This window comes from Hymenobacter fodinae (assembly GCF_004745825.1).
GTDB classification, from domain to species: domain Bacteria; phylum Bacteroidota; class Bacteroidia; order Cytophagales; family Hymenobacteraceae; genus Hymenobacter; species Hymenobacter fodinae.
Genome location: NZ_SRLA01000002.1, coordinates 573,387 through 630,739, shown reverse-complemented (window position 1 = coordinate 630,739; position 57,353 = coordinate 573,387). Strand labels below are relative to the sequence as shown.

At 54.6% G+C, this 57,353-nt stretch carries 53 protein-coding genes and 1 tRNA gene (2 of these 54 cut by a window edge); 32 read left to right on the top strand and 22 right to left on the bottom strand.

The features are described from left to right. The 4 genes from EU556_RS09920 to mltG all read right to left on the bottom strand — a co-directional run. Positions 1–27 (bottom strand) — tRNA-Ser (locus EU556_RS09920) (it extends 60 nt beyond the left edge of the window). Between the two features lie 130 nt (positions 28–157). Further along, positions 158–1,102, bottom strand: a complete 945-nt coding sequence (locus tag EU556_RS09915) for a YihY/virulence factor BrkB family protein (protein ID WP_135433701.1) — start codon at positions 1,100–1,102, stop codon at positions 158–160. Positions 1,103–1,261: 159 nt separating this feature from the next. Beyond that, positions 1,262–1,777, bottom strand: coding sequence for an acyl-CoA thioesterase (locus EU556_RS09910; RefSeq protein ID WP_135433699.1), 516 nt, complete (start codon positions 1,775–1,777; stop codon positions 1,262–1,264). 98 nt (positions 1,778–1,875) lie between these two features. Beyond that, entirely contained in the window at positions 1,876–2,952 is a 1,077-nt protein-coding gene (mltG, locus tag EU556_RS09905; RefSeq protein WP_135433698.1) for an endolytic transglycosylase MltG, read from the bottom strand. A gap of 402 nt (positions 2,953–3,354) precedes the next feature. Here mltG and EU556_RS09900 point away from each other — a divergent pair, with 402 nt between their 5' ends. Beyond that, a complete protein-coding gene (locus EU556_RS09900) occupies positions 3,355–3,984 on the top strand; it encodes an L-threonylcarbamoyladenylate synthase (RefSeq protein WP_135433696.1) in 630 nt (209 codons plus the stop codon). Between the two features lie 61 nt (positions 3,985–4,045). On the opposite strand, the gene EU556_RS09895 is transcribed toward EU556_RS09900, so the two are convergent. Together EU556_RS09895 and EU556_RS09890 are read right to left on the bottom strand one after the other, a co-directional pair. After that, entirely contained in the window at positions 4,046–4,963 is a 918-nt protein-coding gene (locus EU556_RS09895; RefSeq protein WP_135433694.1) for a lysophospholipid acyltransferase family protein, read from the bottom strand. Next, positions 4,963–5,838 (bottom strand): hypothetical protein, encoded by an 876-nt coding sequence (locus tag EU556_RS09890; RefSeq protein ID WP_135433692.1) that lies wholly within the window; start codon positions 5,836–5,838, stop codon positions 4,963–4,965. Before EU556_RS09890 ends, EU556_RS09895 begins: the two co-directional genes overlap by 1 nt. Positions 5,839–6,047: 209 nt before the next feature. On the opposite strand from EU556_RS09890, the gene EU556_RS09885 reads away from it, so the two are divergent. From EU556_RS09885 to EU556_RS09850, 8 genes are all read left to right on the top strand, one after another. Beyond that, the gene (locus EU556_RS09885) at positions 6,048–6,692 is read left to right on the top strand and encodes a WbqC family protein (RefSeq protein ID WP_135433690.1); all 645 of its coding nucleotides are present in this window, start codon (positions 6,048–6,050) and stop codon (positions 6,690–6,692) included. A gap of 121 nt (positions 6,693–6,813) precedes the next feature. Next, on the top strand, positions 6,814–9,435 hold the full coding sequence (locus EU556_RS09880; protein WP_135433688.1) for an ATP-dependent Clp protease ATP-binding subunit: 2,622 nt from the start codon (positions 6,814–6,816) through the stop codon (positions 9,433–9,435). A 231-nt stretch (positions 9,436–9,666) separates the two neighbouring features. Continuing rightward, positions 9,667–10,434, top strand: a complete 768-nt coding sequence (locus tag EU556_RS09875) for a class I SAM-dependent methyltransferase (protein WP_135433687.1) — start codon at positions 9,667–9,669, stop codon at positions 10,432–10,434. Then, positions 10,431–11,450 (top strand): polysaccharide deacetylase family protein, encoded by a 1,020-nt coding sequence (locus EU556_RS09870; RefSeq protein WP_135433685.1) that lies wholly within the window; start codon positions 10,431–10,433, stop codon positions 11,448–11,450. Before EU556_RS09875 ends, EU556_RS09870 begins: the two co-directional genes overlap by 4 nt. 103 nt (positions 11,451–11,553) lie before the next feature. After that, positions 11,554–12,456 (top strand): glycosyltransferase family A protein, encoded by a 903-nt coding sequence (locus tag EU556_RS09865; RefSeq protein ID WP_135433683.1) that lies wholly within the window; start codon positions 11,554–11,556, stop codon positions 12,454–12,456. A gap of 193 nt (positions 12,457–12,649) precedes the next feature. Next, positions 12,650–14,218: an acyl-CoA carboxylase subunit beta gene (locus EU556_RS09860; protein ID WP_135433681.1), complete on the top strand. Its 1,569-nt coding sequence runs from the start codon at positions 12,650–12,652 to the stop codon at positions 14,216–14,218. A 299-nt stretch (positions 14,219–14,517) separates the two neighbouring features. Continuing rightward, positions 14,518–15,588: a M42 family metallopeptidase gene (locus EU556_RS09855; protein ID WP_135433679.1), complete on the top strand. Its 1,071-nt coding sequence runs from the start codon at positions 14,518–14,520 to the stop codon at positions 15,586–15,588. 138 nt (positions 15,589–15,726) lie between these two features. Beyond that, positions 15,727–16,536: an ABC transporter substrate-binding protein gene (locus EU556_RS09850; RefSeq protein WP_135433677.1), complete on the top strand. Its 810-nt coding sequence runs from the start codon at positions 15,727–15,729 to the stop codon at positions 16,534–16,536. Positions 16,537–16,604: 68 nt separating this feature from the next. On the opposite strand, the gene EU556_RS09845 is transcribed toward EU556_RS09850, so the two are convergent. Together EU556_RS09845 and aroB are read right to left on the bottom strand one after the other, a co-directional pair. Beyond that, complete coding sequence (locus EU556_RS09845) at positions 16,605–17,681, bottom strand: 3-phosphoshikimate 1-carboxyvinyltransferase (RefSeq protein WP_317128710.1); 1,077 nt, start codon at positions 17,679–17,681, stop codon at positions 16,605–16,607. 251 nt (positions 17,682–17,932) lie between these two features. After that, positions 17,933–18,973 carry a 3-dehydroquinate synthase gene (gene aroB, locus EU556_RS09840; protein ID WP_167855529.1) on the bottom strand — a complete coding sequence of 347 codons (1,041 nt, stop codon included), beginning with the start codon at positions 18,971–18,973 and terminating at the stop codon, positions 17,933–17,935. Between the two features lie 128 nt (positions 18,974–19,101). Between aroB and EU556_RS09835 the strand changes: the two genes are divergently transcribed. The 7 genes from EU556_RS09835 to lysS all read left to right on the top strand — a co-directional run bounded on the left by EU556_RS09835 (position 19,102) and on the right by lysS (position 28,063). Beyond that, positions 19,102–19,566 carry a hypothetical protein gene (locus tag EU556_RS09835; RefSeq protein ID WP_135433673.1) on the top strand — a complete coding sequence of 155 codons (465 nt, stop codon included), beginning with the start codon at positions 19,102–19,104 and terminating at the stop codon, positions 19,564–19,566. A gap of 194 nt (positions 19,567–19,760) precedes the next feature. After that, positions 19,761–20,954 carry a proline dehydrogenase family protein gene (locus tag EU556_RS09830; protein WP_135433671.1) on the top strand — a complete coding sequence of 398 codons (1,194 nt, stop codon included), beginning with the start codon at positions 19,761–19,763 and terminating at the stop codon, positions 20,952–20,954. A 114-nt stretch (positions 20,955–21,068) separates the two neighbouring features. Beyond that, the gene (locus EU556_RS09825) at positions 21,069–21,437 is read left to right on the top strand and encodes a hypothetical protein (protein ID WP_135433669.1); all 369 of its coding nucleotides are present in this window, start codon (positions 21,069–21,071) and stop codon (positions 21,435–21,437) included. A 194-nt stretch (positions 21,438–21,631) separates the two neighbouring features. Next, on the top strand, positions 21,632–22,507 hold the full coding sequence (locus EU556_RS09820) for a hypothetical protein (protein WP_394346108.1): 876 nt from the start codon (positions 21,632–21,634) through the stop codon (positions 22,505–22,507). A 335-nt stretch (positions 22,508–22,842) separates the two neighbouring features. After that, the gene (locus EU556_RS09815; protein ID WP_135433668.1) at positions 22,843–24,990 is read left to right on the top strand and encodes a carboxy terminal-processing peptidase; all 2,148 of its coding nucleotides are present in this window, start codon (positions 22,843–22,845) and stop codon (positions 24,988–24,990) included. A 293-nt stretch (positions 24,991–25,283) separates the two neighbouring features. Further along, positions 25,284–26,306, top strand: coding sequence for a hypothetical protein (locus EU556_RS09810; RefSeq protein WP_135433666.1), 1,023 nt, complete (start codon positions 25,284–25,286; stop codon positions 26,304–26,306). A 194-nt stretch (positions 26,307–26,500) separates the two neighbouring features. Beyond that, complete coding sequence (gene lysS / locus EU556_RS09805; protein WP_135433664.1) at positions 26,501–28,063, top strand: lysine--tRNA ligase; 1,563 nt, start codon at positions 26,501–26,503, stop codon at positions 28,061–28,063. A gap of 581 nt (positions 28,064–28,644) precedes the next feature. On the opposite strand, the gene EU556_RS09800 is transcribed toward lysS, so the two are convergent. Beyond that, positions 28,645–29,016, bottom strand: coding sequence for a YtxH domain-containing protein (locus EU556_RS09800; RefSeq protein ID WP_135433662.1), 372 nt, complete (start codon positions 29,014–29,016; stop codon positions 28,645–28,647). A 139-nt stretch (positions 29,017–29,155) separates the two neighbouring features. After that, positions 29,156–29,593 (bottom strand): CsbD family protein, encoded by a 438-nt coding sequence (locus EU556_RS26750; protein ID WP_135433660.1) that lies wholly within the window; start codon positions 29,591–29,593, stop codon positions 29,156–29,158. A gap of 259 nt (positions 29,594–29,852) precedes the next feature. Here EU556_RS26750 and EU556_RS09790 point away from each other — a divergent pair, with 259 nt between their 5' ends. The 4 genes from EU556_RS09790 to EU556_RS09775 all read left to right on the top strand — a co-directional run bounded on the left by EU556_RS09790 (position 29,853) and on the right by EU556_RS09775 (position 32,099). Continuing rightward, entirely contained in the window at positions 29,853–30,089 is a 237-nt protein-coding gene (locus tag EU556_RS09790; RefSeq protein WP_135433658.1) for a Kazal-type serine protease inhibitor domain-containing protein, read from the top strand. Positions 30,090–30,138: 49 nt separating this feature from the next. Next, on the top strand, positions 30,139–30,510 hold the full coding sequence (locus tag EU556_RS09785; RefSeq protein ID WP_135433656.1) for a cupin domain-containing protein: 372 nt from the start codon (positions 30,139–30,141) through the stop codon (positions 30,508–30,510). 76 nt (positions 30,511–30,586) lie between these two features. After that, entirely contained in the window at positions 30,587–31,447 is an 861-nt protein-coding gene (locus EU556_RS09780; protein WP_135433654.1) for a dienelactone hydrolase family protein, read from the top strand. A 4-nt stretch (positions 31,448–31,451) separates the two neighbouring features. After that, entirely contained in the window at positions 31,452–32,099 is a 648-nt protein-coding gene (locus EU556_RS09775) for a hypothetical protein (protein WP_135433652.1), read from the top strand. Between the two features lie 92 nt (positions 32,100–32,191). Here EU556_RS09775 and EU556_RS09770 read toward each other — a convergent pair whose 3' ends face one another. Next, on the bottom strand, positions 32,192–33,760 hold the full coding sequence (locus EU556_RS09770) for a M28 family metallopeptidase (protein WP_135433650.1): 1,569 nt from the start codon (positions 33,758–33,760) through the stop codon (positions 32,192–32,194). Between the two features lie 270 nt (positions 33,761–34,030). On the opposite strand from EU556_RS09770, the gene EU556_RS09765 reads away from it, so the two are divergent. The 5 genes from EU556_RS09765 to EU556_RS09745 all read left to right on the top strand — a co-directional run bounded on the left by EU556_RS09765 (position 34,031) and on the right by EU556_RS09745 (position 40,600). After that, the gene (locus EU556_RS09765) at positions 34,031–37,336 is read left to right on the top strand and encodes a PAS domain-containing protein (RefSeq protein ID WP_135433648.1); all 3,306 of its coding nucleotides are present in this window, start codon (positions 34,031–34,033) and stop codon (positions 37,334–37,336) included. Positions 37,337–37,371: 35 nt separating this feature from the next. Continuing rightward, positions 37,372–37,779, top strand: coding sequence for a response regulator (locus EU556_RS09760; protein WP_135433647.1), 408 nt, complete (start codon positions 37,372–37,374; stop codon positions 37,777–37,779). Positions 37,780–38,057: 278 nt separating this feature from the next. Continuing rightward, on the top strand, positions 38,058–39,869 hold the full coding sequence (locus EU556_RS09755) for an ABC transporter ATP-binding protein (RefSeq protein WP_135433645.1): 1,812 nt from the start codon (positions 38,058–38,060) through the stop codon (positions 39,867–39,869). Between the two features lie 146 nt (positions 39,870–40,015). Further along, entirely contained in the window at positions 40,016–40,237 is a 222-nt protein-coding gene (locus tag EU556_RS09750; RefSeq protein WP_135433643.1) for a hypothetical protein, read from the top strand. 99 nt (positions 40,238–40,336) lie between these two features. Next, a complete protein-coding gene (locus EU556_RS09745; RefSeq protein WP_135433641.1) occupies positions 40,337–40,600 on the top strand; it encodes a barstar family protein in 264 nt (87 codons plus the stop codon). Positions 40,601–40,640: 40 nt separating this feature from the next. Here the strand turns inward: EU556_RS09745 and EU556_RS09740 are convergent, their stop codons facing one another. The 5 genes from EU556_RS09740 to EU556_RS26030 all read right to left on the bottom strand — a co-directional run bounded on the left by EU556_RS09740 (position 40,641) and on the right by EU556_RS26030 (position 45,527). Then, complete coding sequence (locus EU556_RS09740; RefSeq protein ID WP_135433639.1) at positions 40,641–41,864, bottom strand: 5-(carboxyamino)imidazole ribonucleotide synthase; 1,224 nt, start codon at positions 41,862–41,864, stop codon at positions 40,641–40,643. Between the two features lie 23 nt (positions 41,865–41,887). Further along, positions 41,888–42,403, bottom strand: a complete 516-nt coding sequence (purE, locus tag EU556_RS09735) for a 5-(carboxyamino)imidazole ribonucleotide mutase (RefSeq protein WP_135433638.1) — start codon at positions 42,401–42,403, stop codon at positions 41,888–41,890. Positions 42,404–42,813: 410 nt separating this feature from the next. After that, a complete protein-coding gene (locus EU556_RS09730) occupies positions 42,814–44,091 on the bottom strand; it encodes a dihydroorotase (RefSeq protein ID WP_135433636.1) in 1,278 nt (425 codons plus the stop codon). Positions 44,092–44,169: 78 nt separating this feature from the next. Continuing rightward, positions 44,170–45,153, bottom strand: a complete 984-nt coding sequence (locus EU556_RS09725) for an aspartate carbamoyltransferase catalytic subunit (protein WP_135433634.1) — start codon at positions 45,151–45,153, stop codon at positions 44,170–44,172. A 53-nt stretch (positions 45,154–45,206) separates the two neighbouring features. Continuing rightward, on the bottom strand, positions 45,207–45,527 hold the full coding sequence (locus EU556_RS26030; RefSeq protein ID WP_167855528.1) for a hypothetical protein: 321 nt from the start codon (positions 45,525–45,527) through the stop codon (positions 45,207–45,209). Positions 45,528–45,875: 348 nt separating this feature from the next. On the opposite strand from EU556_RS26030, the gene EU556_RS09720 reads away from it, so the two are divergent. From EU556_RS09720 to EU556_RS09705, 4 genes are all read left to right on the top strand, one after another. Further along, entirely contained in the window at positions 45,876–46,880 is a 1,005-nt protein-coding gene (locus EU556_RS09720; RefSeq protein WP_135433632.1) for a hypothetical protein, read from the top strand. Positions 46,881–46,962: 82 nt separating this feature from the next. Continuing rightward, positions 46,963–47,502: a hypothetical protein gene (locus EU556_RS09715; RefSeq protein ID WP_135433630.1), complete on the top strand. Its 540-nt coding sequence runs from the start codon at positions 46,963–46,965 to the stop codon at positions 47,500–47,502. Between the two features lie 43 nt (positions 47,503–47,545). After that, positions 47,546–48,367, top strand: a complete 822-nt coding sequence (locus EU556_RS09710) for an alpha/beta fold hydrolase (protein ID WP_135433628.1) — start codon at positions 47,546–47,548, stop codon at positions 48,365–48,367. Positions 48,368–48,448: 81 nt separating this feature from the next. Next, entirely contained in the window at positions 48,449–48,859 is a 411-nt protein-coding gene (locus EU556_RS09705) for an ACT domain-containing protein (RefSeq protein ID WP_135433626.1), read from the top strand. A gap of 46 nt (positions 48,860–48,905) precedes the next feature. Here EU556_RS09705 and EU556_RS09700 read toward each other — a convergent pair whose 3' ends face one another. Further along, a complete protein-coding gene (locus tag EU556_RS09700) occupies positions 48,906–49,538 on the bottom strand; it encodes a class I SAM-dependent DNA methyltransferase (protein WP_135433625.1) in 633 nt (210 codons plus the stop codon). Between the two features lie 116 nt (positions 49,539–49,654). Here EU556_RS09700 and EU556_RS09695 point away from each other — a divergent pair, with 116 nt between their 5' ends. Further along, the gene (locus EU556_RS09695) at positions 49,655–50,335 is read left to right on the top strand and encodes a metallophosphoesterase (RefSeq protein WP_135433623.1); all 681 of its coding nucleotides are present in this window, start codon (positions 49,655–49,657) and stop codon (positions 50,333–50,335) included. Between the two features lie 139 nt (positions 50,336–50,474). On the opposite strand, the gene EU556_RS09690 is transcribed toward EU556_RS09695, so the two are convergent. Together EU556_RS09690 and EU556_RS09685 are read right to left on the bottom strand one after the other, a co-directional pair. Beyond that, a complete protein-coding gene (locus EU556_RS09690; RefSeq protein ID WP_135433621.1) occupies positions 50,475–50,891 on the bottom strand; it encodes a TerB family tellurite resistance protein in 417 nt (138 codons plus the stop codon). 171 nt (positions 50,892–51,062) lie between these two features. Beyond that, complete coding sequence (locus EU556_RS09685) at positions 51,063–52,037, bottom strand: pectinesterase family protein (protein ID WP_135433619.1); 975 nt, start codon at positions 52,035–52,037, stop codon at positions 51,063–51,065. 239 nt (positions 52,038–52,276) lie between these two features. On the opposite strand from EU556_RS09685, the gene EU556_RS09680 reads away from it, so the two are divergent. After that, positions 52,277–53,371 (top strand): lipase family protein, encoded by a 1,095-nt coding sequence (locus EU556_RS09680; RefSeq protein ID WP_135433617.1) that lies wholly within the window; start codon positions 52,277–52,279, stop codon positions 53,369–53,371. 106 nt (positions 53,372–53,477) lie between these two features. Here the strand turns inward: EU556_RS09680 and EU556_RS09675 are convergent, their stop codons facing one another. After that, positions 53,478–54,803, bottom strand: coding sequence for a cytochrome P450 (locus EU556_RS09675; RefSeq protein WP_135433615.1), 1,326 nt, complete (start codon positions 54,801–54,803; stop codon positions 53,478–53,480). Positions 54,804–55,080: 277 nt separating this feature from the next. On the opposite strand from EU556_RS09675, the gene EU556_RS09670 reads away from it, so the two are divergent. Further along, complete coding sequence (locus EU556_RS09670) at positions 55,081–55,995, top strand: carboxypeptidase-like regulatory domain-containing protein (RefSeq protein WP_135433613.1); 915 nt, start codon at positions 55,081–55,083, stop codon at positions 55,993–55,995. A gap of 78 nt (positions 55,996–56,073) precedes the next feature. Here the strand turns inward: EU556_RS09670 and EU556_RS09665 are convergent, their stop codons facing one another. Both EU556_RS09665 and recN read right to left on the bottom strand, forming a co-directional pair. After that, positions 56,074–56,895, bottom strand: a complete 822-nt coding sequence (locus tag EU556_RS09665; RefSeq protein WP_135433611.1) for an enoyl-ACP reductase FabI — start codon at positions 56,893–56,895, stop codon at positions 56,074–56,076. Between the two features lie 171 nt (positions 56,896–57,066). Further along, positions 57,067–57,353, bottom strand: partial view of a DNA repair protein RecN gene (gene recN / locus EU556_RS09660; RefSeq protein WP_135433609.1) — the final stretch only. The gene runs 1,387 nt beyond the window's last position; the window shows 287 of its 1,674 coding nt (coding positions 1,388–1,674); its start codon lies off the right edge, out of view; it ends in the stop codon at positions 57,067–57,069.

Below are 57,353 nucleotides of genomic sequence, written 5' to 3'. Positions count from 1 at the left end.
CGCATTCGACCACTCTGCCACCTCTCTGTGACCCAACCGAGTGGTTTGGGATGGCAAAAGTAGCAGGCCAATTCCCTCGGCGCAAGCCTCTAGGCCACTATTTTCATAAAATATACCAAAGCTTTTAGTGGTTTTTCAGGCAGTTTCTCACAGTCAGCTACTTAGCTAGCTTCAACCGACCAGTGACTGCATCAATGCTTACGTTAATTTCAAACCCCAGAATCAGGGTCATGCACACAAAATCAAGCCACACCATGAAGCCTACTAGCGTTCCGATGGAGCCATAGAAGTGGTTATAGCTGTCGAAAATCTTGACGTAGAGGATAAATAGAAACGACACCAGAAAGATAAGCAAAGTAGCTACCACTGCTCCCGTCGAAACGAAGGGCCATTTATCGTGCACTGGGGGTACGTAGTAATATACCAAGCAGGTAGTCAGCAAGAAGAGCCCTACCACGGATCCGTAGCGCAGCAGCGCAATCAATTGCTCGGTCATAGACTCGGGCACGATTTCATGGTACACCAATGCATCAATGATGTAGGTACCAAAAAATATTCCTGCCACTGAAAACAACAGCACCGACGATAAGACGATGGTAAGCAGAGTGGCAATGACGCGTTTACGGAGGTAAGTGCGCTTCTTGAAAGAAGGGTATTTCTTCTCGAAAGCATCTAGCAGGGCCATGATGCCATTTGAGCTCAGGACTAACGCCGTAGCAAAACCAAACGAGAGCAGCCCACCGTGCGGTATGTTCACAATATCCTCGATGGTGCCAGAAACCGCCACGTACATTTCCTGCGGAATCAGATCAGACAGAAACTGCAGGATGTCGAGGTTTAGGTTGGGGATGTGGATGTAGGGGATGAGCGTGAATAGGAAGATAATGGTTGGGAAAATGGCAATTGTGAAATTGAATGCCATATAGCTTGCCCGCTTGGTCAGGCCATCGAGCTTTATTTCCTGCAACATCCGGTCTACCACATCATAGACCGAGGCTTTGCCATCATGAAACTTAAGCCGCTTCAGAAACACAATAAAGCGGCGGTAACTACGCCGGCGGCGCACATCAGGCAGATGGTAACGACGAACAGGCAGACGCATTAGTTATTCAGTGAAGAGGCCTAGAGAGCTATGTGAAGCTTACGCACGAACACACCGTGCGCCCTTACTTCCTTACAACAACACCAGACAACGGAGAGGTTTCGTGAGGAGTAGTGGCCTAGGCCAGTCAAGCTGCCTCTCCCCCTTTCGTTGCTGGCGTTAGTGCTCCGCTTGCGGTTCGTTGCCCTTTAGAAAAGCGGCCGGAGCAGGCGCGTCATCCGAATGCTTTTTGGCTGGCGGAGAAAGTGGGCTGGCAGTTTCATCCTCAGTGAAGTACGGGGCCAGCTTTTCTTGAATGCTAGCCGGAATGGGCACGGGCCGCCCGGTAGCCATGCTAACGAATACCATGAGCGTATGCCCTTCGGTGAGCAACTCCTGGTCTTCGTTGTAGATTTCGTATTCAAAGAGCACCCGGGTACCATCGGCGGGCTGCTTCAAGAGTAGGCGCACCGTCAGCAAATCATCGTAACGGGCGGGTCGGCGGAAGCGCGTCCGGATTTCTCCCACGGGCATGCCCACGCCATCGGCTTCCAGGTCTTTGTACCGAATACCCAGTTGGCGGAAGACCTCCGTGCGCGCTACCTCAAAATAGGCGGCGTAATTGCCGTGATAGACGTAGCCCATCTGATCCGTTTCGGCGTAGCGTACCCGAATCTGTGTGTCCTGTGAATACATGCTTACTGTTCTACTGGTTGATGGGTAGATGAGCTAACGTTATCTGCGCCTTGCTCGGGCACAGCTTGTTGCCGAACCGCTTTTTAGCACAATGGCCCTTACTTCATAATACCGGCGCGGCTCAGCGCGGCTTGATATCGACGCGCATTTACTAAGTGCTCCTGCTCGTTGCGGGCAAAGGCGTGGTAACCACTAAAGTCCTCTTTAGCGCAGAAATAAAGGTAGTTGTGGCTTTCGGGGTTCAGTACGGCATCAATGCTGGCAATGCTGGGCAGGTTGATGGGGCCGGGTGGCAGGCCCGCGTACTTATACGTGTTATAAGGAGAGTCTTTAGCCAGGTGCACATTTAGAACCCGCTTAATGGTAAAGTCGCGGTTGGCATATACCACGGTGGGGTCGGCCTGCAGCTTCATTCCGCGCTTGAGACGGTTGAGGTACACACCCGCCACGCGGGGGCGCTCATCGGCGTGCTGCTGCTGCTCGGCTTCCACAATGCTGGCCAGGGTACTCACCTCAGCGCGGGAGAGGCCTAGCTTTTTGCGTTGCGCGTCACGGGCGGGCGTCCAGAACTTTTCGTACTCCTTCTTCATGCGCTGCATGAGGTTTTCGGCCGAGGCGTTCCAGGGCAACTCGTACGTGTTCGGAATGAACATGGTCAGAATGCTAGTAGTATCGAAGCCGAGGCTCTTGGTGTAGCTAGGCGAAGTCAGTAACGAGTCGAACTGCCGAGGTTTGGCGTCAATGGTAGTAGCCAGCTTACGGGACAGGTCTTCGCGCAGCCGGATGTTCTGGAAGGTCAGGCGAAGCGGCAGGCGGTTGCTGCCCGTGCGCAAGTCATTGATCAGTTCGCGGTTGGTGTAGCCATCTTTTAGCTCATAGCGACCGGGTTTTACGAGCTGCTCGTACTTCATCAGGCGGGCTACAAAGTGCAAGGAAAGCTTATCTACAATTACTCCACTGGCATCAATGGAGTCAAGCACCTGCTTAGCCGTTTCGCCGCGGCGCACCACCACGTAAGTCGGGCGGCCCTTGGTTTCTACGTTCGGCGTGAAAAACACCTGGTAGAAATAATAGGAAAACGTAATGAGAATTAAGCCCAGGATGCCAGTAACGTAGGCAAACCGGTTACGCCGCCGTGTGGCGTTGGCTTTATAGTCGATGCGGGTTTTGGCCATGAGGCGAAGTAAGATGCAGTAAAATTCAGAAGCCTATTCCCCTACCCCCATGGTGCCGAGCAGGGCCACAGGCAGAGATTAGGCTGCCAAAAGTACGGGTTATCCGCGGCTATGCCGCAGGTGCGTGCTGCCATTTAGGGAGCATCCCAGCAACATGTTTACAGCGCAAATACCCGCCATTCGGCTGAATTAAGAAAGGAGCAGCGAGAAGTAATGCCTCCAACATAAAACTTACTTCTGCTTCGTTTTGGGCTGGTTTATCCAATTTATCAAGTGGCCTAGCGCAACTCAACCCGCATTTTTATCGAAAAGAGTAGCAGGTTACTTTCACTCCTTGTACATTGACCGCCCCCGATGCCCGCCGGTATCGGGCTTGGTGTTTCCCTAATCCCTGATTCGACCATGGCCGCTACGCTGCTTCGCATTCACCCCGATAATCCGCCCCAAAACCGCCTGCTACAAGCCGTAGAGGTGCTTCGCAACGGTGGAGTTATCATTTACCCAACCGATACCGTCTACGGCTTGGGCTGCGATATTCACAATGCCAAAGCCGTAGAGAAGCTCTGCCGGATTAAAGGGCTCCATCCAGACAAAGCCAACCTATCATTTATCTGCTCCGATCTGTCCCACATCAGCGACTACGCACACGGCATTACCACCCCCGTGTATAAAGTGCTGAAAAAGGCACTGCCCGGGCCATTCACCTTTATTTTTGAAGCCAGCACCAAGGCTCCCCGCTACGGCGGCGTGAAACGCAAGACTGTAGGAATTCGGGTGCCCGACAACCTGATTTGCACGAGCTTAGTCCGCGAACTAGGTAACCCCATCGTGAGCACCTCCATTCACGACGAGGATACGCTGATTGAATATAGCACCGACCCCGATCTTATCTATGAGAAATATCGCTCCCTGGTAGATCTGGTAATTGATGGCGGCTTCGGGAATAATGTGGCCAGCACAGTAGTTGACTGCACCAATGAAGACTTTGATATTATCCGGCAGGGCGCTGGTGATATTGAGCAATATCTCTAAGCGCGACTCTCAACGCTGTTTAACCAAAGAGGCCTAGCATCTGCTAGGCCTCTTTGGTTAGTTAGGTGGCAGGTACTGGGCGCTTGTGTTTCCAACGCCGGTGGCTCCAGAGGTACGCCGCCGGGTTCTCCCGAATCGTCTGCTCCAGATGCCGCACAAATGCCTCTGTTATGGGGTAACTATCGGTAGGAATAGGCGAGTCACCGTCATGAAGCTCCGCCAGATCAATTTCGTAATACCCCCGGCGTAGGCGTCGGATGCCCACGTAAATCACCGGAAACTTGAATTTGCTAGCCAGGCGCTCGGCACTAGTATAAAAACCTGCATCTTGATGCATAAAGGTAGTCCAGTACGGGCGGTCTTCAGGACCAGCAGCCTGGTCAGACAGTAAGCTGATGGAGCGCACGTCATCCCGGTATTGCACCATGTTGCGCAGGGTGTCGCGCATGGGCACCAGCCCGGCGCCGGTGCGAGACCGAAGCCGGTACATAAAGTGCTCAAAGAAAGGATTGCTCATGGGCTTGTATACCCCCGTTGCGGGGGCTCCCATGAGCAGTGTACCAGCGGATAATACCCAGTCCCAATTGCCGGCGTGCGAGGCCAGCGCAATAACGGGCCGGCCCTGCGCAAAAAAACGGTCGGCTACATCGGCGTGCGTAAGCCTTACCCGCCGCGTAAGCTCCGCCCGCGAAATGGTGGTAAGCTTCAGAATCTCGACTATCAGATCAGCGAAGTGCCGATAAAAATCCTTCGCCAACTGCCGCACTTCAGCCTCAGTTTTCTCTGGAAAAGAATTGCGCAGATTCTGCACTACCACCTTATAACGGTAACGGACCACGTAGGCCAGTAACAGATACAGCCCGTAGGCCACCCCGTATAGCACCGACAGCGGCAGGCTGGCAATGGCCAATAACAGCCACTCTAGCGGGCGGTAGTACCACGGATAGGCAACTAAGAACGGGCGAGCAGGAGGATTCATTAGGGCATAACTGCCCCGGCGGGAGCATAATCCGCGGGGTTGTAGCGCACTTTAGCCGTTTGCGAGGCAAGCATCTGGCTTTTAGCGTTTCGGATTTCAACGGTTAACACATATTCTCCGGCGGGTAGCTTGGTCAGGTCTAACTGGCCTAGCACGGGAGTTGGGCGTCCTTCTAGGCCAGTGGCTGTACCGGTGCCCGAGGCAGCATCCTTGGCCGAGCCAGCGGCACGCACCCGGTAGCGCACCGTAATAGGCTGCCCAATAGGAGCATTATACAGCTCGGCGTAGAAGTTCAACTTTTCTGCCCCCCTGGAATACAGCCCGCCTGGCGCCCGCGTCAGGCTCAACCCGTTGCGAATGAAATTATTTCCTTCAGCAATGGTGCGGCTTGCGGGCTTAGCCAGCAGCACCACATCGCTAAGGGTAGGCTTCGTGGCCGTGGTTTTCACAGTCAGGGGCAAGTCGGTAATGCTGGAGGTACCGGCGCGGTACTGGTCACGCACTTGGCCGCGGATGGTGTAGGTGCCATCAGGCAGCACTATGCGCTTTTGAAAGCTGATGGGGTTTTTAATGGCTGCCGTTGTGTCACGTAACACTGGCGGCTTCAGAGTCACCGTTTCTTGGTATGCTGCGCTACCATCGGGCCGGATAACTTCTAGGGTAACGGTTGCTGCTGCCTGAAACATCTTAGGGCCGCGCCGCATGTACGTTAGGGCCTGCCCCGACACCGTTGTGTAAATTTCTACCACTCCGCCTTTTACTACTTGGTCCTCATTGCGGAAGCAGGCCACGTCCAGCACAAGCCGGGGCGGCGCAGCTGCCTGCGCCAGCAGAGCGGTTATTACCAGCAGAAGTGTGAATAAAGTGCGTATCATGTCAGCTTGTCGGGGTAAAGGTAGAGGGTTTGCCGGCAAAAGAGAATCGGCAGGATAATGGTTCAGGAGTTGCTCACCTTCCTAAAATGGGCTCAGATAGGCCCAAATCGAGAGTGTAGGCCTATCTAATCGGTGTCATTCCTGAAGACCCGCAACTAAAACGCAGCGCCGTTTTATAGCTTGCTGGTTAACCCCAAACTTTTTTCCGCATGTTGCTTGTTTCTGAATTGCAGTACCATCCTCCCCTCGCTTTTTTCAGTCAGTTGATTGGGGCGCAGGAATTATGGCTGGAAACCCAGGAACACTACCGGAAACAAACGTATCGGAACCGTTGTCTTATTCTCACGGCCCAGGGTGTCAAACCACTCACAGTGCCCGTGGTAGATGGTAATCGGAGCGAGAAAGTCCTTACTTCCGCTATTGAAATTGACTACCGTCAGAACTGGATTCATCAGCACTGGCGTACGCTGCAAACCGCATATGGTGGCACGCCGTATTTTGAATATTACGCCGACTATCTGCACGATATTTACGTACAGAAACCAGGGCTTCTGTTTGAGCTTAACCTAGCTTTCCTGCGGTTTTACCTGCGGTGCCTGCGCTTACCCCTACCTATCCATCTGACTACTGAATACCGTCCCTCCTATTCATCTGCCTCTGTGCCTGCTTCGGCGGGTGCGGTCTGGCAGGATCGGCGGGATTGGCTGACACCAAAAGCTCGGGAGAGTGCCAAACCTGACAGGACGTCGGTACTGGCCTACCCCCAAACGTTTGGTAAAGATTTTGTACCGGGACTCAGCATCTTAGACCTGCTTTTTATGCAGGGACCGGCCGCCGGCAGTTTTCTTGCGTAGTGTAACTGTCGCCCCCGAACCTTCGCCCGCTCCCATCTGTTTCAGATACTAGCGGCCCAATCCCCGGAACGCGCGTAAAATGTGCTTGCGGGGTTCCGTATTTCTTCATTACCTTATCTGCATGGAAGCTAAATTCTCAAATCGAGTCAAAGAGGTCATCTCTTTGAGCCGGGAAGAGGCCATCCGGCTCGGGCACGATTATATCGGTACCGAACACTTATTACTGGGCATGATTCGCGAAGGGGAAGGCACTGCCATTGGTCTGCTCAAGAAGTTGGGCGTATCGGTGGAAGAGCTTAAATACGCCCTAGAGCAAGCTACCCGTAATACGGCCACGCAAGGCACGAGCATCACAGGATCTATTCCGCTGACGAAGCAGACCGAGAAAGTTCTCAAGATCACGTACCTCGAAGCCAAAATCTTCAAGAGCGAAATTATTGGCACCGAGCACCTGCTGTTGTCAATTCTGCGCGATGAAGACAATATTTCGTCTCAAATCCTCAGCAAATTCAACGTGAACTACGAATCTGTGCGCGATTCGCTGGACTACCACGGTAACACGGCGAACAACCCCACCAACGGCCCCGAGGCCGATGATGACGACAACGACCGCCTCTTTGGAGGCTCGGCTGGCCGCGGTGGTGCGGGTGCCGGAGCTGCTCCTAAGAAAGGCGGTGAGAAATCGCGCACTCCGGTGCTCGATAACTTCGGCCGTGACCTGACTAAGCTGGCGGAAGAAGACAAGCTCGACCCTATTGTAGGCCGCGAGAAGGAAATTGAGCGCGTTGCTCAGATTCTGTCGCGCCGCAAGAAGAACAACCCTATTCTGATTGGTGAGCCAGGTGTTGGTAAAACGGCAATTGCCGAAGGCCTTGCCCTGCGCATCATTCAGAAAAAAGTATCACGTGTGCTGTTCGGCAAGCGCGTAGTTACGCTTGACCTGGCCTCGCTGGTAGCTGGTACCAAATACCGCGGCCAATTTGAGGAGCGCATGAAAGCTGTAATGAACGAACTGGAGAAGTCGCCCGATGTGATTCTGTTCATCGACGAGCTCCACACGATTGTGGGTGCTGGTGGTGCTTCAGGTTCGCTGGATGCTTCCAACATGTTCAAGCCCGCCCTGGCTCGCGGTGAAATTCAATGCATCGGGGCTACCACACTGGATGAATACCGTCAGTACATTGAGAAAGACGGCGCTCTGGCCCGTCGTTTCCAGATGGTGATGGTAGATCCGACCTCGCCCGAGGAGACGATCGAAATCCTGCACAACATCAAAGACAAGTACCAGGACCACCACCACGTTCTGTATACCGACAAAGCCATTGAGGCCTGCGTGAAGCTGTCAGACCGGTATATGTCGGACCGCTTCCTGCCCGACAAAGCCATCGACATTCTCGATGAGGCTGGCGCTCGGGTGCACATCAACAACATTGTGGTTCCCGAAGATATTCTCAAGCTCGAAGAGCAGATTGAGAACATTAAAACGGAGAAAAACCGTGTGGTGAAGTCGCAGAAGTACGAGGAAGCTGCCAAGCTCCGCGACACGGAGAAGAAGCTTATTGATCAGCTCGACCAGGCTAAGAAAGACTGGGAAGAGGAGACCAAGAAGAAGCGCTACACCGTGAAGGAGGAAAACGTGGCCGAAGTAATTGCCATGATGACCGGCATTCCGGTTAGCCGCGTAGCTCAGAACGAAAGCCAGAAGCTGCTCAACATGGGCGAAGAGCTGCAAGGCAAAGTGATTGGGCAGGACAAGGCCATCAAGCAATTGGTGAAAGCCATCCAGCGTACTCGCGTGGGTCTGAAAGATCCAAAAAAGCCCATTGGCTCGTTCGTGTTCCTCGGCCCAACCGGTGTTGGTAAAACGGAGCTGGCCAAAGTATTGGCTACCTACCTCTTCGACAAGGAAGATGCCCTCGTGCGCATCGATATGTCGGAATACATGGAGAAGTTCAGCGTATCGCGCCTGGTGGGCGCGCCTCCCGGCTACGTAGGTTACGAAGAAGGCGGTCAGCTGACGGAGAAAATCCGCCGCAAGCCATACTCGGTAATCCTGCTCGACGAGATTGAGAAGGCTCACCCTGACGTGTACAACCTGTTGCTACAGGTACTGGACGATGGTATCCTAACTGACGGCCTTGGCCGTAAGGTGGACTTCCGCAACACTATCATCATCATGACCTCGAACATTGGGGCTCGTGACCTGCAGGACTTCGGTGCTGGTATTGGTTTCGGCACCAAGGCTCGTCAGGAGAACATGGATGAGTTGACAAAGGGCACCATCACTAACGCCCTGCGCAAAACCTTCTCGCCTGAATTCCTCAACCGTTTGGACGACGTGATTGTCTTCAACTCGCTCGAGAAGAAAGACATCCACCGTATCATCGACATCTCGCTGTCGAAGCTACTGGGACGTATCCAGACGCTGGGCTACCGGGTAGAGCTGACCGATGCCGCCAAAGACTTTGTAGCTGAGAAAGGCTACGATCCGAAGTACGGTGCACGTCCGTTGAACCGCGCTATCCAGAAGTACATCGAGGATCCGATTGCAGAGGAAATCCTGAAGGCTGAAATCGCCCAGGGTGACGTTATCACGGCTGATTATGCCGAAGGTGCTGAAGAGCTGACCTTCGCCGTAAGTAAGAGCGGTGAGACGCCCAACCTGGCCAGCGATGAGCGCCCCGAGGAAGCTCCCGAGCCAACGGACGATGAACCGAAGGACACGAAGAAGAAAAGCGAGTAGTTGATTTCCTGAATAAATAAAAAGGCCCGCTCCTGTACAGGAGCGGGCCTTTTTATTTATTGCCGCTGTATAGTATCAAGACTGTGATATGTGCTAGGTCTATTGTAATCAGCTTGAGGCTATTCTATCACCTATTCCCTGATCGGATTTGAGTGGCCTAGACGAATCCAATTAAAGCTACATACAATTCAATTCGTATCTTATAACATTATTTCACAATCACCTCTCCTGATGCGCTCAACGGTACTCACTATTGCCAGGAAAATACTTAAGAAAATTACGCCTACGCCTATCAAAAAAGCACTTTGGAGCAATGCAACCCTGCGCAAGCACGCCCTACAGCACTGTCCGATAGACTTTGGAGATTTAAGACGCGTCACACCGTTAAGTACCTGCTTTGGTTACGACCGCGGCGGCCCTGTAGACCGGTACTACATTGAAGGCTTTTTGCAGAAGCATGCTGCACAAATCAGAGGCAACGTGCTGGAAATAGGCGATAATGAATACACACTGGCCTACGGAAAAACAGCCGTCAGCAAAAGTGATATTCTGCATGTAAACTCCAGTAATAAGAAAGCAACTTATATCGGGGATTTAAGTAACGCGCCCCACGTGCCTGATAATACTTTCGACTGTATTATTCTCACGCAAACTCTCCATTTGATTTACGATTTTCGGGAGGCTATAAATACCTGCTACCGGGTATTAAAACCCGGCGGATCCTTACTGCTTACCGTACCCGGCATTAGCCAGATTGATCATGATGAATGGAAAGATATCTGGCTTTGGTCATTTACCAGGGGCTCGATAAAAAGGCTCATGCACGAGCATTTTCCTAATACCGATATTGAAATAGAAACGCATGGCAACGTGCTGGCTTCCGCTAGTTTCTTATACGGCTTAGGTGCCCCGGAATTAACAAAGGAGGAGCTAGATTACCATGATAACCACTTCCAGATGATTATTACGGCAAAAGCAACCAAACCCAGCTTTGCATGATTCCCCGCCTTATAAATAAGATTAAACGCATTGTTACCCCTAGGGCTGCCGTACTAATGTATCACCGAATAGGGCACACAGAAAGTGACATATGGCAGTTATCTGTAGCTCCTAATTTTTTCAAAAGGCAGTTGCAATTTCTCAGAAGCAACTATAATGTTATTTCCTTAGATACTTTACTACAACAACATAAAACTAACCGAATACAGCGCGGAAGCATTGCTATAACCTTTGACGATGGATATATAGACAATTATATAATTGCGCTGCCTTTACTTGCTAAATATAATTTACCTGCCACGTTCTTTGTCCCCACCCAGACAGTTGATTCTCCTGAAGAGTTTTGGTGGGACGAGCTTGAGTACATACTTCTGCATACGCCCAAGCTGCCTCAGCTATTTACCGCTCTTTCGACTTCCCATTTATTGGAATTCGATTTAGAGAATGAGGCCATTTTAACGATGGAAGTTAAACAGCGCCATCGGGCCTGGGTTGGCACTCAGTCTCCTACCACCCGCCGGGCAGCTTTATACCTGGCTGTTTGGCAAGAGTTTAAGAAGATGGCTGCTGCAGAAAGAGGTGAGGCCATGAGTAGCCTCAGAAGTTGGGCAGGCTTAGTGCAGCCCCTTGCCCGTCTGGAATACACTACGGGCAGTTACCAGCAGGTAATTCAGGCGGATGCTTCAGGCTTGGTTACCATTGGCGGGCACACAGTCACGCATCCGGCGCTGTCTGGTTTATCAATGACAGAACAGTATGCGGAGGTTGGGGAGGGCAAGTCTTCGCTTGAACAGAAGTTAGGTAAGCCAATCCAGCATTTCGCCTACCCCTATGGCGACCAGTCGGCAATGACACAGGCAGCTGTTAAAAATCTAGGGTTCCAGGCCGCTTTCACAACTCATCCTGCCACTATAACGGCTGCCTCTGAAACGTTTGCTCTAGGCAGGTTTCAGGTTAATAATTGGGCGACAGACGAATTTGCCGCCAGGTTAGCTACGTGGCTGAAGTATAAGTAATGTACTGTTTTTAAAATTACACTACACAAATGTATGACTGAAAATATTCTATAATACACAATAAAAATTGTAATTACACATCACACCTCAGTAAAAACCCAGCATGTCAGCAGCGCCAGTTATTTCCATCGTTACTTGTTTTTTGAACCAAGAGGCATTTTTGGAGGAAATGATTAATAGTGTACTTAACCAGATTTACACTAACTGGCAACTTCTGCTAGTCAACGACGGCTCTACCGACGCAAGTAAAACTATTGCCAAAAAATACACTGCGCAGCATCCGGAGAAAATAATCTACTTGGAACACCCTGACTGCGCCAACCTTGGCCTTAGTGCCAGCAGAAACCTAGCTATTAGCAAGTCCCACGGGGAGTTTATTACATTTCTAGACGGCGACGATGTATGGCTAAAAGAATATTTATCAAATCAGCTAAAAGTATTACGGAATAACCCAGAGGCGTGCATGATTTGCGAAGCTTCCGAATATTGGCACAGCTGGCATTCTATCACTGCAGATATTGTTATTCCGGTAGGTAGTCCACAAAATATCTTATTTCAGCCACCGCAGCTTGCTGAAATGCTGTATCCGCTGGGAAAGGGGGCTGCTCCTTGCGTGTGCGGAATTATAGTAAAGCGTGAAACACTGGTAGGAATAGGCATGTTCAACGAAGCATTTTCTGGCATGTATGAGGATCAGGTTTTCCTAATGAAAATTTATTTAAGTGAACCTGTATTTATTTCCTCAGCATGTTATAACAGATACCGCCAGCGTGCTAATTCTCTAGTACATGCGTCCCATGCGCAAGGCCAGTATCAGGCAATCAGAAAGCGGTACTTGCTATGGCTTAAGCATTATTTAACTCAGCAGCCGAATCGGTACCCTACCGTAGAACTGCTACTACAACAAGCCCTGCACTCGCCGAAAGCCCTTGATGGCGTCGTGTCGCTTTTTAAGCGGGTAGCCGGCAAAGTTTCCCGCACCCTAAAAGGTGGTCTAGTGCGGTAGGGCGTCCGGGACGGCGGAGGTGCCGGGTGCTGGCAGGCGCCTAGGCCGCTCCAGATCCGTTTGCCATTGTCAACCATTTTCCGTTTCCTTCACAGAAAGCTGCGTCAGAATTCTGGTGCGGCTTTTCTTTGCCTGTACGTTACCTTTGGCCTCCTACTCAAAAGCACCCACTCTGCATCCCTAAGCCCATCCAATGTCTGACTTGCACACTGACGACCAACCAAGCAAACTCGAAATTCTCGAACGCAAAAATCAGGAAGCTTTATTGGGCGGCGGCCAGGCCCGCATTGAAGCCCAACACAAAAAAGGCAAGCTTACCGCGCGTGAGCGGATTGATCTGCTCCTCGATGAGGGTTCCTTTGAAGAGATTGGGAAGTTTGTAATGCACCGCTCCAAGGATTTTGGCTTGGATAAAGAGTATTACTTAGGTGATGGAGTAGTTACGGGTTACGGCACAGTGAACGGCCGCTTAGTGTACGTTTTCTCCCAGGACTTCACGGTGTTTGGAGGCTCTCTGAGCGAAACCCACGCTGAGAAGATTGTGAAGATTATGGACCTGGCCATGAAAAACGGCGCGCCCGTGCTAGGCCTCAACGACTCCGGCGGAGCCCGTATTCAGGAAGGCGTTGTGAGCCTGGGCGGCTACGCCGACATCTTCTACAAGAACACGCTGGCTTCGGGTGTGGTACCCCAGTTGTCGGCTATTATGGGCCCATGCGCTGGTGGTGCAGTGTACTCCCCAGCTATTACCGATTTCATTCTGATGGTGCAGGACACGAGCTATATGTTCGTGACGGGCCCCAACGTGGTTAAAACCGTAACCCACGAGAACGTAACCAGTGAAGAGCTAGGTGGTGCCAGCACGCACTCAGCCAAGAGCGGCGTAACGCACTTCACCTGCGCCAACGAGGTAGAATGCATCAATTACCTCAAACGTTTGCTGAGTTACATGCCGCAGAACTGCGAGGAAACTGCCCCCGCCCTACCCTATGAGAGTAGCCTAGATGAGGCTAGGCCTGCGCTCGACTCCATCATCCCCGAGAACCCTAACCAGCCCTATGATATTCGGGAAGTGATTGAGGGTATTATTGACACCGACAGCTTCCTGGAGGTGCACCAGAACTTCGCCGAGAACATTGTGGTGGGCTTTGCCCGCCTGGGTGGCCGCAGCATTGGCATCGTGGGCAACCAGCCCGCCGTGCTGGCTGGCGTGCTTGATATTAATGCCAGCACTAAAGCTGCCCGCTTCGTGCGCTTCTGCGACTCATTTAATATTCCGCTGCTGGTGCTGGAGGACGTGCCCGGCTTCCTGCCTGGCACCGACCAGGAGTGGCGCGGCATTATTACCAACGGTGCCAAGCTGCTCTACGCCTTCTGCGAAGCCACCGTGCCGCGCATCACCGTCATCACCCGCAAAGCGTACGGTGGAGCTTACGACGTGATGAACAGCAAGCACATCGGGGCCGACATGAACTACGCCTGGCCTACGGCCGAAATTGCGGTGATGGGTGCTAAGGGCGCAGCTGAAATCATCTTCAAACGTGAAATTGCACAGGCCGAAGACCCCGAAGCTAAGCTACAGGAGAAAGTAGATGAGTACCAGCAGAAGTTTGCCACGCCGTACCGGGCGGCACACCGGGGCTTCGTAGATGAAGTAATTCTGCCTTCTCAGACACGCCAGAAGCTGATTCGGGCGTTCAAGATGCTGGAAAACAAAGTAGATACCCTGCCACGTAAGAAACACGGCAACATTCCACTGTAGTCTCATATGCCTTGGCTAGAGCTTAGTAAGGTATCAGCTGTTCTAGGAACTATTGCGCTAGTAAGCTGGGCATGTATTCGGTTTGAAGTGGTGCAGGTTATTCTATCTCCGCTGCTACTCATTATTTACTTGCTCATTTTAATTGCTAGCATTGTTGAGTACTCTCCACCTCATAATAACTCATGGACTGAAGCGCAAAACCGGATGCTTGGCAATTACTTGCTACTATCCAGCTTTGCACTGTTCACCTTTTCACTGGTAGCTTTCACTACCTACTTGTTACAATAGCGCCTTACCTCATGCGTCAAGAAAGCTTCGACTTCCTCCAGAAATACTTGAACAACCCCTCTCCTACCGGCTTCGAGAAAGAGGGCCAGCAGTTGTGGCTGGAGTATATCAAGCCCTACATCGACGAATATTTCGTGGACACCTACGGTACGGTAGTGGGCGTAATTAACCCGGAAGCTCCGTACAAAGTGGTAATAGAGGCGCACGCCGATGAGATCAGCTACTTTGTAAACTACATCACCAAAGAAGGCTACCTCTACCTGCGCAAAAACGGTGGCTCTGACCCCTTGGTGGCGCCCAGCAAACGAGTAAACCTGCACACCAAAAAAGGGATTGTGAAGGCAGTTTTCGGCTGGCCAGCTATTCACGTGCGTAAGGTGGAGCAGGATAAGGCCCCTACTATTGAAACGGTTTTCCTGGACTGCGGCGCTTCTTCGAAAGAAGAAGTAGAGGAAATGGGTATCCACGTAGGCACAGTAGTGACGTTTGAAGACGAGTTTACGGTGCTTAATGACAAGTTCTATGTGGGCCGGGCCCTCGATAACCGCATTGGGGGCTTCATGATTGCGGAAGTGGCCCGCATGCTGAAGGAAAACGACAAGAAGCTGCCCTTCGGCCTCTACATTGTGAATGCCGTGCAGGAGGAGATAGGCCTACGCGGAGCCGAAATGATAGCGCACCGCATCAAGCCCGACGTGGCTATCATCACCGATGTAACCCACGATACTCAGTCGCCGATGTATGAGAAGAAGACCTCAGGGGATATTTTCTGCGGTAAAGGCCCCGTTATCACCTACGGTCCGGCCGTGCAGAACAACCTGCGCGACCTGATTATCGAGACGGCCCAGCAGACAGAAGTTCCATTCCAGCGCGCTGCAGCTACTCGGGCCACCGGCACCGACACGGACGCTTTTGCCTACTCCAACGCCGGCGTAGCCTCCGCCCTGATTTCGCTGCCGCTGAAGTACATGCACACTACCGTAGAAACTGTGCACAAAGACGATGTGGAGAGCGTAACAAAGCTTATTTACGAGACGCTGTTGCGCATTGAAGACGGCCACGACTTCCGCTACTTCAGCTAACCCAACGTTCTAGCTCTGAATTCTCTGAAGGATCTTACCGCACTTGATTGGGCCTTACTAGCCTAGTTTTTCAAGGGCAGTAAGGTCCTTTCTTCTTTAAACTAGCTTGGGTATCTCCATTGGTTTCTTCTTGTTCTTATGCCCTTACCACCCGTTTCCAGCCTGCCGCTTACTGTTACCGACCAAATGAGCCGGCGGGTAGTTGTACCCTTTCCACCGCGGCGTATTGTGTCCCTGGTACCTTCTCAAACGGAATTACTGTTTGACCTAGGCCTAGGTGAGCGAGTGGTAGGCGTAACGAAATTTTGTATTCACCCTGCCCAGGCTCGCACTACCGCTACGGTTATCGGGGGCACGAAGAACTTTCACCTAGAAAAGATTGAGGAGTTACAACCCGACCTGATTATTGGCAACAAAGAGGAGAACTACCAAGAGGGTATTGAGCAGCTGGCGGCCAAATATCCCGTCTGGATGAGCGACATCTCTACGCTTGACGAAGCCCTAGACATGATTCGGCGCGTAGGTCTACTCACGGGTCAAAAAGAGCAGGCGGAGGCTCTTGCCCGCGAGATTCAAGTCTCTTTAGCGGAGCTGCCGCCAGTAGCTGAGCCTCCAACGGCGGCATATTTTATCTGGCGCAACCCCTATATGGTAGCTGCTGACGGTACTTTTATCGATGATTTGCTGAGACGAGCTGGTTTTCAGAATGCATTCAGTGCGCAAAGCCGCTACCCCGAAATCAGCGCGGAACAGCTACGGAAGACAGCGCCGCAGCATATTTTGCTTTCATCGGAGCCATATCCTTTCAGCGATAAGCACATAGCGGAATTCCAAGCGCTTTGCCCGCAAGCCAACATCCAGATTGTAGATGGAGAGCTATTTAGTTGGTACGGCAGTCGCCTGCGACACACAGCAGCGTATTTCCAGGAGTTTTTACAGAAATCATAGCCAATAAAAAGGCCCCTACCCAAGATACGGGTAGGGGCCTTTTTATTAAGTGAAGCAAGCTGAAATGCCTAGCTGACGAAGCCCGCCTTATCTAGCTCATTCCAGAACTGTGGGTAAGATTTACGCACTACCTGGGGTGCCTCAATGGTGAGCGGACCGCGCATAGCTAACGGGGCGAAGGCCATAGCCATTCGGTGGTCGTGGTACGTGGCCACCGTTTGCCCCGCTACCTGAAAGTCGTGCGATGACACCCGGAAGTGCTCATTTCCTTTATCTGTGAGAGCACCGCCAAACTTAGCCAGTTCCTGCTGTAAAGCTGCAATGCGGTCGGTTTCTTTGATGCGAAGGCTTTCTAGGCCAGTCATCACCACGGGTACACCGAGAGCGGCCGCTACGACGGCCACGGTTTGGGCTAGGTCGGGACAATCGGTGAAGTCTTGGGTAAACTCTTGGGTTTTGCCAGTTTGCGTTAGACGCACAGACTCGCCTGCGAGGAACTCCGTGTTCACCCCTAAGTTTTCCATAATGCCCACAATAGCCTGGTCGCCCTGCCAGGAGTGGCGGCGCAGATCAGGCAGGGTAATGTGTGAGCCAGTCGGGGCAAGAGCTACCATTGCATACCAGTAGCTCGCCGCCGACCAGTCGCCTTCCACGGTGTAGTCGGTGGGCTGGTAGGCCTGTGGGCGTACTTCCAGCACTTCTCCTAGGTCGCGGCACTGGGCTCCGAAATGCTGCATAAGCGCCTGCGTCATGCGAATATAAGGCCGTGAACCAACTTTGCCCGTCAGCCAAATGCGTAGGCCACTAGCCAGCATGGGCCCCACCATCAGCAGGGCCGAAATGTACTGGCTGCTGATGTCGCCACGCACAGTAAGCTCAGTAAACTCGTCGGTGGCGGGTTGGGGTGTGCGCCCCAGCAGACGCAGAGGTGGGTAGCCCTCCTGGCCTAGGTACTCAATGCGGGCTCCTAACTCCTGTAGGGCATTAACGAGGATACCAATGGGGCGCTCCTGCATCCGGGCGGTGCCCGTAAGTTCTGTTTGGCGGCCCGTCATGGCGAGGTACGCCGTCAGGAAACGCATAACAGTGCCTGCATCTTCAGCATCGAAGATGGGCGCTTCAGGGTTAGCCAACAGGCGCTGCATTAGCTGCGTGTCGTTGGCATCGGAGAGGTTATCGAGCTGCCCACCGCCGGCCAGTGCCCGAATAATAAGGGCGCGGTTGCTTTCGCTCTTGGAGGCTGGCAGTTGGGCTGTTCCGCGCAGGGGTGCCCCGGTCCAGGAAAGAGAAATTGACGTGTTGATGATACGTATTCGTTACGGCCCATAGCAGCAGCCCGGGCCCATGAAAAATCAAATAAAGCTGACTACCAGTAGCGAGGTAACTGGCCTAGGGATTACAGACGGTGGTAATAGCGCAATGACTCCGCTATTTCGGCTACTGTAACAGGCTGGTCGTACACGGCCTGGCCAATGGCTTGTAGCAGCGTGCAGTTGATAACAGACCCGGCGTTTTTCTTGTCCTGGCGGGCAAGGTCCGCAATAGCATCGGTTTCCAACGTCACGAACTGCACCTTATCATAGATGGAGAACAGGAAGGTCTCAATTCTGCCTAGCTCCTCGGGGCTGAGCAACCCTTTGTGGTGACTAAGCCACGCTTCGCATACCATGCCCGCGGCCACAGCTTCGCCGTGCAAAATCTCGCGGCCCGGCTGTAGCAGCAGGTAGCTTTCGAGGGCGTGGCCTACGGTGTGCCCAAAGTTTAGAATCTTGCGTAGGCCACTCTCCAGAGGGTCTTGCTCCACAATGCGCTGCTTCAGGGCTACTGATTCCTGAATAATGGGCGTCCAGTCTTCCACAAACATTCCTTGCTGCCGTTGTTCAGCAAATGCTGCTGCGTCGGCAATCAGCCAATGCTTTACCACTTCCGCGTAGCCCGACTTGAGTTGGCGCGGGTCGAGGGTTTCGAGGAAGCGCGGGTCAATGCAAACTGCCGCCGGCTCTTGAAACACTCCCAAATGGTTTTTAAAGCCGTGAAAGTCAACACCGGTTTTGCCACCTACACTTGCATCTACCTGGGCCAGCAGTGTGGTGGGCACTTGCACAAAGCGGATACCGCGTTTGTAGAGCGCTGCGCAAAAACCTCCTAAATCGGTTACCACTCCCCCACCTAGGTTTAGCAGCAGCGCGTAACGGTCGGCACGCTGCTCGGTCAGCTGGCTCCACACGGTTTCGCAGGTAGCGAGGGTTTTGTATTCCTCCCCCGCGGCAATCTCAATGAGGGTGTGTTCAGCTGGTAAATGCGGTTTCAGCAGAGGGTAACACTGCCGAGCCGTGTTAGAGTCGGCCAGCACCCAAATCTGGCTTACGGCTGGCCGGCGCGCCATTTCGGCGACGGCGGAAAGCGCTTCTGGCCCAATAAAGAGAGTACTATTCAAAACATTGGTTCTTATTTCAAGAAATACCTTCCTGAAAGGCGGAAAATCAAGCAAAAATAGCTTGCTTTGATGCAACTATTTTATGCTTTACCTACTCATACTACTGCAACTTAACTTCTATTCTATATATGTGCTCCGTTGTTCGTAGTGTATTGCTCACGCTCGGATCAGGAATTATGCTTTTTACTAGTGCTTGCAGCCGCGATTCGCTGCCTACTGCCGAAGAACAATTAGTCGGTCGTTGGGAATGGGTTGAAAGCACCGCAGAAGCTACCCCAAGCGTTACGCCGGCCTCCACAGGCCACCGGGTATGGGTTGATTTTGACCGCCGCGGGCGCGCACGCTTCTACGAAGATGGTGCCTTGCGTAGTGCCGCCGCCTTTTCGGTGCGGCGGGCTATACATGCCACTGACCGCAAGCGCCCTTTCCGCCACATGATTATCTACCGGGGGTACCGCAGCAACCAGTTCTACTCGGTTTCGGGCAACCGCCTACTCATAGAGGATGCCAACGGTAAATCGGGTGCCCACATTTATCGTCGCGCCAGCCGCTCATCGGAAGCACAGGTAGCCTCAACTCAGCTTCTGGATTAACAGTTGCTGAGTTGGTGGTGGCCTAGCGTGGGTGGTAGCGCTTTCAGACGGGTGCTTTCGCTCGTGTAGTGGCCTAGGTAGCAGAAATTCCTGAGGAGAGCCGGTTGTGAGGGTAACTATCCCCGCTGAAACGGTGTTTTACGGCTATCTTCACACCGCGAAACTCACCCATTCTGCGCTCAACGTACCACCCGATGTCTGTAACCCATGCCCCGCAGCTGTCTTTCGACGACACTGCTGTTGCCTTTGCTGCCAAATCCGATGGCGAACTGCGCAAAATGTATGCGCTATTCGCGGCCATGAATAACAACTCGCTGGTAAAGACCGGCGGCGGGCTAATGAAAACGGCTCTTAAGTGGAGCCTGCCCGGCACCAAGTTTCTGATTAAGAACTCCATTTTTGAGCAGTTCTGCGGTGGCGAAACCATTCAAGAATGCTTGCCCGTAATTCAGGAGCTTGGCCGTTACGGCATTGGCACCATCCTCGACTACTCCGTAGAGGGAGAAGGCAGCGACAAGAGCTTTGATGATACCACAACGGAGATTTTGGCTACGCTGGATATGGCGCACCGGTCTCAGCACATTCCGTTCTCCGTATTTAAAGTTACTGGCCTAGCCGACAGCAAGATTCTAGAGAAGGTGCAGGCTGGTGCGCCGCTTTCTGCTGTTGAGCAGGCTAGTTTCGAGCGAAGCAAGAAACGCATCAATGCTATTTGCGCCCGGGCCCACCAATATGGGGTGCGTGTGTTTGTAGATGCGGAGGAAAGCTGGTTCCAGGAAACCATTGACCAGCTCACCTACGAGATGATGCAGCGCTACAACCGGGAGTCGGCCATCGTCTGGAATACCTACCAGCTTTACCGTCAAGACCGGCTCGAGGCTATTAAGAGCGCCTATGAGGCAGCCGTGAAAGGTGGCTATTTCCTGGGCGGTAAGCTGGTGCGGGGTGCCTACATGGAGAAAGAAGCGCGCGTGGCACAACAACAAGGGCGCAGCAATCCTATTAACCCCACCAAGCAAGCCACCGACGACTTATACAATGAGTCGCTGCGGTACTGCGTAGAGCATGCTGACCACATCAGCATCTGCGCGGGAACGCACAACGAGGCTAGTTCTTTACTCCTGACCGAACTGATGCAGGAAAAAGGTTTACAGCCCAACGACCAGCGCATTTGGTTTGCTCAGCTGTATGGCATGAGCGATAACCTCACTTATAACCTGGCAAATGCAGGGTATAATACGGCCAAATATGTACCCTACGGACCTGTAGAAGCCGTTATGCCCTACCTGCTCCGGCGGGCCGATGAGAACACTGCCATTGCGGGTCAAACCAGCCGAGAGTTTCTGCTAATTCAAAAAGAGATGAACCGCCGTAAGCGTCGGAAATAGGGTTTTGTCTTTAACGGCATAATTTTGGTTAGCGGGCGCCCGTCCTTTCAACTTACTGTTGATTGGACGGGCGCTTTTTTTTGGTAGATTCCGCTCCCCTATTCCATTTTGCTCATGATCGGCCGAGTACGCAGCCATTTAATCCGTTTTGCCCGCACCCAGGTGGGCACCACTAGCTACCTCAACTTAGTACAGGAAGCCGAGCTAGGCCTGAACCTGGATATTTCCCACGAGAAAGCTGGCTTGAACGAGCTGCTAGCGGAGATTTCTGAAAATGAGTTTCAAGCTGGCCGGCCTATTCTCAGCTGCCTAGTAAAGGTAGAGGGCTCCAAGGGCCAGGGCGACAACTTCTATAAACTGTGCGAACGGCTAGGCCTAGGTGAATGGCGAAGCCTGAAACAGCAAGAAGGCTTTTTAAAAGAGTTACGGAAAGAATGCCGGGCCTTTTGGCAAAACGAAGACAACTTTAAGCAATTTGCCTGATTCTTAAATAATTACTCTTCACATAGGTGGCCTAGCATAAGTGAATAGTAGAGAGAAAGAGCCAAATTTTATGTAACCCCTGCTTAATGCCTCCCGTTAAGCTATTCTGAAACCGCTGTTGTACTTTCCTTTCCAAAATTTGTACGACAGCAGGTGGTTACTCTCTCCTATTCATTCATTTTACTTCCCACCTCATGAACACCAACGATTCAATCAACCCCACGAATAGCGGCACAGGTTCAGGCGCAAACTACGGTACTGGCTCAGCCGGTTCTGGCTATGGCACTGGTAGCGAAAGCAACTCTAGCGGCAACATGGGTAACTCATCCACTGGTGACTCTAGCGTAAGCGGTTCTACTACCGGTAGCTCTAACTACCCCCTGACCAACTCTGGCGACAACAACCCTCACCACGACCACGATGCCACTGCTAAGGGTGCAGCTATTGCTGGCTCGGCAGGTGCTGCAGTAGGTGCTGGCATTGATGCTGTACAAAACGCTGCTGGTGATGCTGGCCGTGCTGTAACTGGCAGCAACACTACCTACGGTTCGAGCTCGGGTTCGACTACTTATGGTACTTTCCGTGACCGTGACAGCGCCGAGCGTGCGTACCAGTCGCTTTCTTCGCGTGGCTACTCGAAAGACGATGTGAACGTACTGATGTCGGACGACACGCGTAAGCGTCACTTCGGCGATAACACGCCTGACACCGATCTGGGCGATAAAGCTATGGAAGGTGCTGGCGTAGGTTCGGCCATCGGTGGCACTGCTGGTGCTGTAATTGGTGCTATTGCCGCTATCGGTACTTCAGTAGCTCTGCCAGGCTTAGGCCTCGTAATTGCTGGTCCTATTGCCGCCGCTCTGGCTGGCGCAGGTGCCGGTGGTCTGACGGGTGGCCTAGTAGGTGCTTTGGTAGGCTCGGGTATTCCTGAAGAGCATGCCGCTGAGTACGAAAGCGACATCAAAGAAGGTAACATTGTAATGGGTGTAAAACACCGCAACGACGATGATGCCCGCTACTTCGAAGACGAGTTCCGTCGTAACAACGGCGACAAAGTACGTCGTTACTAGACGGTACTAACCGCTCAGTTAAAAAAGGCCCTTCCCTTCCGGGGGAAGGGCCTTTTTGTTTGTATAGCATTTTTTAAATGCGGCTTCATGGAGTACTCACTTTTTCGGTGCTTCTTTGTTTTAGGCAGGTAAATTGCACTTGCTACTGGCCTAGACTCTTTATTGAAGCAGGCGTATATCTAAACTTTACTCTTTTTCACCCTGCACTCTAGAGTTGGGCACTTATTTATTGCTTCGCAGCGTTTTTAAGTACAACAAGCCCTAATTAGAGCGCGTAAAGCGCTAGTAGGCTTCTGGCGTACGTTTGAATTTTCTCCATTTCATCACGACTCTTCATGTCCTCCACTCGAATTAAGATAGGCCTATACGCCTCGGTGCTGCTGGCAGTATTCGTGCTGGCCTCCTATAAGCTGTATCAGCGTAATGATGCCCGCACACCGCAGAAAGACGAGGTACTGATTAAGGCCATGCTGCAGGGTCTGAGCGCGGCGCACTATCAGCCCGAAAAAATTGACGATGCCTTCTCTAAGCGGGTGTTCGACTTGTACCTGAAGCGCCTTGACTCCAGCAAAAAATTCTTGCTGCAATCTGATGTTGATCAGTTGCGCAAGTATCAAAGCGATATTGACAACCAGGTGCTGCGCGGCACACACGAGTTTTTGGATCTGAGCACTCAGCTTATGGACCAGCGCGTGAAAGATGTGCAGACGCTGTACCACGACATCTTGGCTAAGCCATTCGACTTCACCACGGAGGAGTCGTTCGAGACCGAGCCAGACAAAACTACTTTCCCTGCTAATGCTGCTGCTCAGCGTGAAGAGTGGCGCAAGTTCCTGAAGTACCAGACCATGGTGCGCGTTTCAGAAATGATGGATGAGCAGTCGAAGAAAAAAGATAAGCCGCTGGCTTCTACCGCTGCCACTCCTTCGGCCGCTACTACTTCAGAGCCTACTCGCACGCCCGAGCAGATGGAGGCCGAAGCCCGCAAGCGCGTACAGAAGTATTTCGATGACTACTTCCGCGACCTGCAGCAGACCGATGCCAATGACCGTTTGGCTACGTATGCCAATACCATTGCCAACACCTATGACCCTCACACGGAGTATTTCGCGCCTCGTGACAAGGAAACCTTTGATCAGGCCATGACCGGCCGTTTCGAGGGTATCGGTGCTTCTCTGCAGGAGAAAGATGGCCAAATTAAGGTTAGCGACATCATTCCCGGCAGTGCCTCATACCGTCAGGGTGAGTTGAAAGCCGGCGACATCATTATGCGAGTTGCGCAGGGCCCAGCTGAGCCGGTATCGGTTGAAGGCATGCGCCTTGACAAAGCTGTATCGCTCATCAAGGGCAAGAAAGGCACGGAAGTCCGCCTGACGGTGAAAAAGCCTGACGCCAGCACCAAGATCATTTCCATCATCCGGGATGTGGTAGTGATTGAAGAAACCTACGCGCAGTCGGCTACTATCAATGATGGTGGCAAGAAGATTGGCTACATCAAGCTACCTACCTTCTACGCTGACTTTAACGACAGCGGCAGCCGCAGCTCAGCCAACGACGTAAAGAAAGAGCTGGAAAAGCTGAAGCAAGAGAACGTACAAGGTGTTGTGCTTGATCTGCGCTTCAACGGTGGTGGCTCTCTGCAGGATGCCGTAGAAATGGCTGGCCTATTCATTGAGAGTGGCCCAATTGTACAAGTTCGTGGTGGCCAGGGTGCCGCCAGCGTTTACAACGACAAGGACCCACGCGTGCAATATGGCGGTCCGCTGGTATTGCTGGTTAACAAATACAGCGCTTCCGCTTCTGAGATTCTGGCAGCTGCTATGCAGGACTACAAGCGTGGCGTAATTATGGGCTCGGCCAGCACTTATGGTAAGGGCACCGTGCAGCGCATCTTCGACCTCGATGACGCAATGCCTGCTGAGTTCAACAGCATCAAGCCCTTCGGCTCGCTGAAGCTGACTACGCAGAAGTTTTACCGCATCAATGGTGGCTCTACTCAGTTCAAAGGTGTTATTCCTGACATCGTGCTGCCCGACGCTTATAGCTACCTCGACCAGGGCGAGAAAGAGTCTGACTACCCACTGAAGTGGGATGAAATCAGCCCAGCCCGTTACCGCGCCTGGAGCAATGCTCCGGCTATTGACAAGCTGAAGCAGGCCAGCTCAACGCGTGTTGCCGCTAGCCCTAGCTTCAAGCAGCTCTCGGGTATGGTACAGCGCATGGTGAAGCGTAAGGATGACACGAAAGTATCGTTGAAGCTGGCTTCTTACCGGGCTGAGCAACAGCAAGCTAAGGTGGAGTCGGATAAGTACGAAGCCATCCAAAATGCCGCTCCAGTTATGGCTATTGCCCCGCTGGCAGTTGACCTGCGTGCTCAAGGAGCCGACACGATTAAAGTGAACCGTGCCTCGCGCTTTACTAAGCCTTTAAAGAAAGACATCACGCTACGTGAAGCCGTAGCCGTCTTAAAGGATCAAATCTAAGATCTAGGCCACTAGCCCTTGCTAGTAAAGCCCCTTGTACAATAGTACAAGGGGCTTTTTTGCGTCTTTTGGTATCAGTGTAGCTAACAAATCTGTATCCTCACTTGCTTAGCACTCTTAAGCTATTTAAATTAGCAAATAATCTAAAATTCACCCATTGCATCATCATTGAAATTATTTTTTTAAATAATTTATAATCAACTACTTATGATAAGTATTTAACTGTCAAAAAACTTAGCAAATAAGAACTCAAAATGCCTTCTACCTGTTTACTTAGCATGACGACGATGAACATGGAAACTCCAATCATTCCTCTCGTAACGGAGGAGCAGAAGCAGGCTGAGGAAACGTGGCGCAAATCCATTCCGGCCCAGGTGTTCCTTAACTACTTCTTTGCAATCAACTATCACATTCAGCAGGGCGACGACGCGCTGGGTGGCCTACAGCATCTCCCCTTCTTTCGGGCTCACCAGGCTGAGCTAGTAGAAGCCGATGAGCAGGCTATTGCCAAGCTGCTGCACGCGTGCTGGAGCACTGAGTATGCCCTACGCGCAACCGCAGAGCTCGGTGACGAAGACTACCTGCGCAACGCCCTGCACTGGACTTTCCCGCAGGCCTACCACACCATCATGGCTGGCTTACAGGCCTTCCTGTACACGGCTGGTGTGCGCAGCAATAATCCTTCGTTGATCCGCCGTGAGGTAGGCCGCCTGGTAGTGCGCAATGCTTATCCGCGTCCGGTTTCATTCTATGCTGCCGGTACCTACGGCGACTTTAGCATTCACCGCTTGCCGCTGGCTGGCTATAAGGCTGGGCTGCATATTGCCGGTAAGGAGATTGATGCCCAAGCCCAGATTGGCCAGTTCTTGCGCACTACGCGTAAGATGAAGGCCCAGTGGACGCGCCAGCAGGTGCAGGCTAACCCCAACACCGCGCTCCGTAGCCAGAAGACTGGCAAGGTGCTCGATAAGTGGACGGCTTCACACTGGCAGCAGATTACCTGGCGCCTGGGCTACACTACTGTCTTCGATTTGCTAGGCCGCCTGCAGATTTCGCAGACCAGCCGCGAGATTGAGCGCTACGTGGAGGCCGAGATTGACTTCAAGCTTTTCCACCAGTCGCTGCTGGATATTGTGAGCTACCTCAACGGTATTCACGAGACGTACGTGGCGAAGGCCATGGGCTTGGAGCGCTACCAGAAGATGGTGGCCGAGTTGCCGAAGCACCTGCAGCATTCCTTCGTGGAAGACCGCCTGCATTCGCGCATCGAGCCCATCTTGATGGATCAGGAGCCTACTATGCGCGTAGCAGCGTAAGCTCCTTACTTGATCTTTTGTAGTCCTACTCCATATACACCAAAGCGCCACCCTCCTAGGGTGGCGCTTTTTGCTTGTAGGCCACCCAACTATCTATCAATTCACTGGTTTATGCAAATAAGTGTTCTGGCCGCGCTATTTTTGCAGCTTGACTTTTACGGCCCCTGGAGGGCCTTGCTTTTACGCCCCGACCCATGCAGCACCTCAGCGAACAGGAGTTAATTCGTCGCAATAAATTAGAAGAGCTTCAGAAGCTCGGTATCGAGCCCTACCCATCGGAGCTGTTCGACGTGAACTTCTACGCCCAGGAGATTCACGACAACTACCACCCCGAGCTGAATAACTTCCAGGACGTGAGCCTGGCTGGCCGCCTCATGTCGATTCGGGTGAAGGGCAAGGCCTCCTTCGCGGAACTACAAGACGCTTCGGGCCGCATTCAGCTCTACATTAACCGCGACGAAATCTGCCCAGGTGAGGACAAAGAACTCTACAACACCGTCTTCAAGAAGCTAGTAGACCTCGGTGACTTTGTGGGCGTAAAAGGCCACGTGTTCAAGACCATGGTGGGGGAAACCTCTGTGCACGTAACCGGCTTCACGCTGCTGAGCAAGAGCCTGCGCCCTTTGCCCGTGGTTCGTCGTGTAGTAGATGAAGCCACTGGACAAGAAACAACATATGACGCCTTCACCGATCCAGAGCAGCGCTACCGTCAGCGGTACGTGGACCTGGTAGTAAACCCGCACGTGCGCGACGCTTTCGTGAAGCGTACCCAACTGGTACAAGCCATGCGCAACTACCTCAACGACAAAGGCTATATGGAGGTGGAAACGCCCATCCTGCAGCCCTTGTACGGTGGTGCTGCCGCTCGTCCCTTTAAGACGCACCACAACACACTGGACATGACGCTCTACCTGCGCATTGCCAACGAGTTGTATCTGAAGCGCCTGATTGTAGGAGGCTTTGATGGCGTGTACGAGTTCTCGAAGGACTTCCGCAACGAGGGCATGAGCCGCTTCCACAACCCCGAGTTCACGCAGATGGAGCTGTACGTGGCCTACAAAGACTACTACTGGATGATGGATCTGGTGGAAGAAATGGTAGAGCGCGTAGCCCTGACGTTGCACGGCAAAACCGAAGTGCAGGTAGGCCAGAATGTTATCAACTTCCAGCGCCCCTGGAAACGCTTCACCATGGCCGAGGCCATTGAGCACTACACGGGCTTCAACATCGACGGCAAGAACGAAGAAGAACTGCGCGCTGCGGCTAAAGACCTGAAAGTAGGCCTCGACCCCAGCATGGGCAAGGCCAAGATCATCGACGAGATTTTTGGGGAGCACGTGGAGCCCAAGCTGATCCAGCCTACGTTCATTACCGACTACCCCGTAGAAATGTCGCCGCTGGCGAAGAAGCACCGCAGCAAGCCCGGCTTGGTAGAGCGCTTCGAGGCTATTTGCAACGGCAAGGAAATCTGCAACGCCTTCTCGGAGCTCAACGACCCCATCGATCAGCGGGCCCGCTTTGAGGAGCAGCTGGAATTGGGCAAGCGCGGTGACACCGAAGCTATGGTGCTTGACGAGGACTTCCTACGTGCTCTGGAGTATGGCATGCCGCCCACAGCTGGCCTAGGCATTGGCATCGACCGCCTGAGCATGATCATGACCAACTCCAACTCCATCCAAGACGTGCTGTTCTTCCCGCAGATGAAGCCGGAGTACACCAAGTCAGAAAATGCGCCCAAGCCAGAGGCGGAAGCGTAAACCTAGGTGGCCTAGAAATAAGAAAGCCTCCCGCTATTGAATGGCGGGAGGCTTTCTGTTATAAGCAACTTATTGGTCCGTTGAACAGCCTTTGCCTGAGGAAGCTTGCGATGGGCAAGTAAATTTTACTCTCAGGAATGTTAAACCATTTCCTGGCAGAAGCTTTACAGCCGGCAATTTTACGACAGGTGCGTGTCCAACTTCTATCAAGCTGGTTATGTATTCTTTAACGGAGCCCAACAGGTAAGGTTACGGTAGCCTTAAAAATTCCTGATATTTTTTTCTAGGCCATTACAGCTACCCTTACCGAAACCCTATAAAGTCAGAAAGCCTCCCGCTACAATAAATGCGGGAGGCTTTCCTTTATAAAACACAAAACAACTTACCATTCCGACAGGGGATACTGAAGAAATGTGCGATGGACAGCGTACGATTTTACTGACGGGTTGTTTGACCAGATCCTGTCAGAAGCTCTACGGTCGGCAATTTTACTTCAATACCTTCTCCAGTCTTCTTTTAAGCTGGTTTGTATATTCTTTAACGAGGCTGTGCGAGTAAGGTTACAAGCTGCGCAAAAAAAGTTAGTGAATGGAGCCCGGATGGTGCCGTACGTCACTCCCAATTCCATCGTAATCAGAGTCACCGTCGTGAGTGAAGCCGGCCTCGGAAACGGAGGGGCCGCTAGGCCTATCCAATGAGCTAAGCAAGTTGTCGGCGGCCGAGCGGTCGGCCTGCTGCTGGTCAGACACGGGTGCATCAGCTTTCAGGGAGTTCAAGCGGGAAAGCCCATCCTTCAACAACTTGTTCAGGTCGTCGCCGAGCTTCGAGGCTGATTTTTTCAGGCCCGACCGCGTTTCGTCACCCGTTTCGGGAGCCAGCAATAAACCTGCTACAATGCCAGCAGTGGCTCCCGCCAGTAGGGAGAAAATAACTTTACCTTTCGTGTCTTGCATGGAAGTAAACGGTTAGTGAGTGAACGGTCAGGAGCGTTATCTATACCCCGCGCTCTATATACAAATTCAGCAGTGCGTCGGTTAAAAAAAGCCCCTGCTCTCCAAAGAAAGCAGGGGCTTTTTTACTTAGCTGAGTGGCCTACAGGTCGTTCAGCAGTTTTACTACTTCGCTCTTGGCTTTGCCGAGCTTGTTCTGCAGACGGCCTACCAGCTCGTCGCCTTGGCCTTCAGCATACTCCAGGTCTTCGTCGGTGAGCTGCGCGTACTGCTGCTTCAGCTTGCCTTTAGCCTCATCCCAGTTGCCTTTCAGCTTCAGTTTGCTGCCGGCACCAGTCAGGCCGAGATCTTCGAGCTTTTCGATATAGCCTTTGAAGCGAGAGTCGAGGTCTTCGCCGTATTTCGAGAGTTGTTCGCCCAGTTGGCCGCTGTATTTCGTAGCCGTAGCGCCGAGCTTTTCACGAGTGGCTTTGCCTTTATCGGGAGCCATCAACAGGCCAGCAATGATACCGGCGCCAGCACCAGCAAGAGCAGCGAGGAGGATTTTACCCGAGTTGTCTTCTTCTTCGTGATACGACATAATAGTGGAGAGAGAAAGGGAGTGAAAAATGTAAATTCTGATTCAAGGTCCTAGGCCTATCAGGGGGTAGCCTTGCGCTTTCCGGCCTGAGCATGTAGGTACCAGTGTTCAAACTATACGAAGCTCCGCAGCCCAGGTTATAGTATTCGGGCAAAAATAGTTGCTGCAAAATATTTGTATCGCGTCCTCGCAAAAGCGCAGAGTAGCGTATGGAGAACGGATTTATTGATTTCTTGCCAACTCTCTAGTTGATTGCGCCATGAAAACCCTCCTGACGGCTCTTGCCCTCCTGCCTTTGCTGGCCACCTGCCAGCGGCCTGTTCCCGCTACGGCCCAAAAACCCTGTATAGACCCCAGCAAAATCAACCCAGACGCCATGTGCACCATGCAGTACGACCCCGTGTGTGGCTGCGATGGTAAAACGTATGGTAACGCGTGCACAGCCACCAATGCCGGCGTAACGAGTTTCACCAAAGGCCCCTGCGCTACTAAGTAGGTCTGCCACGCCTTCTTTGCCCTTCACTTTCTTTGTTTGCCCCTCCCCTATGTCTGAGAAACGCTATTTCCGGCAGCAACACCCCTTTGTAGTTCCTACCACCGACGGCAAGCTCATTGAAGAGCACATTGGCCAGGCCAGCACGGGCACCGGGCAGTACAGCGTAGCCCACATGGTGGCACCACCACACTGGAGCGAGCCGCACCAGCGTCCTGAGTTCGATGAGGTAACGATAGTGGTGCGGGGTCGCAAGCGGTTTGAGGTGGATGGCGACGTGATTGAGTTGGGCGCGGGCGAATCGTTGCTGATTAAGGCCGGGGCCCGGGTACGCTACTCCAACCCCTTTGAGGCGGAGTGCGAGTACTGGTCTATTTGCGTGCCCGCCTTCAGCCCAGCCACGGTACACCGAGAAGAAGAGTAAGCCTTACGGGGCTAGCTGAGCTACTACCTAGCCAGTAATTACCTTACATACTCTCCCCCCACCTTTGTTACTACCAATGGATCAGCGCATTATTAACCTCTTCGACGAGTACACCCACGCTCCGCTCACCCGCAAGGAGTTTATGGAGCGGCTAGTGAAGCTGGCCGGCGGCACGGCCCTGGCGGCTGCGGCGCTGGCCGTACTGGAACCCGGTTACGCAAACGCCGCCACCGTAGCTGCCGACGACAACAACCTGGTAACGGAAGACGTGACCTGGCCCGGCGACGCTGGGGTGACCATGAAGGGCTACTTGGTGCACCCCAAGGGTAAGAAAAAGCGCGGGGCCGTAGTTGTAATTCACGAAAATCGGGGGCTCACGCCCCACATCAAAGACGTAACCCGCCGCGTGGCTACCGCAGGCTACCTAGCCTTGGGCGTAGATGCTCTCTCGGTATTTGGCGGCACGCCCACTAATGAGGATGAAGGCCGCGCACTTATTGGTAAGCTTGATAAGCAGCAGAATCTGAATAATTACCTGGCGGCCTTAACCTATCTGCGCTCCCGCCCCGACTCCAATGGCAAAACGGGTTGCGTGGGTTTTTGCTGGGGTGGGGCTATGGCCAATAGCCTCGCCACCCACGACCCCAAACTAAACGCTGCCGTGGCCTACTACGGTACCCAGCCCCCAGCTGAGCAAGTGCCTAACATCAAAGCTGCCCTCATGCTACACTACGCTGGCCTCGATGAGCGGGTAAATGCTGGTATGGTGGCCTACGAAGCCGCCCTGAAAGCAGCTGGTGTGCACTACGAGCAGTTTGTGTACCCCAACGTAAACCACGCCTTCAACAACGACTCCTCACCCGCCCGCTACAACGCCGAAGCCGCTAAACTGGCTTGGGACCGGACCCTTAAGCTTTTTAAACAAACGTTGAGCTAGCCCCATGACGCAGTTTTCACATACCCTCACCACGTGCTTGGTGGCCGGCGCCTTGAGTGGCCTAGCGCTGGCGGGGTGTCAGGAGTCCGGCTCGCGGAAAGCGGCGGCCATTGAAACGGCTAAACCCAACGCAGCTGGGTCTGCTGATACCGCAGCGGTGGAAGAGGAAATGGCCTACGCTCCCGGCGAATACATTGATTGGAAAGCTACCACCATCAATGGCAAGCAGCCGTTGCTTGGGAAAACAGCCGAGCTGTACCGCTTGCTAGGCCAGCCCGATAGCCTGGTTGCGCCCAATATGGATGAGGTATGCGTCTCGTACTTCGACAAGAAGTTTACCTACGCTTACTTTAAACACAGCCTGCTGGAAGTGTACGGCGACACGGCTGTGATCGGGACGCTGGACTTCCGCAACAACCCAAAGTTGGCGCTGCACACCCCTGCGTTGCACCTCAGCCAAACTACGACGCTGCAAGAGGTGGCCCAAAAATTTCCCCAAGCGGTAAAGAACCGGCACACGATCAACGTGCAAGACTTAGGCGAACTGACGGCCGTTGAGCTAGCCACGGGCAGTACCCCCAGCGACGACGGCTGGATCCTGTTCTTCGACAAGGACAAGCTAGTGCGAATAGATTACTGGATGCCGTGTTAATTACGCGGCTAGACCAATCAACGGTACTTATAAAAACAGAAGCCCCACTAGATAGCGTCTAGCGGGGCTTCTGCATTAATTATCTAACTGGCCTAGAGGCGTTGTGCTTCCGGCTTGGCGGCGGGCAACGGCTTGCGGGGTAGCTTTTGGTCACGCATAGCGGCTTGGTACACGAAGGAAGCTACCAGCACAGAAGCCTGCTTCAGGTCTTCGGCGGGCAGGCGCTCGTAAGTGTCCATGTTGGTGTGGTGAGTGCGGGTGCCGTAGTCCAGGGGGTCTTGGATGAACTGGAAGCCAGGCAGGCCTACGGCATCAAACGAGAGGTGGTCGGTGCCGCCGGTGTTACGCGGTGATACGGTGGTAGCACCCAGGTCGGCGAAGGGCTGCAGCCACTGCTGGAAGATGGGCATCACGGCTTCATTGCTCTGCGCGTAGATACCGCGGATTTTACCAGCACCGTTGTCGAGGTTGAAGTAAGCGGCCAGCTTCTCGTGCTCGGGCAGCAGCTTCATGGTGGCGGGGTCGGCGAAGTGGTTTTTCACGTAGTTGCGCGAGCCAAACAACCCCTGCTCCTCCTCACCCCACAAGGCAATCCGGATGGTACGGCGCGGCTGCACACCAGTGGCTTTGATGATGCGTACGGCTTCCATCATGATGGCGCAACCGGCGGCATTGTCGGTAGCACCAGTAGCGGCGTGCCAGGAGTCGAGGTGCCCGCCCAGCATTACCACTTCGTTCTTCAGCTTTTTGTCAGTGCCCGGAATTTCAGCTACCACGTTGTACCCTTTCAGGTCCTTATCCTGGAAGCGGGTGCGAGTTTCCAGCTCAATCTCTACCGGAATGCCGGCTTCCGAAAGACGAATCAGGCGCAGTTGGTCTTCGGGGGCCATTTCCAGCTCGGGCAGCACGGGTTTGGCATCGGCGGCATAGGGGGCGCCGTTTGAGGTAAAGAACGTACCATCGGAGCCACCACGGGTGCTCAGCACCGCCGCGGCTCCCTCGGTCTGAAGCATTTCGGTGAGCTTGGTCCGCAGGGCTGCCCGGGCCCGGAAGGTTGCCATGCGGTCGGCATCTGGCGTAGCGTTGGCCGCAGGGGCCGCGGGCTTCTCCGCCATCTTGCGCAGCTCGTCGTCGGTGTAGCGCTTGGCATCAGGCTCGAAGGAAGGCTTCGGTGGATTTGGCACCTCCAGCAAAGCAATTTTGTCGCGCAGCTGGCCTTTGTATTTATCGAGGTCGGCTTCGGTGGCCGCTTTCACTACTATTACCTGCTTTTTGAGGGTACCATTGGTGCTGGGCGTCCAAGCCTTGGGAGCCCCAATGAGAGTGTGATAGTACGGCGCCGTCATGGCCACGTATGACTTTTCAATGTCCCAGCCTCGGCCGAAAGTGCCCCAGGGCTCCACGTTGGCTTTCACCAAGCCCCAGCTGGTGAGCTGCTTCTTGGTCCACTCGTTGGCGCGCTGCAGGCCCTCTGAGTTGGCCAAGCGCGGGCCGCATACATCCGTTAGGTAAAAGGCCGTTTCCATCACTTTCGAACGGTTCAGGCCTTCGTCTTTGATCTTAGCAAGGGCAGCCTGATCCAACTTCTCGGTTTGCTGCGCAAGAGAAGGAGCCGCAACCGCCAAGCTGCCGGCTAAGGTGAGTAGAGTTAGTGTATTCATGGAGTTATAAGGAGGAAGGAAGCTTTGGTAGCTAAAGTAACCGGAATAGCCCAAGCGTTGCGCCCCATTCCCAACTTCGTGCGAAAAGGTTTCTTTTCTAGCCTCTGCCTTCGTGTACTATGCGTATACCGCCTCGGCCGCCGAGCTGCTAAACCCAGAGCGGCAAATTCTAGTTTGTACCTAAAAGTCCATCTTTGCCCCTTCAGTTGCTCCCTAGCTATCCGGTGCCCCAGTAGCTTGCGTACGTAACGCCTTCGTTATCAATTACCCATGAATCCTGCTTCTTCCGGGTCTGATCTGTCAGGACTGTTTCCCGTCTTTAATGCGTTGCCGGGGGCTTATCTGCTACTTTCCCCTTCCCTGGTAATTGAAGCCGTCAGCGACGCCTATGTTGCTACCACGCTCACAACGCGGGAAGCACTCCTAGGCCAGTCAGTGCTAGAAGTATTCTCAGAAAGCGAAGCCGGCCCTGAGGTGCAGTCATTAGGCAACTTGCGTGCTTCGCTGGAGCAGGTGCTAGCTACGGGCAAACCCCATGAAATGGCCCGGCTGCGGTACGATTTGCCTGACCCCGCCCATCCGGGCCAGTTTGTAGAGCGCCACTGGCTTCCGCTTAATACGCCAGTGCTCGATGACCAAGGCACTGTGCAGCACATTCTGCACCGGGTAGTTGATGTGACAGAAAGAGTGCAGGAGGAAGCCCGCCGGCAATCAGACCACTTAGCCATTGCGTCGGCTAGGCGTGAGGAGGCCCGGCTATCCAGCCTATTTATGGAAGCTCCCGCCGCCATCTGCATACTAAATGGGCCTAGCTTGGTGTATGAGTTGGTAAACCCTTCTTACCAAGAGCTGTTTCCGGGCCGGGAGCTGCTGGGTAAGCCCATTCTGGCGGCCCTGCCCGAAATTGCTGACCACGAAGTATACCGGACGCTGCGGCAGGTATTTGACACGGGCATTACTCACAAAGAGCAGGAGATTCTGATTCCGGTGGCGCGGAACGAAGACGGGGAACTGGAAGACCGGTATTTCAACTACATTCAGCAACCTCGCTACGATGACGCCGGTCACATTAACGGAGTGGTGGTGTTTGCCTTCGAAGTAACGGCGCAAGTAGTTGCCCGTCAGCAAAGTGAGGCCGTTTCAAAGCGTCTGAAGTTGCTAACGAATGCCCTGCCCGTGCTTATCAGCTACGTGGACCGCAACCATCGTTACCAGTTTGCCAATCAAGCCTATGAGTCGTGGTTTAATCTCTCGGCAGATGAGTTTGTAGATCAGCCGGTGCAGGGTGTTTTAGGTGAAGAAGCCTACCAGCGGGCCCGGAGCTACATAGAGCGGGCTCTGGCGGGAGAACGGCTGGAGTTCGACCTGACCATGCCCTACCGCCACGACTTTGTGCGGCACATTCACACCAGCTACGTGCCTGATGTGCAAGACGGCACCGTGCTGGGCTTTTACAGCCTGATAGCCGATGTTACCGAGCAGGTGCAGGCCCGCGAGAAAGTGCAGGCTCTTAACGAGGAGCTAGCCGTGATAAATGAGGAGCTGGCCGCTACCAATGAGGAATTGCAAACCTCTAATGAAGAACTGCTAGCCAATCATACCCAGCTTATCCGGACCCAGCAGGCCGTGCTAGAGGAAGCCCAGCGCCGGATACGGGAGCGGGAAACGTTTTATCAGGTATTCGAGCAAACCCCTGCTTGTATTGCCCTCATGCGCGGCCCGGCCCACCGGTTTGAATATGTAAATGCGGCCTATCAGCAGCTGTTCCCGTTGCGCCAACTTGTGGGGCAGCCAGTAGCAGAGGCCTTACCCGAAACCGTCCAGCAAGGGTTTCTGCAGCTGCTCGACACAGTGTACCGGACCGGAGAGACCTTCTTCGGTACGGAATTGCCCCTGAACTTGCAGCAGCCCGACGGCACCACTACTAATGTGTACTTCACCTTCACCTACCAGGCCTACCGGGAGCAGGAGCAGATTGTGGGCATCTCCATCTTCGCCTACGACGTGACGGAGCAGGTGCAGGCCCGCCAGGCCCGCGAAGCCCAGCAGCGCCAACTGCACGAGCTATTCATGCAGGCCCCTGCTCCTATTGCCATTCTTACGGGTCCCGAGATGGTTTTTCAGCTCGTAAACCCCGCTTATCAGGCTATTTTTCCGGGTCGTGACTTACTCAACCGGCCAGCCCTGCAGGCGCTACCAGAGCTAGCCGACTCTCCCATTCCGGCGGTGCTGCAGCAAGTGTACACCACCGGCGAAACCTACGTGGCCAAAGAAATGCAGCTCATGGTGGCTCGCCACGAGGGCGACCCGCTGGAGGAGCTGTATTTCACCTTCACGTATGAGGCTCGCCTCAACGCGCAAGGTGCCTCCGATGGAATTATGGTTTTTGCGCACGAAGTAACAGACCAGGTACTGGCACGCCGGGTGGTAGAAGAACGGGAGGAATCGTTTCGGAAAATGGCCAACAACGTGCCGGCTATGTTGTGGGTGAACGACCCCCAGGGTCAGTGCGTGTATCTCAACCAGCAGTGGTACGTGTATACCGGTCAAACTGAGGCCGAAGCTCTGGGTCTGGGCTGGCTCAGTGCCGTGCACCCCGACGAAGCCGCGGAGGCTGAGACGACCTTTCTCGACGCGAATGCGCGTCGTGTTCCATTTCATGCGGTGTACCGCTTGCGCCGACACGATGGTATATACCGGTGGGTGAGCGACGCCGGAGCGCCCCGCTTCAGTGAGCAAGGCGAGTTTGAGGGGTTTGTGGGAACCGTTGTGGATGTGCACGAGCAACGACTGGCGGAATTGGCCCTACAGCGCCTAACCAAAAAGTTGCGCACCTCCCGCGACGAAACGCAGGCGCTCAACATAAACCTGCGTGCCTCCAATGCGCAACTTACCCGGACCAACGTTGACCTCGACAACTTCATCTACACCGCCTCGCACGACCTAAAGGCGCCTATTACCAACATTGAGGGGTTGCTGCACATGCTCCAGAACGAGCTAGTAGCTCAGCACCGCTCAGATGAGGTGGCTCACATCCTGGCCCTCATGCAAGACTCCGTGGACCGGTTCACGCGTACCATTGAGCACCTCACGGATGTTAGTAAGCTGCAAAAAGAGCACGACCAGCCGGCCAGCCAAGTTTCTCTCGCTCCCGTGATTGATGAAGTCAGCCTCGACCTGGCTCCGCTCCTGCTGGCAGTAAATGGCCGCCTGCACGTAGCAGTAGAGGAGGTTCCGACGGTGATGTTTCCGGAGAAAAATCTGCGCTCTGTAGTGTATAACTTACTTAGCAATGCCCTCAAGTATCATCACCCCGACCGAACCCCCGAAGTATACATTCGAGCCCGGACTGAAGCCGACTACTTGGTACTGGAAGTGCAAGACAATGGCCTAGGATTCGACCTTACTCGGGAGCGGCAATTATTCGCCATGTTTCAGCGCTTGCACACGCACGTGGAGGGCTCAGGAGTAGGATTGTATATGGTAAAGCGGATGGTAGAAAACGCTGGGGGCCGAATTGAAGTACACAGCGAAGTAGGCCACGGTGCTACGTTCACTATTTACTTCAAACGGTAGCCACAGCTGTTCACCGGTTCTCTCATACATATCCTATGTCGCGCAAGCTTCCCTGTACCCTACTGGTCGACGACGATCCAACTACGAATTACCTCAACCGCAAGCTTCTGGAGCGAATGAACTTTACCGATGAAATACTTGTGGCGCTCAACGGTAGGGAGGCGCTGCAAGTGTTAGATGAGCATTGCCAGGCTACCAGCGAAACCTGCCCGTCCTTACTCTTCCTAGACGTAAATATGCCGCTCATGGATGGCTTTGAGTTTCTGGCGGCGTATCAGAAACTACCGCTAGCCGAGCGCAAGGCCATTGTGATAGTCATGCTCACCACCTCGGTGCACCCGCGCGACATGCAGCGGCTGGAGCAGTTGCCCGTCTCCGGCTTTCTAAGTAAGCCTCTCACCGAAGCCAAAGTACAGCAAATACTAGCCGAGAACTTCGCCTAAGCACTTATTGCCGGGGGCATTATACGGCATACTAGTGGCCTAGCGCACCTACCGTCAAGCCCAAGGCTGACACGGGGGATGCGCTAGGCCACTTGCTGAAGAAGTACGCTAAGGCTTGAATAGTCCACTGGATGACCTAGTAGCTCAGATCCTCAAACTAGGCCACTGAGTTGAAGAGTACTCCTACTCCCATATAATGCTAGGCTTACCCGCCCTATAAATAACCCCTACCCTTATAAGCTCGTCTAACCGGTTACCCCTCACCTAGCCGATTTTGCATGAGCCTTTGGGAAATTATTCAACGCCTGTTTCCGTACGTCCGGCCCTACCGGCCGCTGGTGATTGGCACGCTGCTACTTACGCTGGTGGGCTCCTTGGCGGCGCAGGTAAACCCGTTTGTATTGCGCTACACCGTGGATACGGTACAGGGCCTCCTCGACCAGGGCAAGGGTTTGGTGGAAGGCATGAATCTGCTGCTGGTGGTAAGTGCGATGCTGCTGGGCAAGGAGGTGGTGAATACGCTCATCCAGTTTGGGCAGAAGTATTACGGCGAGAAAATCCGCATCAATGTAAGCAGCACGCTTTCTCAGGATGCCGTGCGCAAAGTGCTGGGTTACCAGCTCGGTTTTTACGCCGATAACGGCAACCAAACCGGCAAGCTCCAAACCCGCATTGACCGGGGTGTGGAGAGCCTGATGAAGCTAGTGCAGAATTTCTTCATTGATATTCTGCCACTCTTCGCCAACGCTATTGTAGCACTGGTGGTCATGTTCATGAACAACGTGTACGTAGGCCTGGTGGCGGTGGCAGTGTTGCCGGTGTACTTCTGGCTGAGCTACCGGCAAGCCGACCGGCTCAATGGTACCCGACGTGCTTTACGTGGCCTACGCGAAGCTAAAAGTCAGGGCCTGGTAAACCTGATTGACTCGGCAGTAGTCATCAAGAGCTTCGTGCGCGAAGACTATGAAGAACTAAAGCAGGCCGGCCTGCAGCGCGATTTGCAGGAAGCCCAGCTTCAGACTCGTAAAACCAACTTCCTTTACGATGGCCTGAAGACCTTCACCGAGCAGATTGGCGTGGTACTCATCATTATTCTGACGGCGTATCTAGTGCTGGACGGGCAGATTAGCATTGGGGCCATCATGTTCCATATTCTGCTGTTCAACAACGTATCGGCGCCCATTCGTCAGCTGCACCGCATTTATGATGAGATGAACGACGCCCTCACCTACTCCGAGGGCTTCTTCGATATTCTGGATGCCGACGACGCCACCGAGCAGACTGGCAACCTCCAGCCTGACCACCTACGCGGCCGGTTCGAAATCTGCAACGTCGACTTCACTTACCCCAGCGGCACCCAAGCCCTGCACGACGTGTGCCTAACCATTGAGGAAGGGAAAACCACCGCCCTCGTAGGCCTGTCGGGAGCCGGCAAGAGTACCATTATCAACCTGCTCTGCAAGTTCTACGCTCCCGACCACGGCAAACTGCTCCTCGACGGCAAGCCCCTGGCCGACTACGACACGCACGCTTTGCGTCAGCAGATAGGCCTAGTGCTCCAGAAAAACCACATTTTCAAGGGCACCATTGAGGAGAACATCCGCTACGGTGTGATGGACGCCAGCTTCGAGCAGATTCAGGCGGCGGCCAAACAAGCCTACCTGCACGAGCAGATTATGCAACTGCCCAAGCAGTATCAGAGCGACGCTCAGCAACTTTCCGGTGGTCAGCAGCAACGCATTGCCATTGCCCGGCTGTTCCTAAAAAATCCGCCCATCATCTTTCTAGATGAGCCCACCGCCTCCCTCGATGCCATTGCCACCGAGCAAATCAAGAACTCCCTCGATGCCATCAAGAAGGGCCGCACCGTGGTCATCATCTCCCACAGCCTCGCCCAGATCGTGGATTCCGACTGCATCTACGTCATGAAGCAGGGCCGCATGGTAGAAAGTGGCACCCACGAGCAGCTCTACGACCTGCGCGGTACCTACCGTGAAATCTTCGACGCCTCGGCCCGCAGCCTTAACATTGAGAAGCTGGCCCGGGTGCTGGTAGATGATGGGGATGAGGTGGAGGATACGGCGGCGTAAGGCCAAACACAGTACACTGCTGCCGGTGGGTGTAACGAAATCAGCTCCCACTCGATACAACAGGGCTGCGCGGCGCTTCCGCACGTCAGATCGAAAGACGTTGGAGGTAGCACGTTGCCTACAAACATCCTCAGCCTCTCGTTTCTATGACACCTTACAACAGTAAAAGCGGCAAGACTTCAGGCGTTATAGCTTACATGCTAGGCCCCGATTTTATTACCGTTCAGTTCGAGACTTTCAAACAGTATAAGTACTCCTACAGAACCGCCGGCAAGCAGATGGTTGACAAGATGAAAGAGCTTGCACTGGCCTCCCAAGGGCTCAGCACTTTCATTGCACAGAATGAACCAGGTTTTGAACAACTGTAGCTGCTCAGTTTATCTGCCTTATCTGCCTTACTATACTCCTGGGCTCGTACTACCTGATGAGTGCAGAGGCAAACTAAGCTCACGTTCACTCGTTCTACCATGACTCTAGACCTAAGCGGAATCACCAGCAAAGCCACCCTTCACGAGCTGTTCAAGCAGCAGCTGGGCTTTGAAGAGTGGTACGGTCCGAGCTGGGATGCCTTCTGGGATTCTATCGTGGCCATTGTGGACATGCCACCCGTGCTAACGCTCACCAACTGGCAGGAGTTTGCCCAGCACTGCCCCCGCGACATGCACATCCTGCAGCAGGTCATTCAGGACTACGCCGTAGAAATGGCCCCCAAGCGCATTGTACTGGCCTAGAGCAAAAGATTACTTTGCTCTAGGCCAGTACCAATGGCATCTAAATGGCGTCCAGTCCGGGCAAGTTGAGCAGACCGGCGGCTCGGTGCGCCACATCTTTGACACTGGCAACGTCTGGGCCGGTAATGGTCAAGTGACCCATTTTGCGGCCTGCGCGCGCTTCCGTCTTGCCGTACAGGTGCAGGTGCGTTCCGGGCAGGCTCAGCACGGAGCCCCAGGCTGGTTCCTGTGGCTGACCGGCGGCATCGAACCACACATCGCCCAGCAAGTTGAGCATGATGGCCGGGGAATGCTGGCGCGGCTGTGGCAAGGGCAAGCCTGCCATGGCATGAACCTGCAGGTCAAACTGCGACGCATCACAGGCGTCTAGGGTGTAGTGCCCGCTGTTGTGTGGGCGCGGGGCCATTTCATTTACTACTAGGCCACCATGCTCGCTACCATCCTCCACCACAAAGAACTCGACACACAGCACCCCAACATAGCCGAGGTGATGCGCGATGGCAACGGCAGCATCGCGGGCCTTATCGGCCAGGGCGGGCGGCATATTGCCTTCGTACGCGTGAGTAACGGCCAATATGCCATCGACGTGCACGTTGCGCTGCGGGGCGAAGCTGACGACTTGCCCGTCCCAGCCGCGCGCCACCAGTACCGAGCACTCGGCCGTAAGCGGCAGCATCTTTTCCAGCACACAGGCGACCCCACCCAACTCCGTCCAGGCGGTGGCTAATTCAGCAACGGTCTTAACGCGGATTTGGCCCTTGCCGTCATAGCCCAAGCGCGCGGTTTTGAGGATACCGGGCAGCAAATCGGGCCGGTCGTTCTGAACGGCCTGCAACTGGTCCGGCGTTTCAATCACCGCATAGGGGGCGCAGGTCACTCCCGATAGTTCAGCACAGGCCGCGAAGTGAGCTTTTTCCTCGATGCGGTTTTGCGCAATGCCTACCACGGCCGCACTGGGCGCCACGGGGCGGGTCTCGGCCAGCGTTTGTAGCGCCTGAGCCGGCACGTTTTCAAACTCAGTGGTGATGGCTTGGCACAAGTGAGCTAGTTGCGCTAGGCCGGCTGGATCGTCGTAGCTGGTCTGGATGTGGTGGTGGCTCACCAGCCCGGCCGGGCTTTGCGCGTCAGGCTCCAGTACGGCGGTGAAGTACCCCAAGCGCTGGGCGGCGTGCACAAACATGCGACCTAGCTGTCCGCCCCCCATCACCCCTAAAGTGGCTCGCTGGCCAGCGGCGTCTACACTGCCCGGAAAGATTGGGGTCATAGTTGTTGAGGGAGTATCGGCGTTCATACGGGCAGTGTCATGGCGCGAGCGGCTTCGGTTTGCTCGGCGCGAAACGCCTGCAGCTTGGTCGCCAGGCTTGGGTCGTGCAGTGCCAACAGGCTCACCGCAAACAGCGCGGCATTCGCGGCGCCGGCATTCCCAATAGCAAACGTGGCCACGGGTATCCCTTTCGGCATTTGCACAATGCTGTGCAGCGAGTCGACCCCTTGCAAATGGCGGCTGGCTACGGGTACTCCCAGTACGGGCACCGTCGTTTTGGCGGCCAGCATACCCGGTAGGTGGGCAGCACCACCCGCACCGGCAATGATGGCTTGCAAGCCGCGCGGACCGGCTTGTTCGGCGTAGGCAAACAAGTCATCGGGCATACGGTGGGCCGATACTACGCGCGCTTCGTGGGCCACACCAAAGTGCGTGAGAATCTGCACGGCATGCTGCATGGTGTCCCAGTCGCTGCTGGAGCCCATGACCACACCAATCAGTGGCCTGCCCGGGGCGGTGTCGGATGGGAGGGTATTCATGGTACGTATTGTAAAGAAGGACAAGTCATTCCCAAATGGTCGAAAAACCTGGTTTTGAGCGTGGCTGCCGACCGATCCTGCGTTCGGACAGCTAGCGCCTAAGATGCGTATTGCCCCACTAGTGGAAAAAAAGGTAAAGGGTCTCCGGTTGGAAACCCTTTACGCGGCTACAAATCTACTACTGCCACACAAGCGACAGCATGTAATTCCACGCGAATCTCGCGCAATGCAGGTCTTCTAGGCAGTTAATCAGCAATAGTCGAAGTGCTTAAGGGCAGCATACTGAGTTGGTCGAATTACCTCTACTATCAGTTGACTACTGGCCTAGCCTACAATACTGAAGCGGTAGAGGTGCTTCGATCAGCTCAGCATAACGTTCTATCCAGCACGCTTACTACCGTCATACACTTTTAGCGTTCCAGCAGAATTTCTGAGCCCATAATCACCAGGTCTACCCGGCCTTTCAACGTTTGGTCGATGAAGGGCGTGTTCTGAGACTTGGACTTCATAAATTCTCGCGTGAAAGTTGTTTCCGCTTCAGTATCGAACAAGACGCACTCAGCTTGTTGGCCAACTTCGATGGTGGGCACCGGCAGGCCCATCAGGCGGCGGGGCTCGGCCGAGTAACGCTTCACCACCAAGTCCCACCCGAATTTGCCGGGCTCGACAAAGAAGTGATGGAGCGACACCAAGGCCGTATCTAGGCCAGTAATGCCGTTGGGCGCACTGATGAAATCTTGCGCTTTTTCGAACGGCGTGTGCGGCGCGTGGTCAGTGGCAATGAGGTCGAACACACCGTCGATAAGCCCCTCGAGCAGCGCATCACAATCGGCCTGTGTCCGCAGCGGTGGGTTCATCTTATAGTTCGTATCGTAGTCGCCGATGTGCTCGTCGGTGAATAGCAGGTGGTGCGGGGCTACTTCCGCCGTTACTTTCACGTCGCCGCGCGATTTCCACCAGCGAATGGTTTCCATGCCTTCCTTGCTAGACACGTGCTGGATGTGCACATGCGCGCCCGCTGCCCGAGCTAGGCGAATATCACGGTCGATGATGATTTCCTCCGCGCAAGCTGGCGAGCCCTTAATGCCGAGCCGGTAGCTCATCACCCCTTCGTTGAGGGCGCGCGGCCCAGCCAGTTCCGGCACTTCGCAATGGCTAGCGAAGAACATATCAAACTCGGTGGCGTATTGCATGGCCCGCAGCAGCACCGCTGGGTCGCTGGTGGTATCTCCGTCGTCGGTGAGCATTTTCACCCCCAACTCGCGCATGCCTTCGATTTCCGCTAGCTCCTTGCCCTCGCGGTTTTTGGTGACGCAACCGGAGGTATACACCGGAATGCGAGCCCGGTCGCGGGCATTTTCAAGCACAGAAGCCACCGCCGATGCCGAGTCGAGGGCCGGGCGGGTGTTAGGCATCATGACTACGCCGGTAACACCGCCGTTGATGGCTGCCTCGCTACCAGTGGTAATCGTTTCCTTGTTCTCAAATCCGGGGGCGCGGAAATGGACGTGGGCATCAAACATGCCGGGCATAAGAACGCGGCCACGCGCGTCGATGATCCGGGCACCTTCGGGAATAGTCAGATTGGTACCGATGTCCTGAATTTTTCCTTCGACAATCAGGACATCGCCTTCGAGAAGTACGGGTGAATTTTCGGAGGCGATGCGGGCGTTTTGAAGGAGAAGCATGAAGTGATAGTTACTGTAAACCGGTTAGGGTTGTGGGAAGTGAGAGTAAGAAGTAGAGGCGGCCGCCGCGGCCGGCGTTTAGGGCACAACTACCGTTGAGCTAGCCCGCTGCCGCGTGGCATAGGTCGATTCCTGCCGCGGGAATTCTCCGCCCGGCGTGAGCCAGTCGAGTACGGCCATGCGAACGGAAATTCCGTTTTCAACCTGGTTGGTGATCAGGCTACGCTCATAGTCCATGACGGCGTCGCACAGCTCAACCCCCCGGTTCACGGGGCCAGGGTGCATAATGTAGAGGCCACGGTCGCGGATTTCCGCTAGGCGGGCGGTAGTGATGCCGTACACCCGATGATATTCGCGGACGCTGGGGAAAAACTGCACGTCTTGGCGCTCCATCTGCACGCGGAGCAAGTACACCACATCGGGCGCCCAGGCCATGGCTGCCTCATAGTCGGTGAAGCGGCGGATGCTTTCCGGAACATACTTGGGCACCAATGAACCCGGACCCAGGTAAGCAACCTCTACGCCTAGCTTTTGCAGCAACGTGCTGGTGGAACGCGCAACGCGGGAGTGGAGAATGTCGCCGATGATGAGGACTTTTTTGCCCCTAGGGTCGGGAAACTTTTCCTTGATGGTGAAGGCGTCCAGCAGGGCCTGGGTCGGGTGCTCGTGTGCCCCGTCGCCGGCATTAATGACCGACGCCGTGGTTTGGCGAGCAATCATGCCGGGCAGGCCAGAGTGACTGTGGCGGACAACGATATAGTCAGTGCGCATCGCCTGGAGGGTCTCGATGGTCTCGCGCACCGACTCGCCCTTGGTGATAGAGGAGTGTGCAACGTCGAAATTCGTTACCTCCGCCGAGAGACGCCGGGCCGCCACCTCGAAGGACGAGTGTGTCCGGGTGCTAGCCTCGTAAAACAGCATCAGCACGGACTTGCCCTCGAGAGCGGGGATTTTCTTCACCGAGTGGGTGAACAATTTTTTAAAGGACGTGGATTGGTCGAGCAGAAACTCGATTTCCTCACGGTGAAGGGATGCGATGTCGAGCAGGTCTTTACGTGCCATACCGGAGTTGAGGAAAGGTGAGGTTGTCTAGCTAAAACGGACGATGTGAAGTCTTATCTGTCGCTCTCCATGACGGAGAAACAGCCTGGTGTTGTGGGCCGCGACGCAGGTGGCAGCAGCCACGGTTCGGGTAAGGGGTAGCTCTTGCCTGATGCAAGTTGAACAGGTTGCGGGGCGGTAACCGACGAACGCAACGGGCATAAAAAAACCGTTTCGGAAGCCGAAACGGTAGCGGGGCAATACCCAGAAAAGATAACGGAAATAGCAGCGGCAAAATCAGGAGAACCGATGGCGGCGAAGACCTTCTGGTCTACTCGCGGTTCCTTGCCGAGCAGGGCCCCACGCTTCATCAACAAGTTTTTTGGTTGAAGCATAATGCAAAGCTACGGCATTGTTACGTGTCCTTTAAGCATGTTTGGCAAAATTTTCTTTTGAGGCGGACGGACATATTGCTACCAAACACACCAGGAACCCTTGGCTAGATCCCACCCAAAGAGCCGGGAAACCAGAAGTCGATGCGATGACTGTGCTAACGCTAACCAACTGGCAACCATTTGCCCAGTGCTGCCCTCACGACATAGAAATTCTGCGACAGGTCATCCAGGACTACGCCGTAGAAATGGCCCCAAACGTATTGTACTGGCCTAGGCCATCAGGTGGCGGGATGCTGTGGCCAAGTGTGGCGCTGGCCCTACCTTTGAGCACTGACTTGCCTTGCTCTTATGAAACATTTCCTGCTGGCTGCCTTGCTGAGCGCTAGCCTATCTGGTTGGGCTCAAAAAGCGCCATTCATCCCCCGCACTATCACGCTGCCCAAGGAAATTGCCGACCGCAACAACCAGTTTTCGGGGCTGCATATCCGCAATAACCAGCTGTTTTTACTGGGGGAAAGCCGCTTGCAGGAGCGTGCAGAGGCCAAGGTGTACGCCCTGGAGCTGAGCAGCATCGACGGGCAGTTGGCGCACAATATAGGGGAAGTGGCCTACAAGAAGTACAGCATCCGAAACCTCGATGTAATCAGGGCCCGCATGGACAGCGTCAGTCAACTATATGAGGGACTAGAGGCCATGACCATTGTGGGTAATGTGGCCTACTTCTCCATTGAAACAACCACTCCCTCAGCCTACTGCTACGTGATAAAAGGCGAGGTAGATGATGCCAGCACCAGCATTGTTCTTGACACGCGCTATCTGGTACCACTGGCAAAGCCGGTTCTTGCCAATGGTACGCATATTCATAACGCCGGCTTCGAGGCACTTACCAGCTACAACCAGGAGCTGCTGCTGCTTTTCGAGTACAACAACTTTACCCACGACAACTACGGCTTCCGGCTGCCTACAGCCACGGCTCCGGCCGATATCCCCCACTATGTACCGGTGGCCAAACTGCCTTTCCGCGTGACGGACGTGGTGCAGGAGGGCAAACGCCGCTTCACGGCCATCAACTATTTCTATAATGGTGCCGAAGACAGTGTGTACCGCACTGCGGCCTCTGACCCAAACACTGCGTTCATCCGCAACGGCGCAGGCTACCAGAACTATTGCCGCCTAATCAGCCTGCAGTACAAGCGCAACAAGGTGAGCTGGAAGCCCCTGTTTGAATTACCCCGCGAGTATATGACCTACAACTGGGAGGGCCTAGCGGCCTATCGGGGCGGCTACTTCCTGATCAACGACAAATACGGCCCTTCCAACCAATCGACGCTGCTGTACCTGCAGAAGCAGTAGATGCAAAGACAGAACTCTTCTATCCAACTTGTTGCTATTCTTCACCGGCTAACGCACTTATATAGCCTAACAGGCACATCCTATGATGACATTCGATCAAAACCAATATGTATTAGAAATGACAACAATGGTTGATAAAGCCATTGAACGATTGCAGAGCGAGCATCCAGATTGGGAAGTATACACCGTTAGCATCTGGACGGATTTAGGTGCTGAGTCTAGCGCTATTAGTTTCGACAGTAAAGCGCACTCTGATCAGCATACAGATCATTACAACCAGTTTATCAAACCGTATAGGGAAGCTCTATTGGCTAAGCATGAATATAAAAAGGCTATGTTATATGCTCCGGTCGAAGGCCGTAATGACAATCCAGCCGATTTTGAACTGCGTGATTTTGGAGAGACGAAGCATACGTGCTTTGTTATAGATTGGGATAACGCAACCGAAGAAGATCTGTGGGATATATTAGGGCCTGTCTTACTCCAAATAGGAGAGTATGTTCTCCACAAAACAGCAATACTTAAGAGACATCCTGAATTTGAATTGGGTATTAATGGTAAACTAGATTGGTATGAAACTACTTGGTCTGCAACAGGAAAGTCTGTAAACAGATTATGTTGATAACTCATCCACTGGCCTAGCATTGTCTTTGATCGTCAGCTTCATGCCGCGCCTCTTCCTAGCCCTAGTGCTGTTGCTATTCGGCCGCCTGGCGCTAGGCCAGGCCGTGCCCTACAGCAACAACCCCACGGCGGGTAAGTACGCCACGGTGCGCGGCGTGAAGCTGTACTATGAAACGTACGGGGCTGGCGCGCCCCTGCTGCTGCTGCACGGCAACGGGGGCAGCAGCAAAGACTTCCAGAAAACCATTCCCTACTTTGCCAAGCGCTACCGCGTGCTGGCTCTTGATAGTAGGGCGCATGGCAAGTCTGTGGACCGGACCGACTCGCTGAGCTTTGAACTGATGGCCGACGACTGCGCGGCGCTACTTACCCAACTTCACCTGGATTCGGCCTACGTACTGGGCTGGAGCGACGGTGGCATCACGGCCCTGGTGCTGGCCCAGCGCCACCCTGAGAAAGTAAAGCGGCTGGCGGCCACCGGCGCCAACCTCTGGCCCGACTCGACGGCCCTGACGCCAAAACTGTGGCAGCAGATGAAACGCGGCTATCGGGAGGGCCGCACTCAAACTTTTACTGACCCTACTCGGCGCAACGACTGGAAAGTGTTTTTGCTTGACTGGCGGCATCCGCATATTTCACTTGCCTCCCTCGCTCAGGTGAAAGCTCCGGCCTTCATAATTGCTGGCGACCAGGACATAATTCGGGCGGAGCACACCTTGGCTATCTACCAGAACCTACCGCGGGCCTGGCTCTGGATAGTGCCCAACAGCGGCCACGCAACCCTGCAGGAACACGCCGAAGAGTTCAACCGCAAGGTGGACGAGTTTTTCCGGGTCAAGACTATTCCTGCGCCTGTCCGCTGAATTTAGGGGCATCGTAACTTTGGGCATCCCTAGGCCACTCTGTCGTAGCTTGCCACCATATCAGCTAGCTTTTCTTTTTCTATGACGACAGGCGCAACCAACCTTGCCCAGCTGTTGCGCACCATGCAGCCCGAGTTGCAGCCGGGCATCTACGTGTATTGTACAGTGCCTTCGCTTAGTGGCCTAGAGCTAACGGAATGCCTCGGGATGTTTCGGGAGCGGGAGGGTATCACGCTCATCCTTCCCCAAGCCACCGCCGACCGGCTGCAGCTGCCCTATTCGTTCCGGGCCGCCTGGATAACCCTCACGGTGCACTCGGCCTTGGAGGCAGTAGGCCTAACGGCGGCCTTCGCGCAAGTGCTGGCTCGTGCCAACGTGAGCTGCAATGTGGTGGCCGCTTATTACCATGACCATGTTTTTGTGGCCGCCGGAGATGCGCAGAAAGCGCTAGGCCTCTTGCAGCACCTAGCTGAAACGGGCCACGTGGCCTAGCCGCCGGGACGAGGATGCGGCTAGGCCACGTGGCTGATCTTATCCCTTATTCAGCCCGCTGGAATAAGAACGAGATGATGCGCGGCGTACCGGTACGGTCAGGCGTGTCAAACCACTCGTGCAGGCGCACGCACCGCAGGCCGTGCTGGTGGGCGGCTTCGATATAATCGGAAACGTGGTGAACGTGGCTTTCCAGCTCGCAGACGGAGCCGCCGGTCCGCTCGAAACGGGCCTTGGAACCTTGATACTGCTTGGAGGGGTGCAGCTCGCCCACGTAGAACAACCCACCTACCCGCAGGGCCTGCCGGGCCTGGGCAAACACGGCTTCTAGGTGTTCAATGTGCTCTAACACGAGGCTACACACCAACAGATCGACGGGACGAGAAGCAAAAAACCACGGCTGCGTAATGTCGGCGGGTTGGAAGTTGATGTGCGAATGAGGCAGCTTCAGGCGGGCGCGCTCCATCATTTCATTGGATAAGTCGACGGCAGTTAGGTGGCCGGCCTGGGTTGCCAGCCACTCCGTGTTCTTGCCCGTGCCGCAGCCCAGTTCAATTACCTCGGCATATGGCCCCGGCGGAATGGTGGCCCGGATAGCCTGGGCCTCCAAGTCGCGGGTGCTGTTGGGGCTGATGTCGTAGCTGCCGGCCCATTCATTGTAGGCCTCTTCAATCTTCATAGGTGCGGTAAGGTTGGTGGAGTGTGCACGTTTTACGTGATAGAAGCCCGACAGTATACCCTAACCCGGCAAGCTCCACAACAGCTTCTGGCGTTGGGTTGCCGTAAGGGCTATTCATGGAAACCTACGTACTCGGAGATATTCATGGTGCCTACCGCGCGCTGCAACAAGTGCTGGAACGCAGCCCCTTCCGGCCGGGCCTCGACCGCCTGATTCATCTGGGCGATGTGGCCGATGGGTGGCCCGAGACACCGGAGTGCGTGCAGTTGTTGCTTTCCATTCCGAATAGCATCTGGCTGCAAGGCAACCACGACTGGTGGGTAGCAGAGTGGATGGTCACAGAAGCGCCACATGCCTCGGCTAATATGAGCTGGCTCCGGCAAGGTGGGCAGTCCACATACGCGGCGTATCAGGGCGGCCCCCAGGAACAGATTCGACAGCACTTTCACGCGTTCTTCTCCCAGCAACTGCCTTACTTCGAGGATGAGGCGGGTAACCTCTACGTGCACGGCGGCTATGATCCGGCCATAGCAATTACCAGGCAAGACCCGTACGACCTAATCTGGAATCGGGAGCTGTGGCAGTACGGGCAGGAAGCCTACCATTACACGGAGTGCTTCATTGGGCATACCCCTACCGCGCCAGCTAGCCTGGTCCCTTGCCAGCGGGCCAATGTCTGGAACCTCGATCAGGGTGCTGGGTATTCAGGGCGCCTGAGCCTCATGAATGTGCGTACCAAGGAGTTCGTGCAAAGCGACGCCGTGCCCAAGCTCTACCCCGGCGTAAAAGGCCGCTAACTGCTTATCCAAAGGTGGCCTAGGCTGTAGTAATGTCGGGCGCAAAAAGGCCGCCACATCGGACAGAGCCAAGACATGACGGCCTTTAATAGGCGGTATACTACCGATCAGAGGACGGAGAGATGTTTCTCGCTGTGCCCTAGCTGACGGTGGGTGGGTTGCGGTTGCCGGCTGGCTTGCCCCCGGCTAACTGGCTCACCATATCGTCGAGGATGTCTTTACTGTACCCGATGCGGTTAGCGTACTCCATGCACAAACCGTACTCGCGGGCGTCAATGTTGCCGTCTTGCAGCATCATTTGCACCAGCGTCTGCAGCTCTAGGGTCCGCTGCAGGCCATCGGCGGGCACAATGAAGCTTAGCACGCCCAGGTTATCAGCGATGGGCTGCACCTCTTCCGATTTGAGGCCTAGCCGATTGCCAATTTGCAGCAGAAACTGACTTTCGGCCTTATCGAGCTGGCCATCAGCAGCGGCAATCAGCACCAAATTCTGGAAGAAGGAGAGCTTCTTTTGCTGGGTGTCCAGCACTTGTTCTAAGGAATGTTGCGCCTGCATGAGCGGAAGGAATTCAGGGTGGATACAATGCACGTATTCGGTGCATTGTATCAACGGTACCTTCTCCCGATAAGTTATTGTGCTTGGGCGGCCCGGCCATTGCGTGCTGCTATTTATAATTTCTTACACTCACTGCCGATTCCCTGCGCTGAGTTGCTAGGCCACCGTGGCCTAGTCTTTGGCTGGGTTCCAGGGCTGCTGACTGGCAAAGATGCGCTTGAGCGTGTACTGCTTGGCCTGCCTAGTGGTTAGCTGCTGGGCCCAGCTTACGCGCTGCCCCACGCGGGCACCAGGCCCTATGGAGCGGTACTCGGCGTACGAAGCAGTCTTCTCATTTTCCGGTTTCTTCCAGTTGTCCCAGCCCTCGGGCCGGATATGGGTGCCCATGTAGGTGTTCAGGTAAGCCACCTTGGCGTAGGGCCGCCACGGCCGCCCCAACGAGACATTGGTGGCTTGGGTTGTATCGGCTAGCAGTCGGCAGTTTAGAAACACGAAGCCGTAGGCCTGGTCCTGGGGCGTAGAGGCCGCCGTGATGTGGGAATTCTTCTTGCTGAAGATGTTGCACTGGTCGAAAACCGCTGTGGCAGCGCCAAAAATAAAATCAGTAGTGCCCTCGATGTAGCAGTCCTGGAAATACTGGCGGGTATGGTCGGTGGCCAGGAACAGCGTGTCTTGGTCGCCCACAATGCGGCAGTTGCGGAACACACAACGGTCGGCTTCTACGTGCAGGGCCACGGCCTGGCCTGCGCCCCGACCCGCCGTATTCTGAAAGGTGAGATTCTCGGCCCGAAAGTCGTTGCCCTGAATCAGGACGGAGTGCGAAGTGTAGGTGTTGATGTCGCCCTTGCCGGTATGGTCGTCTAAGGTGATGATGGTGGTAGCAGCGTCGTCGCCGAGCAGGGTAATGTGCGTTTTGAGCGTGGGTACCACTAGCTTTTCCTTGTACACGCCCGGCTTGATGCGAATAACTACCTGCTTCTGCGACTGATTGGGCACGGCATCAACGGCGGCCTGCACCGTGGTAAACTGCCCAGTGCCATCTTGCGCCACAATGATAGAGCTGCCCACCGCGGTTCCCTGCGCATGAGCGGTGAGGGTAACCAAGAGCAGCAGGCTACAGAACAGAGAAAGCAGAATCCGGGGCATAGTGAGAGTTTGTGAGGAGCAGTTCAACTGATTGCGAAGGCCTGAAAGAGGTCCATACTAGCGAAAAGCTGCCGCCACTGGCCTACAAGCCCAGGCTATTTCCGCGCAAACGTTGCCGGGAACGTTGTCATTCTCTCAACAGAATTTTCTCTGGGCACCGGCAAACAACCGCCGCCAAGGGGGGCTTGTACTCCTTGTGCTGCTTATCAGCCAGGAGACCCTCTAGGCCACTACTACCCATGAGATTCGCTTTTCTTCTTAGCCTGTTATTGCTGGTATTTGCTCTGCCACCCCGCCCGGTGCAGGCCCGCCCCCTGCGGCCGGGCTTCGAGAAAGCCGAGTACCTGGAGCTGCTGCGCCTGCACGCCCGCTTGGCTGATACGTCCTTCTTCGGGCAGATACCGCGGCCCACGCGCTTTCGCTGGGCTTACCGCTCGCCGGTACTAGGCCTAGACAACCGCTGGGAGCTGTGGACCAGCCCCGACTCCGTGGCCGTGGTCAGCATTCGGGGTACTACGGCCAACTCCGCCAGTTGGCTCGAGAACTTCTACGCGGCCATGCTGCCGGCTAAGGGAGAATTGCGCCTCTCTCCTACCCGCACGTTTCCGTACGCGTTAGCCGAGCACCCCCAGGCAGCTGTGCATGCGGGGTGGCTGCTCGGCATGGCCTATCTGGCCGATGATGTGGTGGCCAAGCTCGACTCCTGCCACCGCCGCGGCATCCGCAATGTCATTGTTATGGGGCACAGCCAGGGCGGCGCCATTGCCTACCTACTTACCTCGCACCTGCGCGGCCTGCAACGGCAGCAAAAGCTTCCAGCCACCATCCGTTTCAAAACCTACTGCAGCGCCGCCCCCAAACCCGGCAACCTCTTTTATGCCTACGACTTCGAGGCCCTGACCCAGGGCGGCTGGAGCTTCAACGTGGTTAACTCCGCCGACTGGGTGCCTGAGGTACCCCTCAGCGCACAAACCCTCACCGATTTCAACCCGGTCAATCCGTTTACGGATGCTCAGGCCACCATCAGTAAGCAAAAATTACCTCAGCGCTTGTTGCTGCGGTATCTCTTCAACCAACTGGCTCGGCCGGCGCGCAAAGCTCAGCGACGCTATCAGAAGTACTTAGGCACGCTGGTTTCAAAGCAGGTGCGCAAACAGCTCCCTGACTATCAGCAGAGCACCTTCTACCCCAGCAGCAATTACATGCGCGCCGGCACCCCCATCATTCTGATGGCTACTCCTGCATACTACCAGCGCTTCCCAATAGATAAGAGCAAGGTATTCCAGCACCACCTGTTCGAGCCGTACTACTACTTGGCTGAGCGGCTGCCGTGAGCTAGCCACAAATTAACTCAACACTCAAAAGCAGAAGCCCGGTACCTATATCAGGTATCTTAGCTTTTGCTTCTGTGTATATCATGCCTGATAGTGGCTTAGGCCGCTAGCCATGATGAAAGGGGCAGCCGCCGCTGGCCTTGGCGTTCATTACCGCCGTGGGCATAATAGCGGGAGCTGACTTTCCCGTCCGGCGTACGTTGGTCATTACAAACCCACTCCTGGGCAGCGTGGGCATCCGCGCGAGGTCGTAGTTCAGATCTTGTGGCGGCACGTCGTAAGTGATGCCGTCGTTGAGAAAGCCTACAGCTTGTTTCATGGCCTCAATGGTAATCCACTCGCCAGCGCAGCGGTGGCCGGTCAAATACTCGCCCCCGCCCTGCGGAATGAAGTTGTAGGGGTTTTCATTCCAGTGGCGAAACCGCTCGGGCCAGAACACTTCCGGGTCTTCCCACTGCCGTTCGTCGCGGTCGGTGCCGTACACATCGAGCAGCACCATAGTGCCTTTCGGAAACTCGAAGCCGTGCCAGGTAAAGTCTTCTCGCACGATGGCTCCCACGAAAGGCGTAAACGGGAAATAGCGGCGCACCTCCTGCACGAACAGCTCGGCGTAATCTTCATGGGGGTTGCGCAGCTGCTGGCGGTACGGCGGAAACTCGTGCAGGGCCAGCGCCGCGAAGGTGATGTAGGTAGCAATAGCCACAATGGGCCGGATAGCATTAATCAGCTCAATGGCCGCCATCTGCACGTCAAATAACTTTCCATCGGGCTCCCGGTGCCAAGCTACAGTATGCGCCGCTGTACCTTCCTGCACCGGCAGCTTCCCCGAGCGAATATCCCGAATGATACCGCGCATCCACCGTTCGTTGTTGATGCGGGCCAATTTGCTCCGGCCGTGGCGGAGGCCTACGCCGCCAAAGCCGTCGATCATCTTACCAAACTGGCGGGCCCGGAGGCTTACTTCCTCTTCCTGCAACGGCACATTAGCCCAAGCACAGGCCGCCCGGGTCAAGATTTCCTGCGCTTCCTCAAATAGCACTACCCGGTCTTGGTGCTCCCATTTACGGCTGTAGGCCTCCCACTGCTCGGCTAGCAGGCCCATAAGGCGGTGGCGGCTGCCGGGCGTCATCAACGACATAAACATTTCCTTACGGCAACGATGCTCCCCGTTGTCGCGGGTTTGGATGGCGTGCAGGCCCATGAGCGTAGTTTGCACTCGCCGCGGAATAGCGCCCGTCCGGATGAATTTTTTCGGATCGTAGAAGAGCTCAGCCGCCTCCGCCCCGTGCAGGCAAATGGCCTTCATGCCCATCAGCCGAATCTGAAAAATGTCGGAATCGAAGCGCTGGCTGCGGCTGTAGAGGAACGGATAGCCCTCCCGGAGCAAATCCAAGGTGCTGTCGAAACTAGGGTCGCGGATAATCTGAGGCATAGCCGGTATGTAGGTAGCAGGTGAACCGCCGAAACGAATGGGTTTACGGCTTGGCGCCGCGTAGGATATAGAGGAGTCAGTGGTGCCGCCGTTGGGCGCTGTACCTTATGTTCTACATAGGTATACGCCCTCCTAGGCCACCTAAGAGTACGGTAACTGTCAGCCGCTGGCTGGTCCTCTCCTTTTTAAACCGTGGCCAGCTGCCAATATTTCCCGGTCTCTGGTATGGAATTCGGGCCAGTGGTGCATCTACCTACTGTACTCTTTGCCCCCTGCCATGAAACACCTGTTACTGTTTATTTTTTCTCTAACACACCTTTCCGCCGTGGCTCAGCAGGCGCAAGTAGCGGGCCGGGTGCTCGACGGCGACACCGGCGTCGGTTTGCCCGGCGTCACTATTCTGCTTCAGAATACGACTATCGGAATCTCTTCCACTGATGAGGGATACTTTACCCTTCCCGCCGCTACGGACAGCGTAACGCTTCTTATTTCTTACATCGGCTATACTTCCCAGCAGCTACGGGTGGCGGCCGGTAGCACCAGCACCATCCGCCTGCGTCCCGACTCCCGTGAGTTCTGCGACTTATCGGTGGTGAGGTGGCCTAAGATGGAGTTACGACTTGCCAGTGGGGTGCGCTACGCTCCACTAGGCGGCAGCATCCGGGTCTTCAGCCCTCGCCGTTTTAGCAAGTCATTGGCGGCCACGGTAGGCTACCAGACCAACCTTAGCCGCAACCACGCCCTGACAGCCGGACTACGGCTACCATCTCTAATGAATAGCAACCGTCTTTCCATCGAGGAAAATGTAGCCTATGAGCAACTCCGGGCCACCGAAGCAGGAATCAGCTTCCGCAGCTACCTATTTACTGTTGCAGTAGGGCCTCAAGGCTATAACCGACGCATTCCAGTATTGCTGTTAGGCGGGGGCCACGCCCGCTACCGCCCCTTGCCGGGAAGCCATGAAACCGCCGAGCAGGTAGGCACCGGGTATTGTATGGGGCTGCGGCATGAGTTCCTACCTTACCCCTACCAGCTTTTCGCCTCAGTGCAGGCAACGCGCTGGCCCGGCTACTGGCAGTGGCAGGGGCGGCTAGCCCACCCGCTACCCTTCAGCCTACAGGCGGGGTTAGAAATCAATTCCCTACGTACCTACACGGAAGTAGCCCTGACGCTCAGCCGTTTCTTTTATTAAATGCAAGAAAGGTTTGCCCCAAACGCAACAAGCCCGACCATTGCTGGTCGGGCTTGTTGCATTCGGGTACTACCTGGCCTAGGCCTTGCTGTTGGTGATGAGCTCCACGATTTCCTCGGAGATGCCAGTGGTGCTGAAGCCGCCGTCGTGCATGAGGTTTTGCATAGTCACGTAGCGAGTCAGGTCTGAGAACAGCGAGATGCAGTAGTCGGCGCAGGCTTCGGCGGGGGCATTGCCCAGAGGCGACAAGCGGTCGGCGTACTCAAAGAACGCATCGAAACCACTGATGCCGGTGCCGGCCGTGGTTTTGGTCGGCGACTGCGAAATGGTGTTTACGCGCACCTTCTTCAGCTTGCCGAGGCGCTGGCCATAGCTGCGGGCAATGCTTTCCAGCATAGCTTTGGCCTGCGACATGTCGGTGTAATCAAGGAAGGCGCGCTGGGCGGCGATGTACGATAGCGCTACCACCGAGCCCCACTCATTGAAGGCGTCCTGCTTCTCAGCTACGGCCAGCATCCGGTGCAGCGACATGGCCGATACGTCGAGAGTCTTTTGGTACCACTCGTAGTTCAGCTCACCGTAGTGCTTGCCCTTCCGGATGTTGGCGCTCATGCCGATGCTGTGCAGCACGAAGTCAATTTTGCCACCCAGTTGCTCCTGCGCGCCGCTGAATAGCTTCTCCAGATCCTCCATCGAGGTGGCATCGGCCGGGATAATGGGCGCGTTGCACTGCTCCGAGAGCTTGTTGATTTCACCCATGCGCATGGCCAGGGGGGCGTTAGTGAGCACAAAACGGGCACCCTCGGCATGGGCCTTCAGGGCTACTTTCCAGGCAATAGATTCTTCGTTTAGGGCACCAGAGATGATACCGACCTTACCAGCGAGCAGATTGCTAGACATATGGCGAGTGGAGTTGATTAGGGTTGGAAGTACAAAAGAGGCGAAAAAAATAAAGAACGTCATGCTAAGCATGAGTGAAGCATCTCTACCCGAGCTAATCAAATAAGTTAGCCTGAAGTAAAGATGCTTCGCCTACGCTCAGCATGACGTTCTTTTTATGCCTTTTGCTTTCTAACCTACCAACTCTTCGCCACGCATGGCCAACAGTTCGCGGGCACTCTGGAAAGCGTGCTGGCTGGGGTTGGCACCGGAAATCATCTGGGCAATTTCCTGGATGCGCTCGTTCAGGTCCAGGGTCCGGATGCGGCTCACGGTGCGGTCGGCGCGGTCTTCTTTGTACACGAAGTAGTGCGCATCGCCGGCGGCGGCCATCTGGGGCAGGTGGCTGATGGCAATGAGTTGGTGCTTCTTGGCCATCTGCTGCATCATGCGGCCTACTTTCACCGCAATTTCCCCGC

Coding starts and splice junctions, on each gene's coding strand:
- EU556_RS09915 (WP_135433701.1), bottom strand. CDS start 1,102: ATGCGTCTGCCTGTTCGTCGTTACCATCTGCCTGATGTGCGCCGCCGG.
- EU556_RS09910 (WP_135433699.1), bottom strand. CDS start 1,777: ATGTATTCACAGGACACACAGATTCGGGTACGCTACGCCGAAACGGAT.
- mltG (WP_135433698.1), bottom strand. CDS start 2,952: ATGGCCAAAACCCGCATCGACTATAAAGCCAACGCCACACGGCGGCGT.
- EU556_RS09900 (WP_135433696.1), top strand. CDS start 3,355: ATGGCCGCTACGCTGCTTCGCATTCACCCCGATAATCCGCCCCAAAAC.
- EU556_RS09895 (WP_135433694.1), bottom strand. CDS start 4,963: ATGAATCCTCCTGCTCGCCCGTTCTTAGTTGCCTATCCGTGGTACTAC.
- EU556_RS09890 (WP_135433692.1), bottom strand. CDS start 5,838: ATGATACGCACTTTATTCACACTTCTGCTGGTAATAACCGCTCTGCTG.
- EU556_RS09885 (WP_135433690.1), top strand. CDS start 6,048: ATGTTGCTTGTTTCTGAATTGCAGTACCATCCTCCCCTCGCTTTTTTC.
- EU556_RS09880 (WP_135433688.1), top strand. CDS start 6,814: ATGGAAGCTAAATTCTCAAATCGAGTCAAAGAGGTCATCTCTTTGAGC.
- EU556_RS09875 (WP_135433687.1), top strand. CDS start 9,667: ATGCGCTCAACGGTACTCACTATTGCCAGGAAAATACTTAAGAAAATT.
- EU556_RS09870 (WP_135433685.1), top strand. CDS start 10,431: ATGATTCCCCGCCTTATAAATAAGATTAAACGCATTGTTACCCCTAGG.
- EU556_RS09865 (WP_135433683.1), top strand. CDS start 11,554: ATGTCAGCAGCGCCAGTTATTTCCATCGTTACTTGTTTTTTGAACCAA.
- EU556_RS09860 (WP_135433681.1), top strand. CDS start 12,650: ATGTCTGACTTGCACACTGACGACCAACCAAGCAAACTCGAAATTCTC.
- EU556_RS09855 (WP_135433679.1), top strand. CDS start 14,518: ATGCGTCAAGAAAGCTTCGACTTCCTCCAGAAATACTTGAACAACCCC.
- EU556_RS09850 (WP_135433677.1), top strand. CDS start 15,727: ATGCCCTTACCACCCGTTTCCAGCCTGCCGCTTACTGTTACCGACCAA.
- EU556_RS09845 (WP_317128710.1), bottom strand. CDS start 17,681: ATGCAGCGCCTGTTGGCTAACCCTGAAGCGCCCATCTTCGATGCTGAA.
- EU556_RS09835 (WP_135433673.1), top strand. CDS start 19,102: ATGTGCTCCGTTGTTCGTAGTGTATTGCTCACGCTCGGATCAGGAATT.
- EU556_RS09830 (WP_135433671.1), top strand. CDS start 19,761: ATGTCTGTAACCCATGCCCCGCAGCTGTCTTTCGACGACACTGCTGTT.
- EU556_RS09825 (WP_135433669.1), top strand. CDS start 21,069: ATGATCGGCCGAGTACGCAGCCATTTAATCCGTTTTGCCCGCACCCAG.
- EU556_RS09820 (WP_394346108.1), top strand. CDS start 21,632: ATGAACACCAACGATTCAATCAACCCCACGAATAGCGGCACAGGTTCA.
- EU556_RS09815 (WP_135433668.1), top strand. CDS start 22,843: ATGTCCTCCACTCGAATTAAGATAGGCCTATACGCCTCGGTGCTGCTG.
- EU556_RS09810 (WP_135433666.1), top strand. CDS start 25,284: ATGGAAACTCCAATCATTCCTCTCGTAACGGAGGAGCAGAAGCAGGCT.
- lysS (WP_135433664.1), top strand. CDS start 26,501: ATGCAGCACCTCAGCGAACAGGAGTTAATTCGTCGCAATAAATTAGAA.
- EU556_RS09800 (WP_135433662.1), bottom strand. CDS start 29,016: ATGCAAGACACGAAAGGTAAAGTTATTTTCTCCCTACTGGCGGGAGCC.
- EU556_RS26750 (WP_135433660.1), bottom strand. CDS start 29,593: ATGTCGTATCACGAAGAAGAAGACAACTCGGGTAAAATCCTCCTCGCT.
- EU556_RS09790 (WP_135433658.1), top strand. CDS start 29,853: ATGAAAACCCTCCTGACGGCTCTTGCCCTCCTGCCTTTGCTGGCCACC.
- EU556_RS09785 (WP_135433656.1), top strand. CDS start 30,139: ATGTCTGAGAAACGCTATTTCCGGCAGCAACACCCCTTTGTAGTTCCT.
- EU556_RS09780 (WP_135433654.1), top strand. CDS start 30,587: ATGGATCAGCGCATTATTAACCTCTTCGACGAGTACACCCACGCTCCG.
- EU556_RS09775 (WP_135433652.1), top strand. CDS start 31,452: ATGACGCAGTTTTCACATACCCTCACCACGTGCTTGGTGGCCGGCGCC.
- EU556_RS09770 (WP_135433650.1), bottom strand. CDS start 33,760: ATGAATACACTAACTCTACTCACCTTAGCCGGCAGCTTGGCGGTTGCG.
- EU556_RS09765 (WP_135433648.1), top strand. CDS start 34,031: ATGAATCCTGCTTCTTCCGGGTCTGATCTGTCAGGACTGTTTCCCGTC.
- EU556_RS09760 (WP_135433647.1), top strand. CDS start 37,372: ATGTCGCGCAAGCTTCCCTGTACCCTACTGGTCGACGACGATCCAACT.
- EU556_RS09755 (WP_135433645.1), top strand. CDS start 38,058: ATGAGCCTTTGGGAAATTATTCAACGCCTGTTTCCGTACGTCCGGCCC.
- EU556_RS09750 (WP_135433643.1), top strand. CDS start 40,016: ATGACACCTTACAACAGTAAAAGCGGCAAGACTTCAGGCGTTATAGCT.
- EU556_RS09745 (WP_135433641.1), top strand. CDS start 40,337: ATGACTCTAGACCTAAGCGGAATCACCAGCAAAGCCACCCTTCACGAG.
- EU556_RS09740 (WP_135433639.1), bottom strand. CDS start 41,864: ATGACCCCAATCTTTCCGGGCAGTGTAGACGCCGCTGGCCAGCGAGCC.
- purE (WP_135433638.1), bottom strand. CDS start 42,403: ATGAATACCCTCCCATCCGACACCGCCCCGGGCAGGCCACTGATTGGT.
- EU556_RS09730 (WP_135433636.1), bottom strand. CDS start 44,091: ATGCTTCTCCTTCAAAACGCCCGCATCGCCTCCGAAAATTCACCCGTA.
- EU556_RS09725 (WP_135433634.1), bottom strand. CDS start 45,153: ATGGCACGTAAAGACCTGCTCGACATCGCATCCCTTCACCGTGAGGAA.
- EU556_RS26030 (WP_167855528.1), bottom strand. CDS start 45,527: ATGCTTCAACCAAAAAACTTGTTGATGAAGCGTGGGGCCCTGCTCGGC.
- EU556_RS09720 (WP_135433632.1), top strand. CDS start 45,876: ATGAAACATTTCCTGCTGGCTGCCTTGCTGAGCGCTAGCCTATCTGGT.
- EU556_RS09715 (WP_135433630.1), top strand. CDS start 46,963: ATGATGACATTCGATCAAAACCAATATGTATTAGAAATGACAACAATG.
- EU556_RS09710 (WP_135433628.1), top strand. CDS start 47,546: ATGCCGCGCCTCTTCCTAGCCCTAGTGCTGTTGCTATTCGGCCGCCTG.
- EU556_RS09705 (WP_135433626.1), top strand. CDS start 48,449: ATGACGACAGGCGCAACCAACCTTGCCCAGCTGTTGCGCACCATGCAG.
- EU556_RS09700 (WP_135433625.1), bottom strand. CDS start 49,538: ATGAAGATTGAAGAGGCCTACAATGAATGGGCCGGCAGCTACGACATC.
- EU556_RS09695 (WP_135433623.1), top strand. CDS start 49,655: ATGGAAACCTACGTACTCGGAGATATTCATGGTGCCTACCGCGCGCTG.
- EU556_RS09690 (WP_135433621.1), bottom strand. CDS start 50,891: ATGCAGGCGCAACATTCCTTAGAACAAGTGCTGGACACCCAGCAAAAG.
- EU556_RS09685 (WP_135433619.1), bottom strand. CDS start 52,037: ATGCCCCGGATTCTGCTTTCTCTGTTCTGTAGCCTGCTGCTCTTGGTT.
- EU556_RS09680 (WP_135433617.1), top strand. CDS start 52,277: ATGAGATTCGCTTTTCTTCTTAGCCTGTTATTGCTGGTATTTGCTCTG.
- EU556_RS09675 (WP_135433615.1), bottom strand. CDS start 54,803: ATGCCTCAGATTATCCGCGACCCTAGTTTCGACAGCACCTTGGATTTG.
- EU556_RS09670 (WP_135433613.1), top strand. CDS start 55,081: ATGAAACACCTGTTACTGTTTATTTTTTCTCTAACACACCTTTCCGCC.
- EU556_RS09665 (WP_135433611.1), bottom strand. CDS start 56,895: ATGTCTAGCAATCTGCTCGCTGGTAAGGTCGGTATCATCTCTGGTGCC.